Source organism: Acinetobacter sp. UBA1297, assembly GCF_002307755.1.
Classification (GTDB): domain Bacteria; phylum Pseudomonadota; class Gammaproteobacteria; order Pseudomonadales; family Moraxellaceae; genus Acinetobacter; species Acinetobacter radioresistens.
The window spans coordinates 13,861-71,531 of sequence record NZ_DBUF01000013.1 but is presented as its reverse complement, the minus strand read 5'-3'; the positions used below and the strand labels follow the sequence as shown (position 1 = coordinate 71,531).

Annotated in this window: 51 protein-coding genes (1 of these 51 running past the window's edge); 13 read left to right on the top strand and 38 right to left on the bottom strand. The window is 42.2% G+C overall.

Annotated features, from left to right (window positions below):
• A protein-coding gene (locus tag B3R63_RS05795; protein ID WP_286729081.1) for an indolepyruvate ferredoxin oxidoreductase family protein crosses the window boundary here: on the bottom strand, positions 1-3,451 show its 5' portion. The gene continues 29 nt to the left of window position 1, outside the view; only the first 3,451 of its 3,480 coding nucleotides appear in the window; its start codon is at positions 3,449-3,451; its stop codon lies beyond the left edge, outside the window.
• A 201-nt stretch (positions 3,452-3,652) separates the two neighbouring features.
• Between B3R63_RS05795 and B3R63_RS05790 the strand changes: the two genes are divergently transcribed.
• On the top strand, positions 3,653-4,591 hold the full coding sequence (locus B3R63_RS05790; RefSeq protein ID WP_286729080.1) for a LysR family transcriptional regulator: 939 nt from the start codon (positions 3,653-3,655) through the stop codon (positions 4,589-4,591).
• Between the two features lie 387 nt (positions 4,592-4,978).
• Here B3R63_RS05790 and B3R63_RS05785 read toward each other — a convergent pair whose 3' ends face one another.
• The 7 genes from B3R63_RS05785 to B3R63_RS05755 form a co-directional block, all read right to left on the bottom strand.
• Positions 4,979-6,316: an MFS transporter gene (locus B3R63_RS05785; RefSeq protein WP_286729078.1), complete on the bottom strand. Its 1,338-nt coding sequence runs from the start codon at positions 6,314-6,316 to the stop codon at positions 4,979-4,981.
• Positions 6,317-6,435: 119 nt separating this feature from the next.
• Complete coding sequence (locus B3R63_RS05780) at positions 6,436-7,461, bottom strand: enoyl-CoA hydratase/isomerase family protein (protein WP_265769284.1); 1,026 nt, start codon at positions 7,459-7,461, stop codon at positions 6,436-6,438.
• 12 nt (positions 7,462-7,473) lie between these two features.
• Positions 7,474-8,247: an enoyl-CoA hydratase gene (locus B3R63_RS05775; RefSeq protein ID WP_111281233.1), complete on the bottom strand. Its 774-nt coding sequence runs from the start codon at positions 8,245-8,247 to the stop codon at positions 7,474-7,476.
• A gap of 44 nt (positions 8,248-8,291) precedes the next feature.
• Positions 8,292-9,419, bottom strand: coding sequence for an acyl-CoA dehydrogenase family protein (locus B3R63_RS05770; protein ID WP_286729076.1), 1,128 nt, complete (start codon positions 9,417-9,419; stop codon positions 8,292-8,294).
• 50 nt (positions 9,420-9,469) lie between these two features.
• Positions 9,470-11,128 (bottom strand): AMP-binding protein, encoded by a 1,659-nt coding sequence (locus tag B3R63_RS05765; protein WP_286729074.1) that lies wholly within the window; start codon positions 11,126-11,128, stop codon positions 9,470-9,472.
• 77 nt (positions 11,129-11,205) lie between these two features.
• A complete protein-coding gene (mmsB, locus tag B3R63_RS05760; protein WP_075039851.1) occupies positions 11,206-12,096 on the bottom strand; it encodes a 3-hydroxyisobutyrate dehydrogenase in 891 nt (296 codons plus the stop codon).
• 15 nt (positions 12,097-12,111) lie between these two features.
• Positions 12,112-13,629 (bottom strand): CoA-acylating methylmalonate-semialdehyde dehydrogenase, encoded by a 1,518-nt coding sequence (locus tag B3R63_RS05755; RefSeq protein ID WP_005014262.1) that lies wholly within the window; start codon positions 13,627-13,629, stop codon positions 12,112-12,114.
• Positions 13,630-13,793: 164 nt separating this feature from the next.
• Here B3R63_RS05755 and B3R63_RS05750 point away from each other — a divergent pair, with 164 nt between their 5' ends.
• Complete coding sequence (locus tag B3R63_RS05750; protein ID WP_286729070.1) at positions 13,794-14,675, top strand: LysR family transcriptional regulator; 882 nt, start codon at positions 13,794-13,796, stop codon at positions 14,673-14,675.
• A 21-nt stretch (positions 14,676-14,696) separates the two neighbouring features.
• On the opposite strand, the gene B3R63_RS05745 is transcribed toward B3R63_RS05750, so the two are convergent.
• From B3R63_RS05745 to paaA, 9 genes are all read right to left on the bottom strand, one after another.
• Positions 14,697-15,311, bottom strand: coding sequence for a gamma carbonic anhydrase family protein (locus tag B3R63_RS05745; RefSeq protein ID WP_286729068.1), 615 nt, complete (start codon positions 15,309-15,311; stop codon positions 14,697-14,699).
• A gap of 36 nt (positions 15,312-15,347) precedes the next feature.
• A complete protein-coding gene (paaX, locus tag B3R63_RS05740) occupies positions 15,348-16,286 on the bottom strand; it encodes a phenylacetic acid degradation operon negative regulatory protein PaaX (RefSeq protein ID WP_286729181.1) in 939 nt (312 codons plus the stop codon).
• Between the two features lie 61 nt (positions 16,287-16,347).
• A complete protein-coding gene (gene paaK, locus B3R63_RS05735; RefSeq protein WP_005014254.1) occupies positions 16,348-17,640 on the bottom strand; it encodes a phenylacetate--CoA ligase PaaK in 1,293 nt (430 codons plus the stop codon).
• 98 nt (positions 17,641-17,738) lie between these two features.
• On the bottom strand, positions 17,739-18,530 hold the full coding sequence (gene paaG, locus B3R63_RS05730) for a 2-(1,2-epoxy-1,2-dihydrophenyl)acetyl-CoA isomerase PaaG (RefSeq protein ID WP_286729066.1): 792 nt from the start codon (positions 18,528-18,530) through the stop codon (positions 17,739-17,741).
• Positions 18,531-18,575: 45 nt separating this feature from the next.
• Positions 18,576-19,631 carry a 1,2-phenylacetyl-CoA epoxidase subunit PaaE gene (gene paaE / locus B3R63_RS05725; RefSeq protein ID WP_248130721.1) on the bottom strand — a complete coding sequence of 352 codons (1,056 nt, stop codon included), beginning with the start codon at positions 19,629-19,631 and terminating at the stop codon, positions 18,576-18,578.
• Positions 19,632-19,666: 35 nt separating this feature from the next.
• Positions 19,667-20,167 carry a 1,2-phenylacetyl-CoA epoxidase subunit PaaD gene (gene paaD, locus B3R63_RS05720; protein WP_005025924.1) on the bottom strand — a complete coding sequence of 167 codons (501 nt, stop codon included), beginning with the start codon at positions 20,165-20,167 and terminating at the stop codon, positions 19,667-19,669.
• Between the two features lie 24 nt (positions 20,168-20,191).
• Positions 20,192-20,947, bottom strand: a complete 756-nt coding sequence (gene paaC / locus B3R63_RS05715) for a 1,2-phenylacetyl-CoA epoxidase subunit PaaC (RefSeq protein WP_005407311.1) — start codon at positions 20,945-20,947, stop codon at positions 20,192-20,194.
• A gap of 12 nt (positions 20,948-20,959) precedes the next feature.
• Entirely contained in the window at positions 20,960-21,250 is a 291-nt protein-coding gene (gene paaB, locus B3R63_RS05710; protein ID WP_005014243.1) for a 1,2-phenylacetyl-CoA epoxidase subunit PaaB, read from the bottom strand.
• 42 nt (positions 21,251-21,292) lie between these two features.
• Positions 21,293-22,237 carry a 1,2-phenylacetyl-CoA epoxidase subunit PaaA gene (gene paaA / locus B3R63_RS05705; RefSeq protein ID WP_005407295.1) on the bottom strand — a complete coding sequence of 315 codons (945 nt, stop codon included), beginning with the start codon at positions 22,235-22,237 and terminating at the stop codon, positions 21,293-21,295.
• A 261-nt stretch (positions 22,238-22,498) separates the two neighbouring features.
• Between paaA and paaZ the strand changes: the two genes are divergently transcribed.
• The gene (gene paaZ, locus B3R63_RS05700; protein ID WP_286729060.1) at positions 22,499-24,613 is read left to right on the top strand and encodes a phenylacetic acid degradation bifunctional protein PaaZ; all 2,115 of its coding nucleotides are present in this window, start codon (positions 22,499-22,501) and stop codon (positions 24,611-24,613) included.
• Positions 24,614-24,836: 223 nt separating this feature from the next.
• Positions 24,837-25,697, top strand: coding sequence for an MBL fold metallo-hydrolase (locus B3R63_RS05695; RefSeq protein ID WP_286729058.1), 861 nt, complete (start codon positions 24,837-24,839; stop codon positions 25,695-25,697).
• 51 nt (positions 25,698-25,748) lie between these two features.
• Here the strand turns inward: B3R63_RS05695 and B3R63_RS05690 are convergent, their stop codons facing one another.
• The 13 genes from B3R63_RS05690 to B3R63_RS05630 form a co-directional block, all read right to left on the bottom strand.
• Positions 25,749-26,405, bottom strand: a complete 657-nt coding sequence (locus B3R63_RS05690) for an ATP-binding cassette domain-containing protein (protein ID WP_286729056.1) — start codon at positions 26,403-26,405, stop codon at positions 25,749-25,751.
• 1 nt (position 26,406) lies between these two features.
• Entirely contained in the window at positions 26,407-27,090 is a 684-nt protein-coding gene (gene modB / locus B3R63_RS05685; RefSeq protein WP_286729054.1) for a molybdate ABC transporter permease subunit, read from the bottom strand.
• Positions 27,091-27,098: 8 nt separating this feature from the next.
• The gene (gene modA, locus B3R63_RS05680; RefSeq protein WP_286729052.1) at positions 27,099-27,860 is read right to left on the bottom strand and encodes a molybdate ABC transporter substrate-binding protein; all 762 of its coding nucleotides are present in this window, start codon (positions 27,858-27,860) and stop codon (positions 27,099-27,101) included.
• A 14-nt stretch (positions 27,861-27,874) separates the two neighbouring features.
• Positions 27,875-29,116 carry a molybdopterin molybdotransferase MoeA gene (locus B3R63_RS05675; RefSeq protein WP_248134657.1) on the bottom strand — a complete coding sequence of 414 codons (1,242 nt, stop codon included), beginning with the start codon at positions 29,114-29,116 and terminating at the stop codon, positions 27,875-27,877.
• Positions 29,113-30,036, bottom strand: a complete 924-nt coding sequence (gene moaCB, locus B3R63_RS05670; protein ID WP_286729050.1) for a bifunctional molybdenum cofactor biosynthesis protein MoaC/MoaB — start codon at positions 30,034-30,036, stop codon at positions 29,113-29,115. Before moaCB ends, B3R63_RS05675 begins: the two co-directional genes overlap by 4 nt.
• Before the next feature lie 54 nt (positions 30,037-30,090).
• Positions 30,091-30,639, bottom strand: coding sequence for a molybdenum cofactor biosynthesis protein MoaE (locus B3R63_RS05665; protein WP_286729048.1), 549 nt, complete (start codon positions 30,637-30,639; stop codon positions 30,091-30,093).
• 1 nt (position 30,640) lies between these two features.
• Entirely contained in the window at positions 30,641-30,892 is a 252-nt protein-coding gene (locus B3R63_RS05660) for a MoaD/ThiS family protein (RefSeq protein WP_005407347.1), read from the bottom strand.
• Position 30,893: 1 nt separating this feature from the next.
• Positions 30,894-31,946, bottom strand: a complete 1,053-nt coding sequence (moaA, locus tag B3R63_RS05655) for a GTP 3',8-cyclase MoaA (protein WP_286729045.1) — start codon at positions 31,944-31,946, stop codon at positions 30,894-30,896.
• Between the two features lie 133 nt (positions 31,947-32,079).
• Entirely contained in the window at positions 32,080-32,718 is a 639-nt protein-coding gene (gene mobA / locus B3R63_RS05650; protein ID WP_286729043.1) for a molybdenum cofactor guanylyltransferase, read from the bottom strand.
• Positions 32,715-35,495, bottom strand: coding sequence for a nitrate reductase (locus B3R63_RS05645; protein ID WP_286729041.1), 2,781 nt, complete (start codon positions 35,493-35,495; stop codon positions 32,715-32,717). The genes mobA and B3R63_RS05645 overlap by 4 nt, the downstream gene beginning before the upstream one ends.
• Positions 35,496-35,777: 282 nt before the next feature.
• Entirely contained in the window at positions 35,778-37,388 is a 1,611-nt protein-coding gene (nirD, locus tag B3R63_RS05640) for a nitrite reductase small subunit NirD (RefSeq protein ID WP_286729039.1), read from the bottom strand.
• 24 nt (positions 37,389-37,412) lie between these two features.
• Complete coding sequence (gene nirB, locus B3R63_RS05635) at positions 37,413-39,959, bottom strand: nitrite reductase large subunit NirB (protein WP_286729037.1); 2,547 nt, start codon at positions 39,957-39,959, stop codon at positions 37,413-37,415.
• Between the two features lie 31 nt (positions 39,960-39,990).
• Positions 39,991-41,331, bottom strand: coding sequence for an MFS transporter (locus B3R63_RS05630; protein WP_005407370.1), 1,341 nt, complete (start codon positions 41,329-41,331; stop codon positions 39,991-39,993).
• A gap of 415 nt (positions 41,332-41,746) precedes the next feature.
• Here B3R63_RS05630 and B3R63_RS05625 point away from each other — a divergent pair, with 415 nt between their 5' ends.
• Both B3R63_RS05625 and B3R63_RS05620 read left to right on the top strand, forming a co-directional pair.
• Entirely contained in the window at positions 41,747-42,334 is a 588-nt protein-coding gene (locus tag B3R63_RS05625; protein ID WP_005025959.1) for an ANTAR domain-containing response regulator, read from the top strand.
• A 3-nt stretch (positions 42,335-42,337) separates the two neighbouring features.
• Positions 42,338-43,333, top strand: coding sequence for an ABC transporter substrate-binding protein (locus tag B3R63_RS05620; RefSeq protein ID WP_286729035.1), 996 nt, complete (start codon positions 42,338-42,340; stop codon positions 43,331-43,333).
• Positions 43,334-43,455: 122 nt separating this feature from the next.
• Here the strand turns inward: B3R63_RS05620 and B3R63_RS05615 are convergent, their stop codons facing one another.
• On the bottom strand, positions 43,456-43,905 hold the full coding sequence (locus tag B3R63_RS05615) for a hypothetical protein (RefSeq protein WP_005404068.1): 450 nt from the start codon (positions 43,903-43,905) through the stop codon (positions 43,456-43,458).
• Positions 43,906-44,269: 364 nt separating this feature from the next.
• Here B3R63_RS05615 and B3R63_RS05610 point away from each other — a divergent pair, with 364 nt between their 5' ends.
• The gene (locus B3R63_RS05610; protein ID WP_101161322.1) at positions 44,270-45,514 is read left to right on the top strand and encodes a carbohydrate porin; all 1,245 of its coding nucleotides are present in this window, start codon (positions 44,270-44,272) and stop codon (positions 45,512-45,514) included.
• 102 nt (positions 45,515-45,616) lie between these two features.
• A complete protein-coding gene (locus B3R63_RS05605; protein ID WP_286729031.1) occupies positions 45,617-48,010 on the top strand; it encodes a glucose/quinate/shikimate family membrane-bound PQQ-dependent dehydrogenase in 2,394 nt (797 codons plus the stop codon).
• A gap of 206 nt (positions 48,011-48,216) precedes the next feature.
• On the opposite strand, the gene B3R63_RS05600 is transcribed toward B3R63_RS05605, so the two are convergent.
• Positions 48,217-48,339 carry a hypothetical protein gene (locus tag B3R63_RS05600; protein WP_005404932.1) on the bottom strand — a complete coding sequence of 41 codons (123 nt, stop codon included), beginning with the start codon at positions 48,337-48,339 and terminating at the stop codon, positions 48,217-48,219.
• Positions 48,340-48,629: 290 nt separating this feature from the next.
• Between B3R63_RS05600 and xseA the strand changes: the two genes are divergently transcribed.
• The 5 genes from xseA to B3R63_RS05575 all read left to right on the top strand — a co-directional run bounded on the left by xseA (position 48,630) and on the right by B3R63_RS05575 (position 52,134).
• Positions 48,630-49,898, top strand: coding sequence for an exodeoxyribonuclease VII large subunit (gene xseA, locus B3R63_RS05595; RefSeq protein WP_286729029.1), 1,269 nt, complete (start codon positions 48,630-48,632; stop codon positions 49,896-49,898).
• Positions 49,888-50,082, top strand: coding sequence for an exodeoxyribonuclease VII small subunit (xseB, locus tag B3R63_RS05590; RefSeq protein ID WP_286729027.1), 195 nt, complete (start codon positions 49,888-49,890; stop codon positions 50,080-50,082). Before xseA ends, xseB begins: the two co-directional genes overlap by 11 nt.
• Positions 50,083-50,227: 145 nt before the next feature.
• Positions 50,228-50,566: a hypothetical protein gene (locus B3R63_RS05585; RefSeq protein ID WP_286729025.1), complete on the top strand. Its 339-nt coding sequence runs from the start codon at positions 50,228-50,230 to the stop codon at positions 50,564-50,566.
• 310 nt (positions 50,567-50,876) lie between these two features.
• The gene (locus B3R63_RS05580; RefSeq protein ID WP_286729024.1) at positions 50,877-51,527 is read left to right on the top strand and encodes an SOS response-associated peptidase; all 651 of its coding nucleotides are present in this window, start codon (positions 50,877-50,879) and stop codon (positions 51,525-51,527) included.
• 172 nt (positions 51,528-51,699) lie between these two features.
• Positions 51,700-52,134 carry a PaaI family thioesterase gene (locus B3R63_RS05575; RefSeq protein WP_286729022.1) on the top strand — a complete coding sequence of 145 codons (435 nt, stop codon included), beginning with the start codon at positions 51,700-51,702 and terminating at the stop codon, positions 52,132-52,134.
• A 114-nt stretch (positions 52,135-52,248) separates the two neighbouring features.
• Here B3R63_RS05575 and B3R63_RS05570 read toward each other — a convergent pair whose 3' ends face one another.
• From B3R63_RS05570 to B3R63_RS05545, 6 genes are all read right to left on the bottom strand, one after another.
• Positions 52,249-53,451: an MFS transporter gene (locus B3R63_RS05570; RefSeq protein ID WP_286729021.1), complete on the bottom strand. Its 1,203-nt coding sequence runs from the start codon at positions 53,449-53,451 to the stop codon at positions 52,249-52,251.
• Between the two features lie 24 nt (positions 53,452-53,475).
• Positions 53,476-54,741 (bottom strand): DcaP family trimeric outer membrane transporter, encoded by a 1,266-nt coding sequence (locus tag B3R63_RS05565; RefSeq protein ID WP_286729019.1) that lies wholly within the window; start codon positions 54,739-54,741, stop codon positions 53,476-53,478.
• A 41-nt stretch (positions 54,742-54,782) separates the two neighbouring features.
• Positions 54,783-55,433 carry a 3-oxoacid CoA-transferase subunit B gene (locus tag B3R63_RS05560; protein WP_005407282.1) on the bottom strand — a complete coding sequence of 217 codons (651 nt, stop codon included), beginning with the start codon at positions 55,431-55,433 and terminating at the stop codon, positions 54,783-54,785.
• Positions 55,430-56,104 (bottom strand): 3-oxoacid CoA-transferase subunit A, encoded by a 675-nt coding sequence (locus tag B3R63_RS05555; RefSeq protein ID WP_101161302.1) that lies wholly within the window; start codon positions 56,102-56,104, stop codon positions 55,430-55,432. Before B3R63_RS05555 ends, B3R63_RS05560 begins: the two co-directional genes overlap by 4 nt.
• Positions 56,105-56,153: 49 nt before the next feature.
• Positions 56,154-57,425, bottom strand: coding sequence for an MFS transporter (locus B3R63_RS05550; protein WP_017401237.1), 1,272 nt, complete (start codon positions 57,423-57,425; stop codon positions 56,154-56,156).
• Between the two features lie 60 nt (positions 57,426-57,485).
• Positions 57,486-57,671, bottom strand: a 186-nt coding sequence (locus B3R63_RS05545; protein ID WP_286729015.1) for an acyl-CoA dehydrogenase family protein, incomplete at its 5' end; no start/stop codon positions are given.

Below are 57,671 nucleotides of genomic sequence, written 5' to 3'. Positions count from 1 at the left end.
AAAGCTCATCCCAACGTTGTATTGCTGTTTCCATTGCTTGCATTTTGACAGGGCCAAAACCCCGTACATCTGCAGGTAAATTAGCGATTTGCTGAGCAACAGATAAATCATAATTTTCAGGTGCAGAAGTAATGGATTTCACAAATGTGATGTAACGATCACGCCAAGCCTGTTCTTTTTGTCGTTCTTGCTGTAACGCAAAGGGATCAAGGAACGTTTCCCGAAGCCACTGCAGTCGTCCAAGAATCATCATTGGAATGCGCATCCAATATCCGAAAGCACGTTTGCGTATAGTACCATGAGCCCCCAAAGCTGGAGGTGCTAAATGATAAGTTAAACGTAGACCTTGACCAAACTGCGCTTCAATAGACTGTTTAAAACTTTTTCCTGTGAGTAAGCGCGCAACTTCGTATTCATCTTTATATGCCATGACTCTATATAGCTGAGTCGCTATTGTTTCAGCCAGGTCTTCTGGTAAGACTTTGGCAGCCTGTTCCACAAGTGCTCGATACTGGGCTGCATAATCCTGATTCCAGTACTCGACAAGGCGAGAAGAGCGGTCTTCAACTAATTCGGCCAATGTAGCTGGTTTATTCGTTACTTTTATTGTTGCAATAATGCGTTTTGCTAAGTCAGGGTCACTCATTAGATGACAACCGATGCGGAAAGCTTCAAGATTTTTTTCAGCTGCAGTGGCATTAAGATGGATGGCCTTTTCAATACTTTCACGATTTAACGGGATCTGACCTGATTGCCAGGCCATTCCAAGTAGTATCTGATTTGCAAAGATTGCATCACCCAGCACTAGTGTGGCAATACGTGTTACGGGCAAAGATAAGAGTTTTCCTTGTGTAGTGCGATTACGCAGCCGATTAATCAAGTCAGTAATGGGAGCATACCAGTCACGAGACTCAAGGAAATCAGACGTAGGGGAACCATCTTCATTGACTATTACCATAGCCTCGGCCTTTAAGCGAGAAAGTGCTGCATTGCTACCTGCGACAATAGGATCTGCACCGATTAAAAGATCACATTGACCAGCAGGGATCTTGGTAGCAGAGATTTGATCATCTTCTGTAGCGAGCTGTACGTAAGAATAAACCGTACCACCTTTCTGAGCCAGTCCAGCCATATCCATAATACGTGCAGCTTTACCCTCCAAATGAGCAGCCATTCCAAGTAAAGCGCCTGCTGTAACCACACCTGTACCACCAACACCACCGACCATGATACGTACTGGTTGTTGATCGAGTTCAGGAAGAATTGGCTTTTCGGGCCAGCCAGCTTCTATACCTTTGAATATTTCCGGGCGTTTCATATCGCGAGTATGGACTGTCACAAAACTTGGACAGAAACCTTCTACACAGGAGAAGTCTTTATTACAGCTACTCTGATTGATTTGTCGTTTCGTTCCTAACGCTGTTTCAACGGGTTCAACAGATAAGCAGTTAGATTTTCTGGAACAGTCACCACAGCCTTCGCAAATATCAGTGTTGATAAAGACTCGCTCTGCAATATCCGGATAAGCGTTGCGTTTACGGCGGCGGCGTTTTTCACTGGCACAAGTTTGAACATAAATTAGCGCCGTAACGCCTGAAATTTCACGTAATTTGCGTTGAACATCATCCAACTCATTTCTGTGGTAAATTTCTACGTGAGGCGCAATACCTTCTTCTGTATGAATCAGCTCAGGTTCATCTGTAACAATCACTTGTTTTTTGATTCCCTCAGCATCAAGTTGTCGTGTTAACTGCGCCACGCTAAGATGACCATCGACATGCTGCCCGCCAGTCATTGCTACTGCATCGTTATAGAGAATCTTGTAGGTAATATTGAGTTTTGCAGCAATTGCTTGACGTATTGCAAGATAACCTGAATGGAAATAAGTTCCATCTCCCAGATTAGCAAAAATATGCTTTTCGTTGGTGAAATGAGAGGCACCAGCCCAACTCACACCTTCACCACCCATCTGCGAGAAGGTCTCTGTACCACGATCCAGTGAAACAGCAATAAAATGACAACCAATTCCCCCTAATGCACGGCTACCTTCTGGTAATGCAGTTGATGAATTATGAGGGCAGCCACTACAGAAGAAAGGTTTGCGTTCTGCAATATCAAGAACACGGCGTGATTCCTGTTCTGCTTTTTTTAACAGCTCAACTCTGTTTTGGATTTGTATTTTTAAGCTTTCTGGAATCTCCAGTTTCAAGAATCGAGCTGCCAGCATTTTAGCAATAGGTTCAGGCTGAAATTCATAATGACCAATCAAAGGCGCTTCATCAATAGATGTACTCCATTCACCCTTTCCATCACAGGCTTTACCGATGACACGAGGGCGTTTGGCATCTGAAAGTGCATATAGCTCGTCTTTAATTTGTGCTTCCAGAATAGGGCGTTTTTCTTCTACAACGATAAGTTCCTCTAAACCTTCGGCAAATTCACGAAGACCTTGGGGCTCCAGGGGCCAAATCAGCGCAACTTGGTATACTCTCAGTCCGAGCTGTTGGGCTGTCTGACCTTCAATTCCTAGAATACGTAACGCTTCAATTGTATCTAAATAACCTTTACCACTTGCTACAATACCAATACGTGCATCAGGACAATGCCATGTCACCTGATTCAGTTCATTTTCACGCGCATAAGCCAACACAGCGGGTAAGCGATATTTATAAAGACGTTCTTCTTGCTGAATGCCGTGATCTGGCCAACGAATATTTACGCCATCTTCAGGCATTTGAACATTTTTGGGTAATACAGGAATGACCCGATCTAAATTAACATGAACAGAAGCAGAGGTTTCGACGATTTCACTGACTAATTTCATCGAAGTCCATACACCTGCAAAGCGTGACATTGCTACCGCATGAGCACCTAAATCAAGAATATGTTGTATTGAAGTAGGATAAAAAATTGGAATGCCACAACCAATCATGACATGTTCTGACTGGTGTGGAATACTAGAAGATTTACAAGAGTGATCATCTCCAAAGAAGGCAACCACGCCGCCTTGCTCTGATGTTCCTGCAAGATTGGCATGACGGAGTACATCTCCAGAACGATCTACCCCAGGGCCTTTGCCATACCACCAGGCGGTTACCCCGTCATATTTACCTTGACCTGCGAGATTGGCTTGTTGCGTACCCCAAATTGCAGTAGCAGCTAGATCTTCATTTACACCAGGCTGAAAAACAACATGATGGTCTTTAAGTATATTTTCAGCCTGCCAGAGAAAATTGTCATAATTCCCTAAAGGGGAACCACGATAACCAGATATAAAACCAGCAGTATGATAACCGTTTAAAGTATCCCGCCGTGTTTGCGCGAGTGGTAAACGCACCAATGCCTGAATACCTGTCATGTAAGCAGTACCGTTATCACTTAGATATTTGTCTTCAAGTGATACGTCCTTAGTTAAAATCTTATTTGGAGTAAATTTTGTAGATATATTCATTTTATGTCTCCTTAGAATCTTGTAGTTCAAGCTACTTTATGTTCAACATCCGGTTGAATATTTGGAGTAAATGACATACTTAAAAAAGGATTGATCAGTTCAATTAAAACAATGGAACTGATTAATGTATGTACATTAATGTCATTGTGGTTGATCCATACTGGTGCAACAATGCGTAATTAAGAAAAAGATATTTACGTTATGCGCAAAAATCTTGATGGTGGATTGCTACATGCAATGCATGCTTTTCTAAAAGTCATTGATAGTGGGAGTTTTACGGCTGCTGCAGAGCAGATGGAGCTTACAACAGCGCAAGTGTCCCGACTTATTAGCGAGTTAGAAGGGCGTTTAGGCACAAAATTACTACAGAGATCTACGAGGCAACACGCATTAACCGATATTGGTGCAAGTTATGCAGAACAGTGCCGGCAAGTACTTGCGATGGTAGAAGAAGCTGAAACTCAGGCAATGGGAATGGCAACCGAACCGCAGGGGAGGTTACGTGTTTTGAGCATGGGAAGCTTCGGACATCATTATGTATCACCAGTAATGGCGGAGTTCTGTCAAAACCATCCAAAGCTTACGGTTGAGTACCGTACTTCACAGAATGTGCCAGACCTGTTAGGTAAAGGAATTGATGTAAGTTTATATCTTACGGAATCATTGACTGACTCAAGATTTGTTGCTCGTCAAATTGGGACAATATTTTCATTACTTTGTGCATCACCAGCCTATTTAAAAAAATACGGTGAACCAGAATCATTAGATGACCTGCAAAAGCATGCCTGCTTAAGATTGGTGAACCCATCTATTACACCGCAATGGCATCTCATCAGTAAAAATAGTTGTTCGTACCAAGTCGATATTACAGGACCATTAATTGCAGACACGCCAGAATTATTACTAGATATGGTACAGCAAGACATGGGTATTGCTTTGCTTCCAACTTTTACTGTTATCGAAGCTGTACGTACTGGACGATTATGTCGCGTTTTAGCAGACTGGAGATCACCTAATATTGGTGTTTATACCTTATTACCATCACGTCATTTTATTGATGCTAAAACAAGAGCATGGTTAAGGTGGGTCGATCAGCATATTTCGCCTAAGATTCAGAATGATACAGAATATTTTTTATAACTCTGATTCACTGACAAAATTATTAAGATATAAAATCAGAAGGGGTCTGTGATAAACAATCTATAAAACAGTCAGCTATCTTTATAAATGTACGAAATACTATGGACCATGCTATAACATCTGCGAAATTTCGTATTAGGTAATTATGCATTAGGATACTTATCAATGTGAATTAGATGCAGGTATTCACGTTGCTGAGCTGTGGCAACAAACAGTATTGTGCAGGCCACAGTCTCAGATATTCTATTTAACATAATATACATTATGCGAAATGCTGTGGTAAATTTAAATCCTATAAAAATACCGCCATACACTTTGTATAGCGGTATTTAAAAGTCCAGCTTCAGTAAAACTCGTTAAAAGCTTTTAGAAAGCTCTATAAAATTTTTATAAAGTTTTAATTTCTTTCTGTGTAAATGTTTCTGTAGGCTTGAGCTTCTGGTCAGGCTTTAAGAATGAAGAAGCAATAATTGCTAATATAGCAAAACTTATAATATATATAATAATTAAGTGCGGACTTCCTTCACCAATACTCAATAGCTTTGTAGCAATCAACGGCGCCAAACCGCCACCTAACACACCTGCAAATTGTACCGAAATCGAAATACCGCTATAGCGAATTTCAGCAGGAAATTGGCGAGCAAATAATTGTGACTGCGGTGCATACATAATTGGAAAAATTACACCAATTGCCAATACAATTGCTGTCCATACTAAAACAGGATCTTTTGTATTTAACATCGCAAAGAATGGATAGCTATATAGTGCAAGCATACAAAGACCAAATCTGAACATATTACGCTGGCCGACTTTATCGGATAAATATCCGCATAATGGCGTCATTACCATAATGATAGCAGCGCCACAAATTGTTGCAAATAGAATATCTTGTCTAGGAATATTTAACTGCGTGGTGGTATAGGCTAAAGCAAAGGTGGAAGCCAAGTAGAACCAGGCATTTTCAGCAGCGCGTGATAGAATAATTGTAATTAACTGTTTTGGATGATTTTTAAACACCTGTAATGCAGGAACTTTAACTTCTTTCGCTTTTTCTTTAATTTTTTCAAAGTCTGGCGACTCAGGCACTTTCACCCGGATATACCAACCTACCGCCAGCAGCACTATACTGGCTAAAAATGGTAAGCGCCAGCCCCAGCTAAACAATGCTTCCTCGGGTAGTAACGACACTAGACCCAAAGCCACCGAAGCCAGCATTAAACCGCCTCCAGTACTGGCCTGTGGTAAACTTCCCCAAAAACCCTTTCCACCTTCTGGAGCATGTTCAACAGCCATGAGAACTGCCCCGCCCCATTCGCCGCCCATCGCCATACCCTGAATAAATCTTAAAATAATCAGACAAACCGTAGCCCAGTAACCAATCGACTCAAATGTAGGTAACAGTCCGATCATGACTGTCGGGATACCCATTAACATTAAAGTCACTAATAACATGGATTTTCGGCCTACCCTGTCACCAAAATGGCCAAATACAATACCGCCTAATGGTCGACCAATAAATCCAACAGCGTAGGTTGCAAAAGCTGCGAGTACACCGGTGAGCGGATCAAGGTTTGGAAAAAATAATTTATTAAAAATGAGTGCAGCAGCAGCACCATAAATAAAAAAGTCATACCATTCAATAGTCGTCCCTACCATACTTGAGATACCTGCCAGGCGGTGAGAAGACTTTTTAGAATGCGAACCGTTTCCATGTATTGTTTGCATTGTCATATTCCTTTTTAGATTTTCTTGTTTTGAGTTTTTATACGTATAATCAGCCCTGACCATAAGTATTTTCAGTTTCTCTCTAGTCTCCTTGAATGTATAACTTCTATATGAATGACTCAGCCGAGTCGCTCTAGAATTTGTTCAAGCTCTGGATTGCCTTTTTTCCATTGCGGCTGTTTGTCTTTATCAACAATAAGTGCACGGACACCTTCAATGAAGTCACCATGTTCAAACCAGATATCCTGTAAATCACGCTCAATCTGCATGCACTGTTGTAATGACAAACTTCGTCCTAAGTGCTGAAGTCTCAGGCTGGTCTGTTTCGCAATCAGAGAACGCTGCTGCAAGGTAATCAGTATTTTATTTGTCCATGCCTTGTACTGCTCATCTTGTTCATTTTCGAGACTCTGTTCGATATCCTGCAAATTTTTAAAACCGAAATGTTTTCGAATATTTTCAGACCGTGAACTTAGATCACTCTCAGCAGGACGGGTAATATACTTTCCAATCATCTGTTGTATTTTTTCTTTATTTAAACTGGATGAATGAGCCAGCTCATTCTGTAAAGCCTGAAGTTTTTCTCCAGGCACATGGTAGTCAATCAGATCAAGATAAAGTGCATCACTACTGCTGATTTGCTCGCCGGTAATCGCCATATAGACGCCGATATCATCAAGACGAGATAGAAAGTGTGTTGCTGCAACATCAGGGAAAAAGCCGATTGCTGTTTCCGGCATGGCAAAACGTGACTTTTCACTACTCACAATAATATGACAGGCCTGTGCCAGACCGAAACCTCCACCCAGCACATAGCCATCTAGTATGACTATAACCGGTTTCTGATAATCACGAATCCTGTTAAGCATGTCGTATTCAGCACTAAAATATGCTTTATGTGCTTCAGTTTGGTTTTTATAACTATCATACAGATAACGAATATCGCCACCTGCACAAAAAGCTTTTGGACTGTTTGATTTAATCAATATAGCCTGAATGGAATGATCCTGTTGCCATGTCTCAAATTGCATATGAATCTGATGAATCATCTCAATTGAAAGTGCATTAAGATTTGCGACACGGTTTAGACTAATTATTCCCAGAACGCCCTGCTGTTCGATGATTAAATGCTTTTCCATATCCATCTCATCATTCTCCTATTGATTTTTAAAATGAGCCTGGCGCTTTTCAATAAATGCCTGCATACCCTCTTTCTGATCTAGCGTTGCAAATACAGAATGAAAAGCACGGCGTTCAAAGCGTAAACCTTCAGCCAGATTTACTTCAAAGGCACGATTAATCGACTCTTTAATCATCATGCTTGCAGTTAAAGATTTGGATGCAATTTTTTCAGCTGCCTGCATGGTCTGTTCTAGCAGTTGCTCTTTACTGAAAATGCGGGCAACCAGACCGCACTGCTCTGCTTCAACAGCCTCCATCTGGCGTGCGGTCAGGCACATTTCCATTGCTTTGGCTTTACCTACTGCAAGTGTCAGGCGTTGTGTGCCCCCTATACCCGGTATCACACCTAAAGTTAATTCTGGCAAGCCAAACTTGGCATTATCTGCACAGTAAATAAAATCGCACATTAATGCTAATTCACAGCCGCCCCCTAACGCATAACCGCTTACTGCTGCAATTAAAGGTTTACGGCGCTGTGCAATTCGGTCGGCAAGGTTAAAAAAATCATCAAGATAAATTCCGGGAAAGGTAAGCTCAGCCATTTCCTTGATATCTGCGCCCGCAGCAAAAGCTTTTTCTGAACCTGCCAAAACCATGCAGCCAATTTCTTGATCTTTTTCCAGATCATCAAGTGCTAGATTTATTTCACCGATCAACTCGGAATTTAATGCATTCAAGGCCTTAGGCCGGTTCAAGGTAATGAGGCCTACCCCGTTACGTTTTTCTAGTAAGATTGTTTCAAACTGCATACTTCATCCTTATATTTTTATAATCCTTCAAAACTGTTAGAACCTTATAGGCTACGCGCAATCACCAGACGCTGAATATCGCTTGTACCTTCATAGATCTGACAAATACGAGCATCACGATAAATCCGCTCAATAGGAAAGTCTTTTAAATAGCCATAGCCGCCAAAAATTTGTAAAGCTGACGAACATACCCGCTCTGCCATTTCCGAAGAAAATAATTTCGCCATAGACGCTTCATTCAGACAGGGTTTACCTGCTTCTTTAAGACGGGCTGCATGATGAACCAGTTGACGGGCTGCTTCAATTTCTGTCGCCATACTGGCTAAACGAAATGCAATAGCCTGATGTTCAAAAATAGGCTGGCCAAAGGTAATGCGTTCTTTAGCATACCGGGTCGCTTCTTCAAGTGCAGCACGTGCCAGTCCAACAGCTTGCGCGGCAATTCCAATACGGCCCCCTTCCAGATTGGAAAGTGCAATTTTCAGCCCTTCACCTTGTTGTCCCAACATTAAAGTATTAGGTACACGTACATCAGTTAAGGCAATCTGGCAGGTATCTGAAGCATGTAAGCCAAGCTTTTCCTCGGTACGAACGACTTCATAGCCTTGTGTTTCACGAGGCACAATAAATGCACTGATTCCTTTTTTACCTGCTTCCGGATCAGTTATGGCAAACACAATAATAACTCCTGCATTATTTCCAGAAGTAATGAACTGCTTGGCACCATTAATAATCCAGTCATCTCCATTTTTTACCGCACGGGTTTTGATAGCAGCTGCATCTGAACCGGTATGAGGTTCAGTCAGTGCAAATGCGCCAATCATCTCGCCTTGAGCCAATGGCATCAGATATTTCTGTTTTTGCTCGGCTGTGCCAAATTTAGCTATAGGTACACAACCAACAGAATTATGGACACTCATAATGGTCGAGGTCGCACCATCTGCAGCCGCAATTTCTTCAAGGGCCAACACATAGGCCAGATTCCCGGTGTCTGAACCACCCCACTGCTCTGGAATAAGCATACCCATAAGACCCAGCTTGCCCATTTGCAATAAGACTTCTTTAGGAAAAATACTATGTTTATCCCACTCGGCTGCTTTGGGCTTGATTTGTTCCTGCGCAAAACTTCTTGCCATATCCTGAATTAATAACTGTTCTTCCGTAAATTGCATCTCATGATCCTTGAGTAAGTTATCCTCTTTATGAATGAGGTATTGCCTCATCAGACAGCCTTGCTGTTTGCCTGCTGTTTTGCGATTTCCTGATTACGTAGTAAAAAGCGCTGTATCTTTCCGCTTGGCGTTTTAGGGAGTTCGGTCACGAATTCAACCTGTCTTGGGTAAGCATGGGCGGATAGACGTTTTTTTACAAATTGTCCAAGCTGCTCTGACAGCTCATCTGAGGGAGCTCTGCCTTCTGCCAGAACGACAAAAGCTTTTACAATTTCAGTGCGCTCCGGGTCAGGTACTCCAACCACAGCTGCTTCAATTACGGCATCATGCTCGAGAAGTGCACTTTCTACATCGAAAGGTCCAATACGGTAACCCGAAGTTGTAATGACATCATCACTTCTGCCTACAAAACTCATACTGCCATTTTCATGGAGTTCGGCAGTGTCACCTGTAAGGTAATAATGCTTTACGAAAGGAGATTTACGGCTCTCTTTATAACCGCCAAACCACATCATGGGAGACTGATTAATGTCTACTGCCAAAATACCTGGAGTACCTGCAGGAAGTTCATTTCCCTGCTCATCTACGACAGCAATACGGTAACCCGGGCTTGCGAAGCCGGCTGTACCTGCACGGATCTCATGATTTAGTCCATGGTGGTTACATACCACCATACCTACCTCGGTCTGGCCATAATGGTCAAAAATTGGTGCATCCAGAACCTGTCTGAACCAGCGAAATACTTCTGGATTTAAGGGTTCACCTGCACTGCTAACCACACGGAACTTTCCTTTAAGCTGGCCCATCTGTGCAGGGTCAGCAGCCATCATCATACGGTAAGCGGTAGGTGCGCCTGCCAAATTGGTAATTTGATAATCATTTACAATCTGGCATAAGCTTTCGATACTAAAGCCCCCTTCATAAAACAAGGTAGCATGACCTAAAAGTAATGGTCCGGTTATGCCATAATACAAACCATACGCCCAGCCCGGATCGGCAATATTCCAGAAGGCATCTTCAGCTTTCAGTCCAATAGCATCCTTCATATAGTTGCCAAAAGCGATTAAGGCTTTCAATGGTACTTCCAGCGGTTTTGCAGGACCAGTTGTGCCGGAAGTAAACATGAGCAAGAACGGGTCCTGAACGGTTTGCATAACCATTTCACATTGGTCAGATTGCGCATTAACCATATTCCAGAAGTTTAGATCACCCTGTGGTACCTTGCCCTCCCGGTCTGCCACGGTCACAATTTTCGGACACTGTTCGACTTCTTCGAGCTTACTGCGGTTGCCAATATCGGTAATGACCAGTTTGCTTTTTGCCAGCTGTAAGCGATGTTCTATAGCTTTAGGTCCAAAAGCCGTAAACAGGGGCTGATATACTGCGCCAATACGCCAAGCGCCTAAAATGGTTACCAGTAATTCAGGCGTTCGGGGTAATAAACCGGATACCCGGTCACCGGGCTTTACCCCTTGAGATTTTAAAAAATTAGCAAACTGACTTGACCATTGCTTTAACTGGCCAAACGTATACTGTTCCTTTTTCCCATCCTTGCCCTGCCAGTACAACGCAATCTGGTCGCTATCTACATCGGCATGGCGATCACAACATTCATGGCATGCATTAAGTTGTTCTGGTGACCCTGCTAACAGGTTTCTTACCGCCGTATTTAAATCAAATCCTTTTACTGCATCCTGATAATCCAACATGATTGTTACCTCAATCTGGTTTTATTGTTATTCATGACACGGGTGTTTTGATTCTCTGCCATCCACTGGCTAAATGATTATGCTTGTTTTGGAAGATACTGCTGAATAATGCTTGAAAAATCGAGGTTGGCATTACCCTGCATGCATAGCTGTTGATAAAGCTGCTGTACCAGTCCACCCAATACTACGGGCTGTTTGACCTGTGCCGCTGCTTCAACCGCCAGACCAAGATCTTTCAGCATTAATTGTGTGGCAAAACCATCCTTATAGCCTTTAGAAGCTGGCGCATTTTCACAGATATCTGGCCAAGGGTTGCAGACCTCAGAGCTCCAGCAGCGGCCACTTGAGCTGTTAATAACACCAGCAAGTGCCTGCGGATCAATCCCTAGCTTGACTCCAAGTGCCATACCTTCAGCGACGGCGGCCATAGATATGCCTAAAATCAGGTTATTACAGATTTTAGCAATTTGTCCTGCACCTACATCACCACAGTGCACCATGTTTTTGCCCATCGGACTTAACACCGTTTTAACCCGTATAAAAGTAGCCTCATCTGTGCCGACCATAAAGGTCAATGTTCCTGCCTGTGCACCTATGGTTCCACCAGAAACTGGTGCATCACAGATAGTAATCTCTCTTTCTGCTGCACTTGCTGCAATATCTTTAATAGTTTGTGGGTCAATGGTGCTACTGTCGATACATAAACTACCCGCCTTAAGTACTGCCAAGACACCATTTTCCCCCAGATATACATCCTTTACATGCTTTGCCGCAGGTAACATGGTAATAACGACATCTGCCGTTCGCGCCGCTGCCTGAGGGCTGTCACAAGCAATCCCTCCAGCCTCTGTAAAGTGGGTAACTGCAGTTTCACTTAAATCAAAACCGTAGACATTTAAACCTGCTTTGAGGAGATTCTGGGCCATTTTCCCGCCCATATTTCCCAGACCAATAAAAGCAATATTCATCCTTGAACTCCTGAATTAGCGTAAGCTGATGGTTGTGTTTACTTCGCCTGCTTCCTGCGTATCTTCAAACCAGCGGCTGGTAATGGTCTTGGTCTGTGTATAGAACTGGACAGCCTGTTTCCCATAAGGCCCGAGATCTCCAAGTTTTGAGCCACGTGAGCCTGTAAAACTGAAGAACGGTACTGGTACTGGAATCGGAATATTGATACCAACCTGGCCAATATCAATCATGTTCTGGAAAGTACGTGCTGTTGCACCACTTTGGGTAAACAAACCAACGCCATTACCAAATGGATTGGCATTGATCAGTTCGATTGCTTCTTCAAGAGTATCCACACAGATAATCGAAAGCACAGGCCCAAAGATTTCTTCTTTATAAATACGCATGTCTGTGCTGACATGGTTGAAAATCGTAGCGCCAACAAAGTTGCCATTTTCGTAGCCTTTAACCTCAACATCACGGCCATCTAGTAAAAGTTCCGCGCCCTCTTCTACACCGCTATTAATGAGCTCTACCACTCGAGCTTTTGCACGTTTTGAAATCACTGGTCCAATATCTGTATTTGGCTCATGACCGGCATTTACACTCAGCATTTTGGCTTTTTCTACCAGATCATGAATCCAGTTCTTACTTTCACCTACCATAACAGCTACAGACAGTGCCATACAACGTTGCCCGGCAGCTCCAAATGCGGCGCCGACTAAAGCATTAAGAGTTTGCTCTTTATTGGCATCGGGCATGACAGCCACATGATTTTTCGCACCCATCATCGACTGAACACGCTTGCCATGCTGACCTGCAAGGTTATAGACATGAGTTCCAACAGCGGTTGACCCTACAAAAGAAACTGCCTTGATATATTGATGTGTACACAAACGGTCGACTACGTCTTTGCCACCATGCACAACATTTAATACGCCTGCCGGAATACCGGCCTGAACTGCAAGTTCAACCAGCATCATGGTAGATAACGGGTCCTGCTCAGATGGCTTGAGAACAAATGTATTACCACATACAATCGCCATCGGGAACATCCAGAGGGGAATCATGGCTGGAAAGTTAAAAGGTGTAATACCGGCACAGACTCCTAACGGTTGTTGTAAGGTATAAGTATCTACCCCGCGTGCTACCCCTTCGGCATATTCCCCCATTTGTAATGTGCCAATTGAACAGGCATGTTCGACTACTTCCAGACCACGCTGAATATCGCCCTCAGCATCTGCCAGGGTTTTACCCTGCTCAGTAGTCAGCACATGGGCAATCTCTTTCATGTTGTCACGGATTAAATCTTGCAGCTTGAGCATAATACGCATACGTGCCTGGATCGGGGTTAAACGCCAGCTTTTAAAAGCGTCTTGTGCAGCATTAATTGCAGCTTCTACTTCATCTGGCGTCGCCATCGGCACACGACCCACAACTTCTTGTGTGGCCGGATTAATAATATCCTGCCATTCTGAAGTAGTGGATTCTACAAACTGCCCATTAATTAATAATTTGGCTGTTGTGGTCTGAATATTTGTCATTGTGTTCATAGCCTCTCCATGGGCGATATTCTTGTTGTGCTGTAATCAGAAAATATCCTAAAGCCGTATTTTCATCTTTTCGGTTTCACTTGAGACTAACAAAGAAGGTTTTGACTACCAATACAAATTCGCGCACGATTACTGTGCAAATTTGCACAAGGGATAAAATAAAAATGAAAGTGGATTGGGATCATCTACAGTTTTTTCTGGTATTGGCACGAGCCAAAACCCTGACCAATACAGCACGTATTATTGGAGTAGAACATAGTACGGTATCTAGACGGATTCAGGCACTGGAGCTGGCATTAGGAACGCCGTTATTTAAACGGGAAGCCACGGGTTATCAATTGACCCTTGAAGGGCTGGCTCTGGTTCCACGAGTAGAACAGATGGAACAGGCATTTTTGCAGATAGAAAAGCCTCATCAGCCTTTACAAGGTCGTGTGCGAATTGGCACACCAGAAGGCTTTGGTACTGCATTTTTAGCAAAATTATTGGCAGAATTATCCAAACAGTATCCTCTGCTTACTATTGATTTAATCCCTGTACCTAAAATGATCAAGCTTTCTCACCGCGAAGCCGATATTGTCATTTCGATTGACCGTCCAAAATCCGGGCCTTATATCATTACCCGTCTTAGTGATTACTGTTTAAAAATATATGGCAGCAAAGATTATCTGGCGGCCAGTTCACCTATCCATCAGCTTGAAGATTTAAAACAGCATCGTTTTGTGAACTATATCGATGACCTGATATATAGTCCTGAACTGTACTGTCTGGAACGTTTGCCCCTACAACTGAGTGCCAGCTTCAGGAGTAGCAGTATTTTAGCTCAGCAAATCGCTGTTAGTGCCGGAGCAGGTCTGGCAATTTTGCCCAAATTCTTGGCAGATGAACAACCAGAACTTGAACAAGTACTGCACAAAGAAGTCCGTTTTATTCATACTTTCTGGATGCTGACACTGGTAGATTTACAGCATGAGCCACGCATCAAGCTGGTATGGGATTTTTTAAGAACACAGGCTGACAAATACCAGCATCTACTTATGGATTAAACTTTTTAACTAAAATATTGACTAAATCTGAGCTTTATCCAGTGCGGCTTTAATGACATGCTCTGACTCAAAGTCATGATAGGTCTTGCGTTCAGAATATTCATGAGCCAGAGGTTGTACTTCTTTTAAAGTAAGCCGGCTACGCTCAGCCAAACGTATATACTCTTCAGTTCCTTTTCGCTTCCATTCAATTTCTTGGGCTTCTAATACTCTAATAACCTTAGCCGGGCTACCCAAAGCCAGCACATTTTCAGGAATGACTGCTTTTGCCTTGACCGTGCTATTGGCACCAATAATAGTATTTTCACCAATTTCTGCGTCATCCAGTATGACGCTATTCATACCTACCAGAACATTTTTACAAATTTTACAGCCATGTAAAATGGCGCCATGACCGATATGTCCATACTCTTCAATTAAAGTGATACTGGCCGGGAAGCCATGCACAGTACATGAGTCCTGAATATTCGCATTTTTCCGAACATGTATACGGCCAAAATCTGCCCGCAGACTGACAAATGGACCAATATATACTCCCTCTTCAATGATAACATCACCAATCAATACGGCTGTTGGGTGAATATAGGCTCCGGGGCTTACTACCGGAATAACTCCATCAATCTCATAACATGGCATTTTTACTTCCTTTTAATTTATTCTATTTACCTAAAGCTATATGGTAACTTCCTGTTTTAAACCGCCAAAACGTTTGTAAAACTGTGGATGTGCTGGTGGCATAGAGCCTTCTGCAGTTCTGGCCAGCTCCAGAAAAAAATCTTCTGCCGGATGAAAAACCATTTGATATACATTACTGCTAAGATTGCGGGCAGTTAGTGAAAGCCAGTTAGAAGGCAGTAATTCAAAAGGCAGATTTGGATCTTTAAGTAAAATACGGCGGTACTGATGAATCAGTAAAATACGGATCTGGAAGGCTTGTATTGGGTCCAGGTCATCTATACTTTCAATCAGATTCAGGACTTCTCTAAAATCACCAATAAACTTTTCATAACGCTGATGTAATTCCTGCACCGGCCAGTTAGTCTCGACCATACGTTTTACAGTTGGATAAGACTCTTGCCAGAGTTCCAGAGCCTCCGCCTTGAAAAGAACCACCTGATCACTCATTTTCACGTTAAGTAGCAGACTTTGCAGTTTAAGATGATCACAACCCGGATATGCCATAACATTGGTCGCAATATTGGCGAAACCGAGCCATTCCAGTTCTTTTTTTAAAATAATCTTGTTTTCAAGCTCAACTGAACTGAGTAGCACCAGATCCCATTTCTGGTCCCATTCTTTATGGCTCAGATTATAAATTTTCTGGTCAGCATTCACAAAGCGCTGGCGACTGCTTTCTGTAACGCGATAATAACTGGTTCTGCCTATTTTTTCAGAAATCAGCCAGCCGTTTTGTGCCAGCCGGAAAACGGCTGTACGTACCGAACGTTCATTGAATCCGAATACATCCATCAGCTGAATCAGGCTAGCGAGACTGATGATTCCACCACGATGGAAAATACAGTCACCAAATACAGTCATAATGAGCGAAGTGCCGCTCAAAGGCTCATTACTGATAAAATCATCGATGACTTGTTTGAGTTTTGGGTTCATCACGTTTAAATTCACCTTTGAAACGAAGTGATTTATCACAGGATAAACCACCTAGACCGATTTATGCCGATTGCCGTATGTCAAACACCCGTTGAGCCTTACCTTCTGAACGCGGGAGGGTGCCTTCAGTCACTATCTCTACACTCACCGTAATACCCACCATAATTTTAATCTGACTGATAAGCTGCTGGGATAGTTGATGTGCCATCATATCATTAATTTCTTTACGCATTTCTGCACGTATGTGCAGGCTGTCTAAATGTCCATGTTTACAGATATGAATCTGGTAATTGGGAATGAGCTGCGGGATATGCAGAATCTGCTCTTCAATCTGTGATGGAAAAACATTGACTCCTCGGATAATCATCATATCATCGCTACGTCCGACAATTTTGTCCATACGGCGCATTGGTCGTACAGTTCCGGGTAATAGACGCGTCAAATCCCGGGTACGGTAACGGATAACCGGCATACCTTCTTTGGTAATTGTGGTAAATACCAGTTCTCCCAGCTCACCATCTGGCAATACCTCACCAGTTTCAGGGTCAATAATTTCCGGATAAAAATGGTCTTCCCAAATAGTAGGGCCATCTTTACTTTCTAGACACTCCATTGCTACGCCGGGACCCATAACTTCAGAAAGTCCATAGATATCTAGAGCATCAATATTCAGACGCTCTTCAATTTCACGGCGCATCTCATTAGTCCACGGCTCTGCACCAAAAATTCCAGTTTTAATTGAGGTATTTTTTGCGGTATTAAATTTCTTTTCCAGACATTCGATAATATTAAGGCAATAAGACGGCGTAACCATTAATGCAGTTGGTTTAAAGTCATGAATCAGTTGTGCCTGACGCTCTGTCTGTCCGCCCGACATGGGGATAACGGTTGCCCCCAGACGTTCTACTCCATAGTGTGCACCCAGACCTCCTGTAAATAGCCCATAACCATACGAGACCTGAATAATATCCTGATTACTTAAGCCAGCAGCTCTTAGCGAGCGGGCAACCAGATCAGCCCAGGTATGAATATCATTTTGCGTATAACCTACTACCGTTGGCTGTCCGGTTGTACCTGAGGATGCATGTACCCTTACAATTTTTTCCTGAGGCACGGCAAACATGCCGAACGGATAATGATCACGCAGATCCTGTTTTGTGGTAAAAGGAAATTTTGCCAGATCTTCCAGATGTTGAAAGTCCTCGGGATGCACGCCTGCATCATCAAACTTTTTCCGGTAAACCGGACTATTTTGATAGGCATGCACCAAAGTTTTCTTTATACGTTCCAGTTGTACCTTGCGCAGCTCATCTGTTGAAACCGTTTCAATATATTCCATCGTATTGTTATTCATATTCTATACTCCATGTACAGTCATCCTGCCTGTATGATTCTGAAAAGACGATGCTCTTTTCATCCATATTCTTTAAGAATTGTGTAGCCCTGCCTGTTCTAGCGGCCTTTGTATTCAGGTGTACGCTTTTGCATAAAAGCCTGTACACCTTCACGGTAATCCTCTGAACGGCCTGCCAGACGCTGTAAGTCACGTTCAAGAAGTAACTGCTCATCCAGAGTATTATGCGCAGCAGCATGGATTGCTTTTTTAATTAATCCCAATCCATAAGTTGGTTGCTTGGCCAGATGTTCAGCCATTTTCTCAGCTTCAACCTGTAACTGCTCATCTTCAACTACCCGCCAGATCATACCGAGCTGTAATGCCTGCTCAGCCGGGATCTTATCTCCCAGTAATGCCAGTCCCATGGCTTGTGCCCGACCAACCAGCCGCGGCAAGAACCAGGAGCCTCCAGAGTCTGGAACCAGCCCCAAACGGCAGAAAACCTGGATAAATGAGGCTGACTTCGCTGCCAGAACCAGATCACAAGCCAATGCAATATTGGCCCCTGCTCCAGCCGCAACACCATTAACCGCACAAATAACCGGTTTTGGCATCTCGGTAATCAGTTTAATGAGCGGGTTATAGTATTTTTCAATTGAAAGGCCCAGGTCTGGTACTGCTGAATCAGGATCGACTACCCGGTCATTCAGGTCCTGCCCGGCACAAAAACCTCGACCTTGTGCTGAAATAACTACAGCACGAATATCGGGCTGCACAGCCCATTTGTTGAGGACCTGAGCAACTTCCTTATGCATAACTTCATTAAAACTGTTGAGCTGCTCTGGACGATTAAACTTTAAATAGCCCACAGTATTTTTTTCTTCAACAAGAATTGTCTGGTAGTCCATTCAGTATTTCCCTTTGAACCTGATTTTTATTTTAAAATAGATTAATTATTCATCGAAACTTAAGCGTACATTGGCTGTTACCGGTCGTGCCTGACAGCTCAGGACATAACCTTGAGCGATTTCATCCTCTTCCAGACTATAATTAACAGCCATATCAACCTTACCTTCTATTATCTTGCACTTACAGGTGGCACAGACTCCGCCCTTGCAAGCATAGGGTAAATCGGCTCCGGCGCGTAGTGCAGCATCCAGAATACTGTCATCCTGTCTGGAAACCTCTACCACCAGCTCACGTCCATCCAGAATAATCTGAACTTTCTCTTCATTACGACCTTCAATTTCTCTCGTAGTTACTTTTGTGGTGCCGGTATTAAAACGCTCGGTATGAATTTTACTGTGCTCAATACCGAACTGCGGTAATGTCTGCTCGACGGCATCCATCATGGCCTGCGGTCCACAGGCAAAACAGTGGTCAATGTCCTGATTAATCAAACCGGCACTATAAAGCTGTTGCAGTTTTTCAGTATCGATATGACCATTAAGCAGCTGGCTGTCGTTCATTTCCCGTGAAAAGATATTGATAAGCTGAAAGCGTTCTTTAAAGCGATCTTTTAAGTCCATAATCTGTTCTGAAAACATGGTTTGTTTCCATGAACGGTTACCATAAATTAAAGTAAAATTTGCATTTTTCTGCTGGTACAAGACTGATTTAACAATAGAAAGAATAGGTGTAATACCGCTACCTGCTGCGAATGCCAGATAATTTTTTCCGCCAGTTTTTGCAGCCTTCTGAAAAAAAACACCTTGGGGTGGCATGACCTCCAGCACATCACCAGCTTTTAAGCGGTTATTGGCCCAGTTTGAAAATTGTCCCCGTTCAATCTTTTTGATTGCGATACTCATGTCTTCTTGAGTATCGCTACAGATTGAATAGCAGCGACGGATTTCACCAGTTTCACTCATATGCCGGATAGTCAGATGCTGGCCTGGCTGATATTGAAATTGCTGTTGCTGTTCAGGTGAAATTTCAAAAGCAATACAGATCGCCTGTTCAGTTTGCGGGCTGACTGATTTAATTTTTAGCGGAATAAATTGGTTCATATAAAAATCCTTCTTTATTTTGACCATTCGGTTATTTAAATACATTTAAAATAGTCAAAAGGTTCCAGGCATTGCTGGCATCGGTACAGTGCTTTACATGCAGTAGAACTGAATTCACTTAACAGTTTAGTATGCTGGCTATGACAGCGTGGGCACTCAATTCCATCGGACAGAGCAACATGGGTACCACAGCTATGTGCTTCACCCTGTGGCGGAGCAATACCATATTGCTGTAATTTCTGTTTACCGCTTTCACTCATCCAATCAGTAGTCCAGACTTCGGACAGATCCACTACTACCTGTACCGGAACCAAACCCTGAACAGTAAATGCTTGGGTAATTTCTGCCTTAAGCAGATCTGTAGCCGGACAGCCGCTATAGGTTGGAGTTAAACGAACGATAATTTGATCTTCTTCATTTAGTTCCACTCCACGGATCATACCTAGGTCAACGACTGAAAGAACCGGAATTTCAGGATCAGCCACCTGTTTCAGAGTTTCCCAGCATTCATCCAGACAGTGTTTGATTAGCTCCATACCCGTTACTCCCATGTTCCCTGCTTACCAGTTCATATTTGGATATGAACGCTGCAAATACTGCATTTCAGCCAGTACATAACCCAGATGTTCAGTATGTAGACCCTGTCTGCCACCACTACGGTAAGCACCGGTTTCCGGAAGAGTCAGCTTAAAACGTTCAATTTCAGCAGTCGTCTGTTCAAGCCATTCAGCTTTTAATGGTTCAAGGTCCATGAGAACCTGTTGTTCAACCAGTATCTGTTCATCAGCATTTAAAACAAATAGTTCATCGCTAAAGCGCCATAGCTGATTTAATCCTGTCTGGGTTTTTTCATGTGCCTCATCTGTTCCCAGACTCAAGCGTTCCATCCAGGCAGTAGAAAACCGCAGGTGATACTTCACTTCTTTTAATGATTTTGCTGCGAAAGCTGCCAGCTCAGCTTGAGAACTTTTCGCTAGAGCCGTAAAAAGGAGTACATGATAATGATCCATCAGCCACTGGCGGACAATCGTCTGGGCAAAATCACCATTTGGCTGTTCACACAGCAGCAGGTTACGGTATTCACGTTCAGTACGAAAATAAGCCAGTTTGTCTTCATCACGGCCTAGCCCTTCGAGTTCACCAGCCAGACTTAAGGCAGTCCGTGCCTGGCCCAACAGGTCCAGGCCAATATTGGCTAGGGCAATATCAATTTCCAGTTCAGGTGCATGACCACACCATTCAGAGAGCCGGTGCGATAAAATCAGCTGGCTATCGCCAATATGTAAAAGAAACTGTGCTAAAAGTGGATGATTCATACAATACCTTCCTTACATATGCTCGATGCCATCTGGTATATGGTAAAAAGTTGGATGGCGGTACACCTTGTCCAGAGAGGGATCGAAAAATTCCGGTTTCTCATCTGGCTGCGAAGAAGTAATCAGTTCTGACTTCACCACCCAAATGCTGATACCTTCATTACGGCGGGTATAAACATCACGGGCATTTTGCAAGGCAATTTCAGCATCAGGTGCACGCAGGCTACCTACATGGCGGTGGCTTAAACCCTGCTTGCTTCGTATGAAGACTTCATATAATGACCAGTTATTTTTATGTTCCATGTCGTTTTGTTCCTGTTTTTATTGAATAGCTAAAACCAGATTTCAGGCAACCTTTTTAGATTGTTGCTGTGCCTGCTGTTTTTGGGCATATACAGCAGCAGATTCACGGACCCATTTTCCGCCTTCCCATGCTTTACGGCGGGCATCAATGCGTTCCTGGTTACATGGGCCTTTCCCGGCAATCACAGCAAAAAATTCATCCCAGTTAATCTCGCCAAATTCGTAGTGGCCAGTTTCTTCATTAAAATGCAGTTTCTCATCAGGTACAGTCAGGCCAAGTTGTAGTACTTGCGGTACAGTGTTATCGACAAATTTCTGGCGCAGCTCGTCGTTACTGAAGCGTTTAATTTTCCAGGCCATACTCTGTGCACTGTTAGGGGAATTATCATCATTTGGGCCAAACATCATCAGTGCTGGCCACCAGTAACGGTTGACCGCATCCTGTGCCATCTGTTTCTGTTCAGGTGTACCATTTGCAAGCTGCATCATGGCTTCAAACCCCTGCCGCTGATGGAAACTTTCTTCCTTGCAAATTCGTACCATTGCCCGTGCATATGGCCCGTAAGATGTACGGCACAAGGCTACCTGATTAACGATCGCGGCGCCGTCGACCAGCCAGCCAATTGCGGCGACATCTGCCCAGCTTAAAGTTGGATAGTTGAAGATAGATGAATACTTCATGCGTCCCGCAATAAGCTTGTCCATCATATCGTCCCGGTCAGCACCGAGTGTTTCGGCTGCGCTATATAAATACAACCCATGACCTGCTTCGTCCTGAACTTTTGCCAGTAGTACTGCTTTACGTTTCAGGGTAGGTGCTCGGGTAATCCAGTTTCCTTCCGGTAGCATACCTATAATTTCTGAATGGCCATGCTGTCCAATCTGGCGAATGAGCGTTTTTCGGTACGCTTCTGGCATCCAGTCCTTTGGCTCAATGGTAATATCTTGTTGTATGGCTTGTTCAAAATCTTCAGCATGATTTTTCATTATTTCCTCACTTGTCCCAAGTGGCTATAATTTAAAATTAAAGCGATACTAAATTTAAATCAATATAAATTTTTAGGTATCATTTAAAATAATTTATTTATAACTTTTAATAAATTGATTTTTATATAATTTTTAATTTAACTGGTTTTTTTTATTTATCTTTTGATTCAATTTTAATTGACAATTTCATTTTTAGAAATCAAATTATATAACAGGATAATTAAAATTTATTTAAATAAGTATCATAAAAGGGAGTTTGTAATGCTTGAACTGGAAACAGGTACACCTTATACGGAAAGTGATCATACCCAAGCAGGCAATCCAAGAAGTCCTGTAAAAACCTTAAGCTCGCTTGTCTGTGGACAGGAATATATTGCCCAGCAGGATTTACGTACTGTCTATCACGCCATTACTGGTAAAGCTGTTTATCAGGTCAGCAGTTATGGTATTGATATGCAAGCAGTGGTTAACTATGCCAAAACTCAAGGTTCACTTATTGCGACATGGAGTTTTCATCAGCGCGCACATGCGCTCAAGCAGGTAGCACAATATTTGCTGGAACGTAAGGAGGCCTATTATGAACTGGCGAAAGCAACCGGCTGTACCCGTAAGGATGCTTGGGTCGATATTGAAGGTGGTATAGGTACACTGTTTGCCTACTCCAGTCTGGTACGCCGTGAACTCAGTGATGAAACAGTATTGATTGAAGATAACTGGATTCCACTTTCCAAACAGGGCACCTTCGGGGCAAAGCATCTACTTACCCCTAAGACTGGTGTTGCCGTACATATTAATGCCTTTAATTTTCCGGTTTGGGGGATGCTAGAGAAAATTGCGCCAGCGCTGCTTGCCGGTGTCCCTTGTATTGTTAAACCTGCGACAGAAGGCGCAGAACTTACACATGCTGTGGTTCAGGCTATTTATGCCAGCGGTTTTCTGCCTGAAGGCACTTTACAGTTAATATGCGGTCAAACTTATGACCTGCTAGAACAGTTAGGTCCACAAGATATCGTAACCTTCACTGGCTCTGCAACAACCGGACAGAAATTACGCGCCCACCCTCATCTTAACCGCTACTCGATTCCGTTCAGCATGGAAGCAGACTCAGTAAACAGTGCTATTTTAACCGAAGGAGCCAGCGAAGAAACTATTGAACTATTTGTCCGTGAGGTTTATCGGGAGATAACGTCAAAAACCGGGCAGAAATGTACTGCCATTCGTCGGGCTTTCGTGCCGGCTTTCCTGCTGGATACAGTGCAACAAAAACTGCTGGCCCGACTGGAAAAAGTTGTAGTCGGTGATCCAGAACATGAAAATGTGACGATGGGTGCGCTTGCCAGTCTCAAACAAAAATATGATGTCACTGAAAAAGTCGAACTGCTGAGCCAGGAAGCAAAGATTGTCTTTGGTGGACATAATGATCAAAATTTTCAGTTTCACTCAGACTCTCCTGAAAAGGGTGCATTTTATCCGCCTACCTTACTGTGCTGTTCAAATCCGGTCACTGCAAGATATGTGCACGAGATTGAGGCTTTTGGTCCAGTTGTAACTTTGATGCCTTATCAAAACCAAACTGAGCTGACTGAGCTGGTTGCCCGTGGTGAAGGTAGTCTCGTTGCTTCAATTGTTCGCAATACAGAGCAAAATATTGAAAGTCTGATTGCAAAAATTGCACCGTGGCATGGTCGTATTCATATTCTGGATACAGAAAATGCAAAAGAGAGTACCGGACACGGCTCACCCTTACCGCATCTAGTTCATGGTGGGCCAGGCCGTGCAGGTGGTGGAGAAGAGCTCGGAGGCCTGCGAGCAGTCAAACATTATATGCAGCGTACAGCCATTCAGGGCTCACCTGACGTCATGACACAGATTGGACATAGCTGGACAGCAGGTTCAAGAATTTTTGAAGATCGCGTACATCCATTTAAGAAAAGCTTTGACGTGCTTCAAATTGGTGAACGCCTCCTTACGGCACGTCGGACAGTTACCGAAGCCGATATCGTAAATTTTGCCTGCTTAAGTGGTGACCACTTCTATGCCCATATGGACAAGATTGCCGCGGCAGATTCATTGTTTGGTGAACGCGTGGCTCATGGGTATTTTGTTGTATCTGCCGCAGCGGGCCTGTTTGTAGAAGCAGCACCAGGACCGGTTATTGCCAATTATGGTATGGATAACCTGCGCTTTGTTGAGCCGGTAAAAATAGGTGATACTATTCAGGTTGAATTAACCTGTAAGCAAAAAACGCCGAAACCTCAACGTGAGCCAGAGCAGAAACCATATGGTGTGGTTGTCTGGGATATCAAGGTTAAAAACCAGCATAATCAACTGGTAGCAACCTATGATATTCTGACGCTGGTCGAATGCGCTGCATAAACGCTGGTAAAGTTCAGGATAAAAGTCTGCTGAAGGGCTTTTATCCTGAAATGTAGTTATTTATAGAACAAGACTAAAAAAACTAACTATTTGATATAATAAGTAAAAATAATCATAGTTTACCTAAATCATTTACTTATAACAAAACATAAAATTAGGATACTGTACTTCACTCTATACCATGTTAGAAGTGAAACATATAAGCTGATAAAGAGATGATCTGATGCGTGTCCATTTCCTGAACAGTATTTCAACCTGTCCTTTAGGTGGTGCCTTGATGGATGGCTTTTCTTATGCCAAGTTGCGGGGGCGTTTAACCTGTACCTGTGTGCTGATTGAAACAGCTGATAGTCTGGTACTGGTTGATACTGGTTTTGGATTACGTGACATTGCTTCTCCACGTACCCGCCTCGGCTGGTTTTTCCGTTTTCTGGTCAGGCCAGAGTGGCGTGAAGAAATGACAGCAATCCGGCAGATTGAACGTTTAGGCTATGACCCGCGTGATGTAAGACATATCATTTTATCGCATCTGGATTTTGACCACGCTGGCGGACTGGATGATTTTCCCCATGCTACTGTTCATATGATGCAAACAGAACGGGATTATGCCCTTTCGCAAAAGACCTGGCTGGACCGGCAGCGTTTTCGTCCACAGCAGTGGTCTTATCGCGAGAAATGGAAAGTATATAACCCTGATGCAGGAGAAGGCTGGTATGGTTTTAATTCAGTAAGAGATCTGGATGGGTTACCACCTGAGATTTTATTTGTTCCTCTTTCAGGTCATACACATGGTCATGCCGGCATTGCCATTCAGGCTGGAGATAAATGGCTGCTTAATGCTGCTGATGCCTATTTTTATCATAAGGAAATAGATCCCGTCAGTCCATGCTGTACCCCTGGCCTGCGTTTTTACCAGACCATGCTGGAAAAAGACCGTAAAGCGCGTCTCTCTAATCAGGCCCGTTTACGCCAGCTTCATAAGCACCATGCACATGAAATTGACATATTTTGCTCGCATGATAGTCATGATTTTGAACGCCTGAGTGGCCGTTCAGCAGAGTTACCTGCGTCCTTCTTCAAATAGCTCGCTTCCGGTAAATTTTATAATAATTTTAAATACCTGAAAAATATCTACTTATGGGCCGGTTAATATGGAACAGTTCGGTTTGTACTGCTGTAGCATTATAGTATCTGCCTCTAAAAAATCCAGTTCTGCCGGATGATGAGTAACATAGATCATTGGGAGTTCAATATGGCTTTGCAATTGTTTAAGAAAGGGTAAAACCTGCTGTTTTAGCTGCTGATCTAAGCCGCTTAGTGGTTCATCAAGAAGCAGCAAGTCTGGAGATGAAAGCAGAGCCCGACCTATTGATACCCGCTGTGCTTCACCGCCCGAAAGTTGGTGAGATTTACGCTGGAGTAATTTTTTTAATTCAAGTAAGTCAACTATATGTTCAAGGCTAATTTTTTGATGGACTGTTTTTGAGAATTTTTTCGCGTAATGCAGATTTTGTAATACATTCATATGAGGAAATAATAGGGCATGTTGAAATATCAGGGCAATATGTCTCTGATGAGTAGGAAGATTCACATTCTCTACCGTATCGAGCAAAGTAGTTTCTTTAAAGACAATCTGGCCTTCTACCGGAGATAATAAACCTATAATGTTTTTTAAGAATGTTGTTTTCCCGCTTCCTGATGCTCCCACAATCCCCAATACCTGCTGTTGCATGGTCAGGTTTACATCTAATCTGAACCCTGGCTGTTGATAGTGAAATTTGCATTTGAGCATATCACCCCTCCAGTTTTTTCTGGTATTTTTGTAAAATGAAGTAATTGGCGATGAGGGCTGAAAAAGCCAGTACCAGAGATAACATCACCAGCCGTAGAGCTATTTCTTCACCATTGGGCTGCTGTAAAAAAGAATATATAGCAATAGGCACAGTACGGGTCTCACCAGGAATATTGCCTACAAAAGTAATGGTCGCGCCAAACTCTCCGAGACTCCGGCTAAAACATAAAATACTGCCAATGATCATGCCGGGTAAGGCCAAAGGTAGACTAATACTGTAAAAGACCTGAACAGGTGTAGCGCCAAGTGTACCTGCTACATGTTCTAACTGCCGGTTCATTGACTGAAAAGACAGGCGGATTGGCTGTACCATTAATGGAAATGCGATTACCATTGAAGCCAGCACGGCACCTTTCCAGTTAAAGGCCAGTTCCAGTCCAAGAATATGCAAGTACTGACCGATTAGCCCTTGCTGACCAAATAGTATAAGTAACAGATAACCTAATACGACAGGCGGCAAGACCATCGGGAGCTGTAATAAGGCCTCAACCATAAATTTTAGACGAAATTCATAACGAGCCAAGTACCAGGCTAATACAATAGCAAACGGTAAACAGACCAGCGTTGCAAACAGGCCAACTTTGGCTGATAAATAAAGTGCACTCAGCTCTTCTGGTCCGAACATGATTATCCTTAAGGTTTAAGCGAAAAGCCGTAGTGATGAAATATAGTTTTTGACTGTATTGACTCTACAATAAACTTTTGGAATCGTACCGCTTCAGGGCTGTTACTTCCTGCCTTGGTCAAGGCAAGCGGATAGATAACAGGATTATGCAAATGCTCAGGAAAGACTCCCAGAATTTTTACCTTTTGACTGATCAAAGCATCTGTCTTGTACACGATTCCCAGTTTACATTCTCCCCGTTCTACAAAGGTCAGCGTAGAACGTACATCATCTGTACCTACAATGCGCCCTTTCAAATCATTCAGCCAGCGTAATCTAATCAAGGCCTGTTTAGCGTATTTGCCTGCGGGAACAGTCTCCATCTGTGCTGTACACAAATATCCATTAAAAACTTTAGCTATTTTAAAGTCCGGCTGCGGCTTGAATGTAATATGTAGGTATTTGGGGCTAATCATAACTAGCTGATTACCCAATAAAGGCCTCACTTGATCCGCATGAATTTTATTTTTTCTGACCAGATAAGCCATCCACTCCTGATCTGCTGAAAAAAATAGATCACTACTGGCTCCGGCTTCAATCTGTTTAGCCAGAGTTGAAGAGCCACCAAATACTGTGACAATTTTAGTTTGTGGATATTGAGCCTGATAAATTTTAGCGATTTCAGTCATGGCATTGTTCAGGCTGGCCGCTGCATAGATCTTAACCGTACCGGCCTGTGTAGAGGAAAATGTCAGTGTCAGGCACATATAAGAAAACAGGATTTTTTTCATGTGCATTTTCCTTATTACTGAATAAATAAGCCTTGAACCATATCGCCTTGACTCAGGTTTCGTTCTGCCGGAACCCGTACCAGACAATTAGCCTGCATTAAATTACTCAACATATGTGATTGCTGCCTGGACAGACTCTTAACTGTTAAAACCGAATCATCAAAGCTTGCGTACATTCTTAAAAAACGTTCTCTGGCATCCATTTTCAGATCATGGCTCAGTACCGCATTAAACCAGCTCGGCTGATTTTTTTGACCTTGTAAAACGTTTAATAAGGTGGAAGTATAGACTTGCATACCTACATAAACCGCTGCAGGATTGCCCGGCAGGCCTAGCAGATAACAAGGTGATTTGTCATTACGCTGTAAGTACGCAAAGAATATGGGTTTACCCGGCTTCTGTTTTACTTTCCAGAAAATCTGTTCAAAACCTGACTCTAAAGCAACGGGACGAATAAAATCATAATCTCCCACCGATACACCGCCAGTGGTTAAAATCAGGTCATAACTTGACGATAATTTCTGGATGAGTGCCTGTACAGCCTCTTTGGTATCAGCAATATGAAAGATTTCTACTTGCTGCCCTGCCTGCTGAAACCATGCCTTAATCAAGGGTCCATTGGCATCAAAAATTTTTCCTGCTGCAAAGTCCTCTACACTTTCAGCAACTTCATCTCCTGAAATAACTATGGCAACTTTAGGATATTGAAAGACTTCAACGGTATTGATCCCTGCCATGCTTAAGGAAGCAATTACTCCGACAGACAATTGCTGACCTTCATTTGCCAATAATTGCCCTGCTACAATTTCCTCGCCTACATCCCGGATATCAATATTAGCTTTTAAGTTTTCGATGATTTTAATTCTGGATGAATTGATTAGCTCAACTATTTCCTGACGCGCCACTGTAGTAGTTCCAGATGGAATTTTGGCCCCAGTAAAAATTCGGACTGCCTGCTCTGCCTGGAGTTGTACTTCGACCTGCTGACCGGCCCGAATTTCACCGATGAGCTGGAATTCACTTTCCGGTTCAATCGCTTTTTTGGCACAGATGGCATATCCATCGACTGCACTTTGTGAAAATAAGGGTAAATTGATTGAAGAATAGATATTTTCAGCCAGATAGCGATTTAAGGCGTTCTGTAATTCAAGTTTCTCAGTATCTAAGGGCTGCACATGTTGCAAAATGCGATCCAATGCCTGATCTACACTGATCAGGCCATGTTCAGCACCACACCTTGAGCTGATAGTATTCATTGATACCCTCCCTGATGTGGAATATTTTTTTGCACATCAAACAGATGGATCAAAGCGGGTAAAACTGCAATCAAAGATTCTTTGGCACCTTGACGGCTGCCTGGTAAAGTCATGATCAGACTGTTCTCGATATAACCAGCGACACCACGACTTAAAGCAGCATAGGGCGAACGTTTCTGACCAAAATTGCGTGAAGCTTCCATCAAGCCGGGTATTTCCCGCTTTAATAAAGGCTGTAAGGTTTCAACAGTTAAATCTTTAGGGCCGAGTCCTGTTCCGCCTACCGTTAAAATGAGTGGATAATCATTTTTCTGTTGTTCAACCAGTGCTAGTAACTGTTCAGGATTGTCCGGAATGATCTGATAGGCAATATTTACGAAATTAGCTTCTTGTAATATTTCCAGGACATTTTGCCCTGCTGTATCCGGCTTTTTACCGGCAGCAACCGTGTCTGACAATACAATGATGGAAGCAGGCAAGCTGTTTTTTAAAACGCGGGTAAAATGTGATTTCCCCCCTTTTTTCTTTTGTAACTTGCATTGATCCAGTGATAAATCTTCTGGTTCACAATGAGGCTTTAACATATCATACAGTGTTAAACCGGCCAGACTGACTGCCGTTAAAGCTTCCATTTCCACACCCGTTGGGCCTATGGTTTCAACTATCGCAATAATTTCAACATGCGTATCAAACAGTTCATATTCCACGTCAGCCCGGTAAATGGGTAATGGATGACATAGTGGAATGAGCTCATCGGTACGTTTAGCTGCCAGAATTCCTGCAATGCGAGCCGTCTTGAGAGCATCACCTTTTTCAGTATTACCATGGCGTAATAATTCAATGCAATGTGGCGGAGCACGCAGAATTCCTGTGGCCACTGCAGTACGGTAACTTTCTGCTTTCATCCCGACATTTTTCATTGCCTATTCCTGTGGTTCATTCTTTCTTTAAACAAGCATATTTTCAGTTCTAGCTTATAGCGGCCATTGATAAATCAATGAAGTGTTCTCTTTGGTGTGACGGCAATGCTGATGCTTTTCGGCTGAATGTTCTGGATGATGTGCATGGCTAAGGTCTATTTCATCTTTACGGATACAGCAACCCTCAACATATTGACTACTGCCATCTATATAGAACTCTTCTTTCCAGACCGGTACCTCATGTTTGACCCGTTCTACTGCTTCTTCACAGGCTGCGAAGGCTTCCCGGCGATGTGCTGCATAAGCAATGGCAATAATGGCTTTTTCACCAATCTCCAGTGCCCCAATCCGGTGTATTACACGTACATAAGATACGCCGTATTTAAGCTGAATTTCCTGTTCAATCTGACGAATCATTTTTTCTGCAACGGGTGCATAGGCAGTATATTTTAGTGCTTTTACTGCTTTGCCTTCATGGTGATTCCGAACCGTACCGATAAATACTCCAATCCCACCACATTCAGGAAAAGACTGAATCAGATCAAAAAATTCCAGCTTTAAAGCAGCCTCCTGAATCCGGGGAAACTGTTTGCATTCGCCCATTTCAACCTCCTGCTACAGGTGAAAGTAGTACCAGCGTGCTGTCAGTAATGAGTGAAGTCTGACGTGAAATAATATCTTCACCAATTGCACAGGCACAGCGTTCCATTATGGCAAGGGCTTCAGGATAGTTAAGTCCCACCTGATCCAAGACCTGAGAAACTGTACTTTGAGATTTGCAGATAATTTCGAAATTTTGCGGTAACTGCCGTTCTACCGCACCGAAGGCTTCAATTCTGATTTTGATCTGTGACATCTTAGCCTCCTATCATATGCATGCTAATCTTGCGGCTGTTTTGGTTCATATTCTGACTTTTTAAACGCTGTGCTATAGCGTAAAAGCCTTGTTCTTTGTTCCAGATGTATGGAGATAAAATGCTGTATAAATTCACTTCACCCAAAGGTAAAGAAGAGCCCAGAGAGCGGATTTCATTTTTAATATTTAAACCTTGTGGTGCAAACAGGCAGTTATAAAATTCACCTTGTGCTGTCAACCGTAACCGGTCACAGCTGCCACAAAATGAATTGGTAATGGTCGAGATAATTCCGATCGGATGGCCATCAATCAAATACTGTCTTGCAGGTTCCGAACCTGACTGTGCAGAGTCATTGTTTTTCTCAGTGAGAGTAAATTCAGTCGCCAAGGTTTCTAAAATGTATTTTTCACTGACCACATATTCCGTAGACCATTTTCTATCCCCATCCAGGGGCATAAATTCAATAAAACGCAGCATATTTTTTTGCTGAACCGACCAGCGTGCCAAAGGCAGAATTTGATGGTTATTGATTCCGTTCATCAATACACAATTGATCTTGATCGGTAAGCCAGCAGCTTTGACTGCCTGAATTCCTTCCAAAACGGGTGTTAAATCTTTTTGGGTCAGCTGCTTGAACTGCTTGTTATTCAAGCTATCCAGACTGATATTCAAATCATCCAGTCCGGCCTGTTTTAAGCTATCTGCATATTGCTTGAGGTAGTGTCCATTAGTGGTCATCGAAATACGCTTTAGGCCCAGCTTTCTTAGAGCTTGAAGCTGTTCAACGAAATGCACTACTCCCTGCCGCATTAAGGGTTCACCACCAGTAATGCGGATAGCTTCTATACCATGACGAACCATAAAATCACAGAATTGATATAACTCTTCAAAACTGAGCAGGTCTTGTTTTTTCAGCCATTCAGGATGTTCTGGCATACAGTAGACACACTTAAAATTGCAGCGATCAGTCACTGAAATACGTAGCTTGCGCTTGCTGCGGCCAAACTGGTCGACAAATAATGCAACGTTTTCAAGCTGTGTCATCGTCTTCATGTTGAATATCCATCTTCAGACTGCGGGCTGGTTATGCGCATCTGCAATGCTTGATACCTGCATTGCTCAATCTTGTAATAATCAGGTTTGCAATAAGTGTTCCAACTTTGCGCTAAAAGAAAAATATTCAGTTTTAGTGCAGAAATTTGAGCTGCTGATACTGTTGCAGCTCATCCAGCGAATTAATACTGTGAAAAAATAGGGCATGATTTTTAAAACATGCGACTTGAGCGTGCAAATCACTAAAACAGTGTTTAAGACTGCGCTGTTCTTGTTCAATATGTAAATTCAGGGTTACCAAGCTGCTGCGCTTGACCAGACAAAATGGATAAAGTGGCTTACCATTGATTTCGACATAAGCGACTTCTGCCAGATTATTTTTAGCTAGAGCCACATGTAGCTTGAGCAGTACTTTGGATGGGATATAGGTTACATCGCAGGGTACAAATAGCACATAGTCTGATTGCACATGCGTCCAAGCACTTTTCATGCCCATTAATGGCCCCTGAAAACCGGTCTCATCATCCTGATAATAATAAATATTTGGAATAATTTTTTGATAGATGGAATAGTCACGATGACTATTGATCCAGACCTGTGCAATATTTGGTTTCAGTTGTTGATAAATTTTAATCAGCTGAATCTGTTCATCAAATTTCTGCAACAGTTTGTTGATGCCATTCATCCGTCTGGCCTGTCCACCGGCTAGTATCACCAGATCAGTACGCGGATAAACTGTTTTATTATTTTCTCTCTTGCTCCCTTTTTTCATTCTACCGCCTCCATTTGGCATGCTTTAATCAGACCACGGATTTCAGGCAGACATGAACCGCAATTTCCTCCAGCTTTTAAACATGCAGTTATCTGTTTTTCATCCATAATATTTTTAGTTTTAATGGTTTCAATAATGCGGTTTTTACCGACTTTAAAACAGCTACACACCAAGGGACCTTCATTATTCACCATGGACATTGGCTGCCCGGCGAGTAAGGCTTTACGATGCATGGCACTTAAACGTTCACGTTTAAACAGGTTGGCTATCCAGTCCCGGTCTGGTAATAAAGCCTTCGGTGCAATATACAGGCTGGCAATTAAGTGACCTTCTTTCAGTACTACAGTATGGCTGATGTGAGCAGTTTGATCTTCAAGATTTAGCCATTCAAAACTTTCATCCTGAAATGGGAATAATTCTTTTAAATGCTCAGTAGTATGAGCGAATTTTTGACGATCTGCCAGTTCATAACGGAGAGCTTTGGTGGTGGTGATCTTTACCCACCAAACCATATTTTCAATAGACGATTGCACGGTTTTTTCAAAACCCTGACGTACATAAAATACGCCTTGCCACTGAATATGAAAGGGTTGTATGAGCACTGGTGTGTGTTTAAATTCTGGCTCATCGGAAATAGCATCGACTACCGGATTCACGATCTTGCCGATCCTGGCGTCAGAGGCCACCTGGTCATTCCAGTGAATCGGTGCAAAGACCTGTCCACGGCGAATATTGTCACTGACCATTGCACGTAAAACACAATTTCCCCATCTGGATTTAACTTCTACCAGCTCGTCATCTTTAATCCCGTATTTCAAGGCATCATGCGGATGGATTTCACAATACGGTTCAGCACGGTGTGTACTTAAATTGGCAGAGAGTCCGGTACGGCTCATGGTATGCCATTGATCTCGGATCCGGCCAGTATTTAAAATTAAAGGAAATTCACTACAGATTGGATAAAATGGATCTACTGCAGAGACCGCAATAAATTTAGCTTTGCCATCGGCATGGCTAAACTGACCTTGGCTATATAGTCGAGTGACTAAATCATCTGCCTGATCTTTGCTCCACACTGGCCACTGCACTGGTTTTAGCTCATTGTACTCAGCCAAGCTTAAATCGGTTAAACCCTTTAAATTGAAATAACGGAAATATGGTGTTTCAGATCGCTGACTTAAATGAGAATTTTGTTCGGCAGATAATCGGGCATGTTCCAGAAAAATGTCATGGCTATTATTAAAATCAAAACCACTAAATCCCATTTTTTGAGCCACCTGACTGATGGCCCACCAGTCAGCTTTGGCTTGTCCTGGTATATCTAAAAAAGCACGCTGTCTGGAAATACGACGTTCCGAATTAGTCACGGTGCCATCTTTTTCTCCCCAACCAAGTGCAGGTAACAAGACATCGGCATATTGAGTGGTATCTGTATTTTGGCAAATATCCGACACCACCACAAAGTCACATTTTTCCAGAGCTCGTTTGACCTGATCGGCATCCGGCATGCTCACAACTGGATTGGTCGCCATGATCCAGATTGCTTTAATCTTGCCGCTTTCAACTGCCTGAAATAAATCAACGGCTTTTAGCCCTGCCTGCTTGGCAATATAGGGGCTTTGCCAGAAATTTTGCACCAGTTGCTGATGGCTTTCATTTTCCAGCTCCAGATGGGCTGCCAGCATGTTGGCCAGTCCACCCACTTCACGCCCGCCCATCGCATTCGGTTGTCCGGTCATAGAAAATGGTGCGGCACCCAGTTTGCCAATTTTCCCCGTCAATAAATGGCAGTTGCTAATACTATTAGCCTTGTTTACTCCTTGAGAAGACTGATTCACCCCCATCGAAAACAGGGTCATGACTTTGTCGGTCTGGGCAAATTTCTCATAAAAGTTTCGCAGTTTATCAGCAGTAATGTCAGTACGCTGAGCCACTGCTTCAATAGAAGATTCAGTTTCACTCTGTATTAAAGTCTGTTCTAGGCCTTGTGTATATTGAGCAATAAATTTCTGGTCTACGTGACCATTTTTCCAGAGATACTGCAATAAACCATTAAACAGTGCCACATCTTGTCCGGGTAAAATCGGCAAATGCAAGTCCGCAGCTTCACAGGTGCTGGTAAAGCGGGGATCAACTACGACTACAAACAGGTTACGCTGTTCTTTGGCTTTCATAATGCGCTGGTACAGCACCGGATGGCACCATGCGGTATTGGAACCCACTAGTACTACCATATCGGTATGTTCAAAATCCTCATAACTCGCAGGGACAATATCCTCACCAAAGGCGCGCTTGTGCGCGGCAACTGCCGATGACATGCAAAGTCGTGAGTTGGTATCGATATTAGCTGTACCGAGGTAGCCTTTAACAAATTTATTGATGACATAATAGTCTTCAGTTAGTAATTGGCCCGATACATAGAAGGCAATACTGTCGCGTCCATACTGATCGATACATTGCTGAAATTTTTTGGCAATAATAGAAGTCGCAGTATCCCAGCTAGTGATTTCTTGCTGATCTTTACGCCCGATTATCGGTTCTAGGACACGGGTTTCCAGTCCCAAAGTATCTGCCAGATTACTGCCTTTAATGCAGAGCTTGCCATAATTAGCAGGATGATTGACATCGCCTTCTATCGCTACTTTCAGTCCTGATGGTGTTGGCGTCACATGTGCCGTTACTCCACAGCCCACGCCGCAGTATGGACAGGTCGTTTGCGTAGTTATTGTTTTTAAGTCTGTAGAGCTTTCAAGTTCCACAATGGGAATACTGTTCATGGATGCTCCTTAAGTTTTGTAACGGGCTATTTAATTCTTTTAAAAGGGGTTCATTACAACGGTGTCTTTTCAATTCGACTCATTTTTCTGAATGAACATTCGGTTCGACCTACTTTTCTTTCGGGAAAATTAGGCAAAACTATTGTCATCCACAAAACTCGCCTTAATCCATCATTTATCAAAAAGCTTTCAGAAACATTCATTTTCTTATGTTGTCTTGGCTTAAACAGTTGCAGATAACGTTTCTGCGTGTCCTGTTTTTTTCCATGACAAATTGATTTTTTAACCTGCTTTCTTTAATGCAAAATCCCGACCAAAAAGCAGCTTGTTGCGAATATTTGTAATTGGGGTTTGATCTGCAATTAGTTCCGCATACCAGGCGCCGTCTTCAGTGTCGCCAAACAACACTGCACCAATCACTTTATCCTTTTGAATAATAATGCGCTTGTAGATCTGACGTTTTTCATCATTTAATATGATATCTTCAAAATCTTCTTTCGGTTCAAAGTCACCTGCCGAGAACACATCACAACCACTGACTTTGAGCTGAGTTGGAACTGTTGGCGCTTTGAAAATCAGGCTGCCATGCTCGGCCAGATGAGATGCACAAATGAATGCCTGGCCCCATAGTGGTTCAACCAGACCAAAGGTTTGACCACGGTGCTCAATACACTCACCTACCGCGTAAATACTTGGATCAAAAGTTTGCATGGTGTCATTCACCAATACACCGCGGTTGCAACGCAGACTTGCACTTTGTGCCAAGACCATGTTTGGACGAATCCCCACAGCGAATACCACCAGATCAGCATCCAGCACAGTACCATCTTTGAGTTTGACCTGAGTGACATGACCATCAATACCAAGCAGCTCTTCGGTATCGGCTTCAGTCAGAATATGAATACCTTTTTGTTCAATCGTTGTTTTCAGCATTTGGCTGGCTTTGATGTCCAACTGACGGTCCATGATACGGTCCATCAGGTGCAGCACAGTAACATGCATGCCCTGCTGTTTAAGTCCATATGCTGCTTCTAGACCAAGCAAACCACCGCCTATGATCACCGCATTTTTTTTAGTCTTGCAATAGGCCAGCATCTGGTTGACGTCATAAATATCACGGAAACTGAGTACGCCTTTTAAATCACTACCTGGAATTGGTGAAACGAATGGTTTAGAACCGGTGGCAAGAATCAGGCGGTCATAACTGACTACTTCACCTTTTTCGGTATAAACATGCTTACGCGGACGGTCAATGCGGACTGCCGGATCACCGGCAATCAGGCGAATGTCTTTGTCGGCATACCAGGCATGCGGATGCAGCATGATGTCATCAATGGTTTTCTCACCCGAAAGTACAGGTGATAGCATGATACGGTTGTAGTTGCCCCACGGTTCTTCACCAATCGCGGTAATTTCATAACGATCTGGCGCCATATCCAGCAGGTCTTCCAGACAACGCATGCCCGCCAGGCCATTGCCCACCAAAACCAGTTTCATCTTTTCCTGAGAACTGCCGTTATTGGTAATATAGGTTTTTTGTGGCACAGGGCTAATGGATACCTTGCCATTTTCAATTTTGCTTGGGAATACCAGCAGTTTCTGGTCTTTATCTTCCAGACAACGGCCCGTCGCCAGACTGAAATGCTGCTTATAAATGGGTGAAGCGACAACGCGCTCACCTTGTAAATCACCAATGATGCCGCGTGACATCACAAAGGCCTTACTAAATGGGTCTTGGTTACTCAGCGCATATACTCGTTTTTCTGATCCCACACGGAAGATCGCAATTGATTGATCTTCTACTAATGCTGCTACACCAGTACTTGGGGTGATGTCGTCCAGTGCACACACTTCTACCCAATTCAGTTCATTCATGTCTTTAAAAATAGTCATCTTCTTGCTCCTTTATTATTTGAATCAGGCTTCCACTACTGCAATACGGTTTGTATCACGTTCAGCTTTTGTTTTTGGACGAATCTGGCCGCGAACTTCTGTAAACTGGATATGCGGGTCGTTTTGCTGTTCAGCTTTTGCATTAATAAAGGTTTTAAAACGTTTACGAACTTCAGGGTCTTCAATTGCAGTACGCCATTCATCCTGATAAGTGCCAATCACATGCTGCATACGGCTTTCCAGTTCAGTAGCAATACCAAGTGAATCATGCACAATGACATCTTTCAGATAGTCCAGGCCACCTTCCAGATTATCGCGCCACACTGAAGTACGTTGCAGACGATCGGCTGTCTGAATATAAAACATGAAGAAACGGTCGATGTATTTGATTAAAGTGGAAGTATCCAGATCTGAGGCGAGCAGTTCAGCATGGCGCGGTTTCATGCCGCCATTGCCGCATACATATAAGTTCCAGCCTTTTTCCGTGGCAATGACGCCCACATCCTTGCTCTGAGCTTCAGCACATTCACGGGTACAGCCGGATACTGCCATTTTGGTTTTATGCGGAGAACGTAGGCCCTTGTAACGGTTTTCCAGGAAAATGGCCAGGCCGATAGAATCATCTACACCATAACGGCACCAGGTGCTACCGACACAAGATTTCACGGTACGTAAGGATTTACCGTAAGCATGACCCGATTCAAAACCAGCATTGATCAGTTTTTCCCAGATTTCTGGTAATTGATGGACTTGTGCACCAAACATATCGACACGCTGACCACCCGTCAGTTTGGTATACAGACCATATTCTTTGGCAATCTGGCCAATCACGATCAGACCATCGGGCGTAACTTCACCGCCAGCCATACGAGGAACTACTGAGTAAGTACCATCTTTTTGAATATTACCGAGATAGTAGTCATTACTGTCTTGCAGACCAGCATGGCTTGGTTTGAGGACAAAGTCATTCCAGCAAGAAGCCAGAATATTTGCTACTGTTGGCTTACAGATGTCACAGCCCAGACCGTGACCGTGTTGCTGGATCAGATCATCAAAAGTTTTGATTTCATTGACCCGAACCAGGTGATACAGCTCCTGACGTGAATAAGCGAAGTGTTCACACAAATGGTTATTCACGGTTACGCCTTGACGTTGTAACTCAGATTTTAATACTTGCGTTACCAGCGGTGCACAACCACCACATGCCGTTGCCGCTTTGGTGCATTTTTTTAGCGCACCGAGTGAAGTGGAACCATCAGCAATCGCAGAACAGATATCCGCTTTAGACACGTTATTACATGAACAGATGGTTGCGCTGTCTGGGAGTAGATCAACACCGCTACCTCCTGCTTTCGCAGTAGCTTGATCAAAGCCTGGCATGATCAGACTTTCTGGATTTTCCGGTATGTCCAGACCATTCAGCATCATTTGCAGCAGGTCGTTATATTCTTTGGCACAACCGACCAGTACTGCACCGAGCAACTTGGTTTTTTCTGCATTGACCACGATTTTTTTATAAACCATCGCAGCTTCATCAGCATAGAAATAGCTGAGTGCATTTGGAGTCATGGCATGTGCATCACCTACAGATGCGACATCGACACCCATCAGTTTCAGCTTGGTACTCATGTCTGCGCCAGCAAATGCAGCACATTCTTCCTGCAGTACATGTTTAGCAGCAATACGCGCCATATCATAGCCCGGAGCGACCAAACCAAAAATCTTGTTATTCCACAGCGCACATTCACCAATCGCGTAAATATCTGGATTGGAGGTCTGACAATAATCATTAATCATGATCCCGCCGCGCTCACCAATGGCCAGCCCGCTTTGACGTGCCAATTCATCACGTGGACGGATGCCTGCAGAAAACAGGATAATGTCAGTTTCCAGTTCTGCACCATCACCAAACTTCATCACATGCTTGGCATTCACACCCTCTTCAATGGCTGAAGTCGCTTTTTGGGTATGAACTTGAACACCCAGATTTTCGATTTTTGAGCGTAAAACCTTTCCGCCCAGATCATCAATTTGAACTGCCATCAAACGTGGTGCAAATTCTACAACATGTGTTTCCAGATTCAGGTCACGCAGAGCTTTGGCAGCTTCTAGGCCTAAAAGGCCACCACCAATCACCACACCCGTTTTGGCATTCAGGCTAGCTGCACGAATCGCGTCCAAATCTTCAATCGTACGGTAAACAAAACAGTTTTCACGATCATTACCCGGAATCGGTGGAACGAAAGCATAGGAACCGGTGGCTAAAACCAGTTTGTCATACGCAATCACATCGCCATGATTGGTAGTCACTGTTTTACTAATTGTATCAATCGCAGTGGCTTTAGTGCTTAATCGCAGATCAATTCCATAAGCATCGGCGAAGTCTGTACGGCAAAGGGTTAAATCCTTGGCTGATTTACCGCTAAAATATTCAGTTAAATGAACACGGTCATATGCCAGACGCGGCTCTTCTGCCAGAATCGTAATTTCAACCTCGTCATCTATCTGCTCAAGCACAGATTCAATAAATTTATGTCCGACCATACCGTGGCCAATCATTACCAATTTCATATTCTTTCTCCTTTATTCTTTTTTGTATGATTCAAGCTGTTTTGTTGCGCTCAAGAACAGCATCTTCAAACAGCTTCTGCTCTTTGGCCTTATGTTCGACCGAAAAACGAATCATCAGTACAAAGCTTGCGGCAATCACAACCAGTCCGCCCAGCATCATTAAACAGGTTTGTATATCCAGCATACCTTTAAGCAAGAAGCCTGCTGCGACTGCACCAACATTACCCCCTGCTCCGATAATGCCTGCCACGCCTCCTAAAGCATCACGGTCAATAAATGGCACCAGTGCATAAGTCGCACCACAAGCCATATGGGTAAAGAGTGCAAAAATGGTCATAACCAGAATGGCAAGCATGGCGCTATTCATTTGCGAGAATAAAATTAAAAACAGACCTTCCATCAGAATCATGGCGAACAGCACTTTAGTACGTCCATCCAGTCCTTTTTTAATTGCCACCTTATCAGATACAATGCCGCCCAAAGCACGCGCAAATAATGCCAACAAGCCAAATATGCCTGCTGCCATACCGGCTTCTTTAAGGCCGAAGCTGAAGTGTTCGACGTAATACATCGCCACGATGTTATGTATGAAAATTTCAATTCCGAAACAGGCTGCATAGGCCCCAAATAAAATCCAGACCCGATAGTTACGTGCCGCATGCAGCAGAATCGCCATGCCACCTTTTTTCTCGCTTCCGACCTGTACACCTGCTGCCCGCAGTTCCTTGAAATTGCCTTGTGGACAGTCCTGGGTAAATTTCCAGTACAATGCCCCAACAATTAGCATCATCACCCCTGGAACAATTAACGCAATTCTCCAGCCTAAGGTCTGTTCAACTCCAAACATTACCAATGCAGCAAGAAGCAGCGGCATGAGCGCCTGAGTTGCTCCACCACCGGCATTTCCCCAGCCAGCTGTGGCAGCATTGGCGGTACCTACTACATTGGATGCAAACATGATGCTGGTGTGATATTGAGTAATTACAAAGCTGGCACCAATAGCGCCAATCAGTAAACGAAAGAACAGAAAGGATTCATAACTGTTGGCAGAGGCTACTCCAAAGACTGGAAGACTGCCAATAATGAGTAATGCGGTATAAGTTTTGCGCGGGCCGTATTTATCACATAAAGGACCAACGATGAGTCTTACGAGAATGGTGATTGCAACTGCAGCAATATTAATATTGGCTATCTGGTCTTTGGTCAGATGAAACTCTCCTGCAATAACTGGCATTAGCGGTGCACAGGCAAACCAGGCAAAGAAGCAGACAAAAAATGCGAGCCAACTCATATGGAAGGCCCGCATCGCTGCAGTACTAAAGTTAAATAGACTTATTTTTGTTGCTTTTTTAGCATTTAAATTTGAAGACATAAGCCATCTCCTACCTGAACTGAACGCATGGACTGGTCTGTTAGTGTTGCCACCTTACAGATTCGAACAGAGCGGACGTCGTTGGCCGTCTTACAAATTTTGAGAGTCTTCTTTGACCCATTCAGTAATATGCAGTTAATATGCCAATTTTAAAAATTGTTTTATATTCTATTGATTTTATTTAATTTTTATCAATTAACTAATTTTAATAGTTTTAATTTTATATAAGTTTACCGGTTAGAATCTAAGAATTGCATTATTAAGGTGCAGAGGGTTAAAGCAAAGAGCACTTATTCTGCATTTTCTGTATTTCTCCATTGAATTTTAATCATCGTGTCTTAAATTTTTATATCAGATTGGCATTCTAATTGCTTTAGATCTTTAACAATTGTTAGAGACACAACCCGAGTGTTGCATGTCAAAACTTAAAATAGTTTTAATCGATGATGACCTGGAGCGAGCAGAATATATTAGAGTTTCTCTGCTGGAACATCATTTTGATGTGGTGGCCTGTCTTGTTATTGACCACTCTAATATGTCTTATTTGCAGCAGTTGCACGCAGATGTAATTCTGCTTGATATACAAAATCCGCATCGAGATATTATTGAAAACTGTGTCAGCCATTTTGATTTGCCTACTGTTCTTTTCACCAAAAATAGCCACAAGGATACGATTAAAAGTGCTATCGATGCTGGAGTAACCGCCTATATCGTTGATGGGATTGATCCGGCCAAACTTGACAGTATTTTGCAGATCTCGATTGAACAGTTTAAAAAACACCGAAAATTGCTTAATGCCTTAAAAGAAACCGAAGGAAAACTGGCTGACCGTAAGGATATTGAAAAAGCCAAAGTGCTACTCATGCAAATGCATCATCTCAGTGAAGAAGATGCATTTCGCCTGTTAAGAAAAAATGCCATGAGCCATCGTATGACCATGGGTAAAATGGCCAGAAGGCTTCTTGACGCACAGCAATTATTACAGACCAGATTAAAGGATTAGGTTATGAAACAGCTTGAAAAAACAGATATTCAGCTAGGCTATATACCATTACTGGACTGTATTGCTATTTTATGGGCCAAACATCGTGGCTTTTTTACAGAAACTGGTTTAAATGTCCAGCTGGTTAAAGAACCATCATGGGCCAGTCTGCGTGATCGGCTAGCTTTTGGTTTTCTCGATGCTGCACATTGTCTTTCTGCAATGTTACCTGCTGCTGCAATAGGTCTTGATCAGTCAGGGATACCTTTTCAAACACCATTAATACTAAGTACCAATCAGGCTTATATCAGTTTAAGCCAGAAACTGTATTTTGAACTGAATATTAATTCTAGTGATACAGCACAACAATCTGCACAAAAAGTAGTGCAAGCTTACTTACAGGGACGTCCAATTCAATTAGCGCAGGTTTTTAAATACTCGCTTCATCATTATTGTTTAAGAGAATGGCTGGCTCTGGCCGATGAACAAGCCGCCCAGCACTTTGAATTAAAGACTCTGCCACCGCCGTATATGGTTGAGGCTGTTTCTAATCACTTAATTGATGGTTTTTGTGCAGGTGAGCCTTGGAATACCCAAGGAGAATTACAAGGTTATTCAAAAATAATTACTTCAAGCCAAACCATTATTCCTAAAGTCGCCGATAAAGTATTGGCAGTAACGGCCGAATGGGCTAGCCAGCATCCAAATACATTAACCGCTTTAGTCGAGGCTATTCAAAAGGCACAATATGAATTAAAACAAATGCAAGATTATCAGCAAATCTGGCAACTACTTATTCATTACAATATTATCCGGTTTCAATGTTCTGCTGAGATACACGTAGACAAATTTTATTTTATAAAAAATATTATACAGAACTTTATTGGTGAGTCTGCTCAGCCCCAACTAGCCGATTTTATATGGTTAACTGAAAAAATGCTGAAATGGGAACAGCTTGATTCTTATTCTTCGGATTTCCACCAACTTGGTCAAAGTTGTATATACAAACTTCAATGCTGATATTGGCTCCGGGAAGTTATTTGGATTACTATTAAAAATGAGATAAAAAGTTCTTATAGCAAAACTTTTTATCTCATGAAACGTTTTTAAAGATACTAAGATTAATTTTATAATTCAGTAACCTAGCGGTCTATAATATCATTTATATCTTCAATATCCTCATTATTATAGTCCTCTGGTACTACACCCCCATCGTGTTCATTTCCGTCGCCGTAGTCATCTTCATTAACCAGATCATCTTCTTCTGCTGGTGTAATTCGAATCTGGCTGGCGGTTTCAGGTGAAAGGTCGATACCGGCTTCATCATCTTCAGTGAATTCGGTATAGTTGACTCCGTGCTCGGCGTCATCTGGATCAGTCATACTTGGGATAATCCGAATTGCGGCCATTCCCTTTCCTGATACTTCAAATGTAAGAATATAGCCATTAAAACTTTCCGGATCATGGGTTCCATCCAGATAGGAAGCCTCATAGCTGATGTCACCAACTGGGATAACTGTTCCGTCTTCTAATTTTATCTCTTCAGGAAGATTAATTTTCGGCTCATTAATATCTTGCATATTGTTCTTCATATTTTAATCAGTTGTTTTTAAACTTGCATAAATCTGAAAGAAATGTAAAGTAATTTTATACGGGCTTTTTTTTAAATTTATATCGCTTCTGTATAGAATATTAAGCATTATTTACTGTAATTTCGTATTTTAAATTAGAGTTTTTACTTAAAATAAAATGCTTATAGAAAATCGTCTATCTACTTATTTTTTATAAAAAACTTTTTATTATCTCACAACTATAGAATATTTAAGAATTGTTAATATTTATTAACTTAAATATATAAAAAGAATACATAGAAAAATCTTATACCTACATTTTATTTTTTGAAAGTTTCATACTTCTCTTTATTAACAATTACAAATATTGTTCAGGATATTCATAATGCCTACTGAAAGTAAATACTTTGTAAGTCTTTTTGGCTTATTGGGTGGTCTGCTAACTTCAAGCGGTCTCTACGCAGCTGTACCTGCATTTTCTATGCAATCTCCCTGGATGTTGGGCGACTGGAATAGCAACAGAACTCAGCTTGAACAGCAAGGCTATCAATTTAGTTTGGGTTATACAGGTGAAATGGCAAGCCTTATAGATGCAAAGAATAATGATAAACATAAAACTGAATACACCGACCAGTTTGCTCTAGGCGCACATTTTGATCTGGAAAAAATTATAGGTTGGGAAGATACAGAAGCCCAGATTACTGTTACTCACCGGAATGGCCGTTCACTTTCGCAGACACATGAGGCCCTACAAGGACATTTGAGTTCAGTACAGGAAGTCTGGGGACGTGGGCAAACTTGGCGTCTGACTGATTTATGGATAAAAAAACAGTTTTTAGACCAGAAGTTAGATATTAAAGTTGGCCGATTCGGTGAAGGCGAAGATTTTAACAGTTTTGACTGTGATTTCCAGAATCTTACTTTTTGTGGTTCACAGGTAGGTAACTGGGTGGGTGACCAGTGGTATAACTGGCCTGTGAGTCAATGGGCCATGCGAGTTAAATACCAGGTGCAGCCAGAACTTTATGGCCAAGTAGGAGTATATGAATATAACCCTGAAAATTTGAAACGTAGTAAAGGATTTAACTTGAGTACAGATGGTTCCAAAGGTGCAATTATTCCTGTAGAGCTGGTCTGGCAGCCTAGAGCGTTTTTACAACAGTTACCAGGCGAATACCGCCTTGGTTATTACTATAGTACCGCAGATGTAGAAGAAATTGAAAACCCTATAAAAAATAGCCATAAACAGGGAATGTGGGCAGTAATTCAGCAGAAACTTACCCAGCCTGAACCTGATTCGAATCGTGGTCTGAAAGGGTTTATTAATCTTACCCTGCATGATGATGCAACCAATACTATAGATAACATGCAAAATATTGGTCTGGTCTATACCGGTCTTAGCTTACAACGCCCAGATGATCAGCTCGCTATAGCATTTGGCCGGATTTCTGTGAATGACAAGGTCCAAACCGGTCAACATGAAGAATATGATGCCGAGCTTTACTACGGTATTCACGCTACAAACTGGCTTACTCTTCGCCCGAATATTCAGTACATCCGTCATGTCGGTGGTTATAAGAATGGCGAAAATGTCTGGGTCGGTGGTTTAAAACTACAGGCTGCTTTTTAATTATATGTTGATTCTGATTAAAGGGTTTGACAAACCCTGTTCTATCTTGATGAAAATGCTTAACTCACTAAAAAACTTAAAATTAGGAGGAGATCACAGAAAATGAATCGTGCATCTTCAAGGTCAAAAATGAATCTGATTACCGTGTTCATTTTTACAATTATCGGAATCGGATTGCTCATCGGCGGTATATGGCTCGCCGCAATTGGCGGCTCGATATATTATATTATTGCTGCCGTTCTTATGTTACTTACTGCCTTCTTGCTATATAAAGGCAGAATTTCAGCATTACTGGTATATGCCGCTTTAGTGCTTGGAACTGTAATCTGGGCCATCTGGGAGGTTGGAACCGACTTTTGGGCCCTTGCACCGCGTCTGGATATTCTAGGCTTGCTTGGTCTCTGGTTGTTAATTCCAGCGGTTACCTACAACTTTATAAATCGCAAGCCGGCAATCATGGCTTTGGGTGCAGTACTGGCCTTGACGATTTTAGTCATGATTTACTCAATATTTAATGACCCGCAAGAGATTCATGGTGAGTTAAAAGCACAGCAACCAGCTCAAGGGCAAGCTCTTCCTGGTATACCCCCTGAAGACTGGCCGGCATATGGTCGTACCCAGTCAGGTTTGCGCTATTCTCCCCTAGCTCAGATCAATGCTGACAATGTTAAAGATCTTAAAGTCGCATGGACCTATCGGACCCGTGACTTTAAAACTGACAAGGACTCTGGAGAAACTACAAATCAGGTGACGCCAATTAAAGTTGGCAATAACATGTATATTTGTACTACCCACCAGTTTCTGGTGGCTCTTGATCCCGCTACAGGTAAGGAAAAATGGCGTTTTGATCCAAAACTCAAAACAGATCCAAGTTTTCAGCATTTAACCTGTCGGGGTGTTTCTTACTATGATCAGAATAATACTGCCGAGTTTGCTACAAGCCTGCAGGGCCGTACGTCTACCTCTGCGATATGTCCACGTAAGGTGATCTTGCCTGTTAATGATGGGCGCCTTGTTGCTATTAATGCAGATAATGGTCAGCGCTGTACAGATTTTGGTGAAAATGGTGAAGTTAACCTTCAGCTCTATATGCCAAATGCTTATCCGGGCGGCTATAACCCAACCTCGCCTCCTATTGTAACTGGCAGTACGATCATTATTGCAGGTTCTGTAACCGACAACCTGTCAATTAAAGAGCCTTCAGGAGTTATTCGCGGCTATGACGTAAATACAGGTAAACTGCTCTGGGTATTTGATACAGGCGCAGCCGATCCAAATGCCATGCCGACGACTGGTGGTACATATGTACATAACTCGCCAAATGCCTGGGCACCGCTTGCATATGACTCTCAACTGGATATCGTTTATATTCCAACTGGTGTTTCTACCCCAGATATTTGGGGTGGTCACCGCACACCACAAATGGAACGCTATGCAAATGCCGTAGTAGCTCTCAATGCAAGCACAGGTAAACTGGTCTGGTCATTCCAGACTACACATCATGACCTGTGGGATATGGATGTGCCTTCACAGCCTACTCTTGTTGATGTAAAGGTTAAAAATGGTCAAATAGTGCCTGCAATTTATGCACCGACAAAAACCGGTCATATCTTTGTACTGGATCGCCGTACTGGCCAGCCGGTAGTTCCTGTTCATGAAGAACCGGTTCCACAAGGTGCAGCTAAAGGTGATTGGGTATCTAAGACTCAACCGATTTCCGAGTTTACCTTCCGCCCTAAAAATCATCTGACAGATAAAGATATGTGGGGCGCGACTATGTTTGACCAGCTAATGTGTCGTGTAATGTTCCATAGCCTGGACTATAAGGGCCCTTATACACCTCCTTCTGAAAATGGAACCATCGTATTCCCAGGTAATCTTGGTATGTTTGAATGGGGTGGTATCTCTGTGAATCCGGACCGTCAGGTGGCCGTAATGAATCCAATGGCATTACCATTCGTATCTAAACTCATTCCACGTGGTCCGGGTAATCCGATCTGGCCTGAAGGTGGAGTAAAAGGTACAGGCACAGAGTCAGGCATTCAACCACAATACGGTGTTCCGTATGGCGTAGAAATTAATGCATTCCTCTCTCCTTTAGGTTTACCTTGCAAGCAACCAGCATGGGGTTATATCGCCGGTGTAGATCTGGATAACCATCAGATAGCATGGAAGAAACGTGTAGGTACAATCCGTGACAGTCTGCCAGGTATTCCATTACCGCCATTTAAGTTAGGTGTACCAATGCTAGGTGGGCCAATTTCAACTGCTGGTAATGTGATGTTCCTTGCAGGTACTCAGGATAACTATATCCGTGCCTTTAATGTTTCCAATGGTGATGAGCTATGGAAAGCCCGTTTACCGGCAGGTGGTCAGGCTACACCTATGACCTACTCAATAAATGGCAAACAGTATGTAGTTATTATGGCAGGTGGGCATGGTTCCTTTGGAACCAAAATGGGTGATTATTTAATCGCTTATGCCTTGCCAGACTGATATTAACACTAGAGTATAATGAGTTAATAGGCCTCCCTGGAGGTCTATTAATTTTTNNTTAATAGAAAAGATTTTTGCAATTAGAAATTGCATTTTAGGTATTAAATACCTAAATAAAAATCTTTCTCTAAATAGATATGAAAAATAAAAGCTGAAGTAATCCTTATCAGTTACTTCAGCTTTTATTTTTAAAAGACAGCATTAAGTTAGAATTCGAACTGGTCTTTAATGGTTCCGCATTTATGACATTGCTTGAGCTTATGTCCATCTTGTTTAGTAAATGACCAGACATGAAAGCATAACCAGCATTTCAATACTTGTTTAAGCATGTCCTTAACTCCTAAACAGTAATGATGAAATTCAATATACTCTTTTCAAAGAGCGTTATAAGCTTTCTTAAAGAAACAGAATTTTTGTCCTATAAAAAGTAACAAAATATTTGTGCAGAGATAACATAACCTTTTGATTGTTACATCTGAGAAGCTTTACTAGCGTGATGTTCATATAAGTCCCTTTTATAGTTAAGCTTAAATTTTTTAGCCATTCTCACGACTATTCAACAGATGATTTATAATATTCCTGATATTTTTTAATTACGTTTTACTCTAACCAGAGACCTATGGCTGATCCACAACTTTCTTTAAGTGAATATTTATCTGGCGTACAGGAAATTATTCAGCTGACTTTTGACGAGTCCGTTTGGGTCAGGGCAGAAATACGTAATTTAAATATTAAAGGTGGCCACTATTATCTGGAACTTGCTGAAAAAGAACAGCAGAGCGATAAGGTCATTGCTAGTTGCCGGGCAACCATCTGGAAATTTAGTGCGGCAAACATTGTGCTTAAATTCGAGCGTGAAAGTGGAATAGAACTGTCTAAAGACTTAAATGTGCTTATTAAGGTCAAGGCTCGTTTTGATCCGCAATATGGGTTTTCAGTCAATATTGAAGATATAGATTCCAGCTTTACCCTAGGTGATATCGCCAGACAATATCAACAACTGGTTGAACGGTTAACTCAGGAAGGACTGATCGAACGAAACCGTCAGCTTGTTACGCCGTTTGATATCCAGCATGTACTGGTTATTGCCCCACAACAGGCTGCCGGTTTAGGTGACTTTAAAAAAGATGCTGATGTACTACAAAAATATGGTGTCTGCAATTTCATCTATCAAACAGCTACATTTCAGGGCCAAACAGCTCCAAAAAGTATTATAGAGGCTCTACGTAGTGCTCTGAAACACTGGGCTAATGATTTTAACTACCCTCCTGACCTGATTGTAATTATTCGCGGTGGCGGTGCTGTAAATGATTTGGCCTATTTAAATGATTATGAACTGGCTGCCCTTTTATGCAAACGTTCGGTTCCCGTATGGGTAGGTATCGGCCATGAAAAAGACCGGACTATTCTGGATGAAATTGCCCATCGCTCTTTTGATACCCCAAGTAAGGTTATTGCAGGAATTCGAAATACTATCAGTGAAAACGTACAGCAGGTTCAAAATACCTTTCAGCGTATTAAGACTTTATCTCAATATCAGCTTATGGTTTATCAGAGTCAAAATGATCAATATATGCGTTTAATCAGAACTTTATCTCATAGCCAGCTTTCTGAGTCAGCCAAAACCCTAGACGTTTTAAAGGATGTGGTCCATTGCTGTGCCCAGCAGCAAGTTCGTCAGACTAAACAACATATTGACAGCCTATTAAAAGAGATCTTACTGCAAAATCCAAGACATATTTTGAATAAGGGCTATGCAATTGTCCGGTATAATGGTAGGGCCATTCGTTCTGTGCAGCAATTAAATGTTATACAAAATATACAGCTCGAGCTGCAGGATGGTAAGATTCAGGCAGAAATTGTAAAAGGAAGTCAAAATGAAGAATGAAGAACTCAGCTTTAAACAGGGTTATGAGATCTTGAAAAAGAATGCCGAGTTTCTGGAAACTCAGGAAGAACCAGACATTGATAATCTGATGGAGATTGTAGAAGAATCTATGCGAGCCTATAAGGCTTGTAAAAGTCGTGTAGAAGCAGTTCAGCAAGCATTAACAGAAACTTTCAAAGAGTGAAGATGGTTTAGCGGGATGAAAAGTATAATATGCTTAGTTTGGATATGTTAACGACCTGTTAAAACTTAACAACTTATAATTGAAATAGTCTAAAGCTGTCTTCATAGTCACTAATAAGAATAGAGTAATGACAGGAAATAAAATTATGAGCATAACTAAAAATCAACTACATGACCGCATTAAAGATTTACAGGTTCGTGCCTATAATATTTCGGAAAAATTGAATAATGCAGGGAATAAAGAATATCAGAGCAACCTGTTTATTCATTCCACAGGCAATGATGAAAGGATGGACTATGGGGTCGATTCAGCATGGTATGCCAAACTTTCTAATAAAAATGAATCTGTGAGAGATAATCTGGAAGTAATTTATCGCACTCTTATTGATAATGACTACAGTGATAACGAATTAAAAATTTTATCGGACAAATTGGAACATTATGCGCAAGAACTTACAGCCATTGAGCAGGAATATCATCGCTAACTTTTGGAATTAATTTATTCTATTGTAGAATACCAGACAGTTGCTGACATCTGGTATTCTTTAAAAATAATTATCAGGTAAAAGTATCTATGCAATTTTTTGATTCTACTACAGCTATCATGCTAATAGTTACTATCATCCTTCTTCTGCTGGTTCGCTATTATTTTAAAAAATAATTTTCTCTCAACCTGTCTTGGTTAGCAAAAATTTTATTTTATATATCTATACTGCAACTTTTTATATAGCTAGCTGTTCTTCTATTTCGAGTAATTTTAAAGTAGATAAGAAATTATAAATATAGTAGAGCATTATGTGTGCTAATTATTTACCTATCCGACCTGAACATGCACATTTACTAGATTTACCGCAAATGACATTTGACTATCAGGCTGAAGTCTACCCTAGTGATCGGAGTCCGATCATTATTGCTCCAGAACAACAGCCTGAATGGCGCCGTGCCATATTTGGTCTGGTTCCGGTTTGGGCAGAGGATTTAAAAATAGTACAAAAAACTTTTAATGCCCGGAGTGAAAGTGCAAGTGAGAAACCAAGTTTCAGACATGCGTGGAAATCAGACCAGTTTGCACTCATTCCAGTTGAAGTATTTTTTGAGTCTCGCTATATCGAGGGAAAAGCACAACGCTGGGGAATTTATCGTAAAGATGGGCAACCTTTTACAATAGCAGCAATTTATGAGCGCACAAAACTTGAAAAAGAGTTTATACATTCTATGTCTATGCTCACTATAAATGCTGAGAAGCATCCATTAATGTCACAGTTTCATAAGCCAGGAAAAGAAAAACGTTCTGTTGTAGTGATTTCACCCGAGCTACGTCTAGCTTGGTTACAAGCTACCCATCAAGAAGCTCAAAATTTTTTAACCAGCTTTCCTGCTGAAGACTTTATAGCTGAACATATGCCCTATTCAGCACAGCACGATTTTAATATCAATTCATTCTAAACGCAGTATAACTCTATCTTAGATCATAAAAATATTCTTGATCAGCTGGTTTAAGCTTTAACAGTTAGCTTTCTCAACTATTGTTAATAAAATATGAAAATTTCTTATTGCGAAATTAATTTCTATTTAGCAAAATATAATAAAGACTTAAATAAACTATTTTGGAGAATATATGGAATTTAAAAATGGATTTGAATTTCTGATGGCCATAAAGAATGGGAAAATCAAGAGTCCTGCTGCTATGGCTCAAACGATTCCTATGCGTATTATTGATGTGCAGCCTGGTCATATTAAATATGCAGTTACACCAGATGAACGTCATCTTAATTTACAGGGTTTAATTCATGGTGGCTTCTGTGCCACAGTACTAGATACAGCAACTGGAGGTGCAGTTCATACAACTGTTGAGAATGGAGTAAGTTTTGCGACACTGGATTTGAATGTCAAAATGATTCGGCCTTTACAGAAATATAAAACATATATTGCCATTGGGGATGTAATTAATACGGGACGTAATATTTTAACGTCTGAAGCTCGTATAGTTGATGAGGGTGATAAAGTTTATGCTTTTGGTTCAGCTACTCTTATGATTACCAATCGTTCTTGAATTTTTTTATGAGCTTTATGTTGAGAGGTTTGCTTTAAAAATTTAAAACTATACTTAGGCTATTTAATTGAGAATTAATTTACTTAGGCTATTACTTTAGTAGAGCAATAAATCTTACTGAGGGATCGTAGATTGCTTCACTGCTCGGTAATCATAGCGATCAAATAAAAAAATGAGTAATGCGATGCAGACTCCTAATATTACACATACTTGCCAGCCTCCATGTTTCCAGAAAAAGACCGCCAAAAATGAACCTATGGCTGCGCCACCAAAGTACATCGTCATATAAATTGAATTAATCCTTGAACGTGCTGTAGCTGAAATCCGGTAAACCAGATTCTGATTTAATACATGCAAGGCAGAAAGCCCAAAATAGGCTAAAATCACCCCTACTCCATAAATCCATAATGATTGCTGAGCAAAATAGAGTGGTAACCAAGATATGATTAATAAACAGATGCATATGCGTGCTACATGGTCATCTTGACCACGGCTGATGAGTTTACCTGCCCAAGGTGTAGCAAAAACCCCTGCTAAACCTACAATTCCAAAAAGGCCAATCTGAAAATCGTTAAAATGGTAAGGAGCATTTGCTAAAAGAAAGGTCATCGTTGTAAAGATAAGAGTAAGCATCCCAAAGCCGAGTCCTCCTACAATACCCCTACGGATCAGATGGGGTTCATGAACAGCAAAGCTGAATAAAGACTGGTAAATTTTCCATATTGTTAAGCCAGATACTTTATTGGATTGAGGCAAACGTTTCCACATCACCAGTGCAAATAAAAGTATGGTTATACCACTACCCAGATAAATATAGTGCCAAGACCACATGGTAGAGACTAACCCGGCTATTGTTCGGGCGGAAAGTATTCCCATCAGTAAACCACTCATCAGTATACCGACAAGTTCAGCACTTTTACGCGGACATACCAGATTGGAAATAAAGGGAATAAGTACCTGAGCTGCTATAGAAAAGAATGTGGCTAAAAATGTAAAACCATAAAGTACAGAAACTGAATGGCTCATGGAAAGTCCAATCTGGGCAATTCCGGTTAAACACATGAGCAGGCAGATAAAACCCCGTTTCTCAAAAAGGTCTCCTAAGGGAACCAATACAAATAAACCGGCAGCATATGAAAGCTGACTGATCACAATTGTAAAGGCTGCCTGTTCTGCACTCACTGAAAGGCTTTCTGAAATTGAATATATCAATGGCTGATTAAAATAATTCGAGCCTGCGCATAAACCGCAGGTAATTGCCAGCATCAGAATCAGACCTCGTGACAGGTCATAATGTTCTGGCTGGCTATTTTGCATAAATGACATCCTTGTCTGGTTAAACTAAAACTTATAACGTGCTGACATATTAATACGTGAAATATCTGCCTCTTTTCCTGCAAAGTTTTCACGTTTACCATGATGATATTCTACGCCCAGATCTACGTGCTCCACTGGGGTATAAAATGCATTAACTACATGGTCAGTTAGGTGTTTATTACTTTCTGGATTGGCTTTGGCATATGCACTATTATCATCATATTGCAGTAATGAAGTTGCAATATTTGCTCGCCACTGGTCATTAAATTTATGAGAGTAACCAATACTCAGGCTATCAAATTCATTTAACAGTATCTCATTATTATCTGTATTTACAGAGAAGTCGCCGCCCCAGTTTGCGTTATCCGAGGTTGAACCCTGATTGGTATAAAATACAAACTTCTGGTCACCTTTTACATGGTAATAGTTCGCCTGAACTGATTGCTGAGCATTAAATTTATATTTGGCACCCGCTCCTACACCCCAACTGACTTTTTCAATATCACCAGTGGTAGCTTGTGCCTGCTTCTCGTTGATGAAGCCCTGCCCCATCAAATGCAACGGTCCATTCTTGTAAGTGTATTTACTGGTCAGGCTTGGAAATTCTGAAGTTCTTTCACCTGAATACTCAAGAGCCATCTGCAATGTATGTGCGGGGCTAAACTGCCACTGATAGCGGACTTGCGGATCACGCAGGATTGAAGCACCAAGTAACTGGGTAAAATCAACTGACTCAGTAATTGTTTCCATATTCGACATAAGCGACCATGTCTGGCCAAATAACCAGTCATCAAAACTGACATAAGCATGACGTATTCTGAGTTTACCGTCACCTTTACCACTGTCCACCCAAAAGTCAGCTTCCAGCTTGGCTTTAACATCTTTACGTCCCCCCAGATGATTAATGTCTACTCCAAAGCGGCTGGCGGCTACGGTAAAGTCTGAACGGTTTCCCTCAACTCCATCAAAAGGGACACTATTAATCTTATTACTGGTACGGCCACCGCTTGAACGGCCTGTTGTACTTTTAAAGTCTACAGCACCATCCATACGCAAGATGCCATAAAAGTCGACATTGTCTTTCCATGAGGAAGTATTAATTTTCTGTGTTAAAGCCCGATCTTCCTGCTGTTGTGCTTGCAGAACGTTTTGTTGCTGCTTTTGCTCTTTAAGCTCGGTCTTTAAGCGCTGTAATTCATTTTCCAACAGTAAAATACGCTGCTCGGTAGAATCGGCGAAAATACTCCCTGAGGCCGCAGCACAGGCTGCAGCTAAAATCATTTTTTTCATTCTTTAATCCTTAAAGATATTAAATCCGTATAAAAAGCTTTTTAAGTTCTGGCGTCGGCAAGTGCACATCCAGTCATAGACTGCAATTCTTCAAAACTTAAGCCTTCAACTATTTCCTTAACTAATGCTTTGCCATTGCTGAGTTCAATAATGCAGAGATCAGTATAAATCCGGTTCACACATTGTTCCCCTGTTACCGGGTAAGTCAGCGTATTAACCACTTTAGGCTCACCATGCTTAGTCACATGTTCCATACATACGAAAATAGTTTTTGCGCCGACTGCAAGATCCATTGCACCACCTACAGCTGGTACTGCATCTGCTTCACCAGTATGCCAGTTGGCCAAGTCACCATTCACTGCAACCTGAAAAGCCCCAAGCACACAAATATCCAGATGCCCACCGCGCATGATGTCAAATGAGTCACCATGATGCATAAAACAGCCACCATCCAGTAAGGTGACAAATTCTTTTCCTGCATTAATGAGATCAGGGTCTTCTTGTCCTGGCTCTGGTGGTGCACCAAAAGCCAATATACCGTTTTCTGAATGCAGAATAATTTCCCGGTCTGTTGGCAGGTATTTAGAAACTTTTGTTGGCAGACCTATGCCTAGATTCACATAAGAACCATCGGGGATATCTTGTGCAATTAACTGTACAATTTGCTCACGTGTACGCTTCTGGATACTCATGCGCCTCCTCCTGGTAACTGAAATACATGCTGAACGAAAATTCCTGGTGTGACGACACACTCAGGATCTAATGTACCCAGCTCAACAATTTCATGAACCTGAGCAATTGTGATCTCTGCAGCTTTAGCCATAAGGGGTCCAAAGTTTCGCGCAGCTTTTCGATAAGTTAGATTACCCCAACGGTCTGCTTTGTCTGCATAGATCAGTGCATAGTCAGCTTCAATCGGATATTCAAGTACATAAGCTTTGCCTTTGATAATACGGGTTTCCTTACCTTCAGCAATCTTGGTCCCATAACCGGTCGGAGTAAATACTGCTCCCAGCCCTGCACCAGCTGCCTGAATCCGACAGGCCAGATTGCCCTGTGGTACTAGCTCCAGCTCTATTTTTCCTGCTTTATAAAGTTCATCAAATACTTTGGTATTATTAGCTTTTGGGAAAGAACAGATCATTTTTTTGACCAGTCCAGCCATTAATAGCTTGGTCAGACCACGGTCACCTGAGGCTGCATTATTATTGATAATGGTCAGGTCGCGTGGCCCAAAGTCAATCAGGGCCTCAATGAGTTCAACTGGTTGTCCAGCTAGTCCAAAGCCGCTGGTCATGATACTGGCCCCGTCTGGAATACCCTTTAAAATCGTTTCAATATCCGGAGTGATTTTATTGATCATCTGAACTTTTACCTTCTCAAATATAAAAAAAGAGCAATGGTAAATACCATTACTCTGCCTTTTGAGGATTATATAAACGGTCTTTAATAAACAAGGCTGGAATTAAACCGCAAAGAAAATAGGCTACACCCATAATCAACAGACCTGTACCGATGGAACCGCCTTGTGCAAAGTAGCCAATAGTAACCGGCGCAAGTACTGCACCCAGACGGCCAATATTGTATGCACCGCCTACAGCTGTACCTCGAACCTTGGTTGGAAAGCTCTCTGTCATATAAGTTGCATTGATTCCATATGGAATACCGTACAGAAAACCGAATAACAGCATTAGCCATAAAATATTGTCAGGTGTATTACCAAATACAATGATGGGAATAAAGATTGCTGTGCCCATTGTACCGAAGGCAAATACAGCACGGCGTCCAATCCGGTCTGCAATATAGCCTGCAATAATTTTGGTACAGATCATGATAAAGAATGTACCGATCATATACATCGTCATTTCTTTAAACTTGATACCAAGATCGGATTCTAAATAGGCTGGCAACCAGTTACTTACCCCATAATAGCCGAACTGTAGAAAAGCAGTACTGAATGACCATAGGATGAACATGCGGCGGTTCATGACATCTGCAAAAATTGTCTTGAAAGCACCTTTAGGTTTAGGTTGGCTCTGATCTACTGAAGTGATAGTGGTGAGGCGCTGGGCACGTGCATCTTTCCATGACTGTGGTTCAGGCACCAGAAAGTGCATGGCTACTGCCAGAACAATAGGAATAATTGAAATATAAAACAGCATGCGCCAGCCAAATTCAGGAATAAGCCAGCCTGCAAGTACCGTAGCTACAATTGAACCCAAGGTCCAGCCAGTCATAAGGGCAGCTAATACAGTCGAGCGATATTTTGTGGGCACATATTCAGCCATTAAGGTGTTACAGGCGATGTAAAGTGCCCCTAAACCAATCGCTGAAATAAAACGTAGTGTCACAAATTGCTGGTAACTTTGTGCAAAGCCCAGCCAGCAGGTCAGCAACGAGAATAAGGTAATTGCAATAACAATAACCCGCACCCGTCCAAAACGGTCACAGGCCCAGCCACCAAAGAAGCCACCAATTGCCATGCCTGCCAGTGTCCAGCTTCCGAGTGCGCCTGCCTGTATACTGCTTAAACCAAATTCAGCTTTCAGACTGGTTAGACTATAAGATAAAAAAGCAATATCAGCGCCATCAACCAATAAAGCCAGGAAGGAAAAAATAAAAGCAAATTTCCAGACTTTTGCATTTGTTGTGTTATCTGTTTTTTGAACAGCCTGATCCATCATTCCATTTCCTTGTAATAAAAGGCATCTTAGCTTTGATGCCTTATCCCTATCATGTCCTCATTACGAAGACACTTCTTTAATCATGTTGCGTGCAATAATAATTTGCTGAATCTGAGTGGTTCCTTCATAAAGACGGAACAGGCGTACATCCCGATAGAAACGTTCAATACTGTATTCACTGATATAGCCAGCTCCTCCATGAATCTGTACACAGCGGTCTGCAACACGGCCACACATTTCCGTTGC

Coding starts and splice junctions, on each gene's coding strand:
- B3R63_RS05790 (WP_286729080.1), top strand. CDS start 3,653: ATGCGCAAAAATCTTGATGGTGGATTGCTACATGCAATGCATGCTTTT.
- B3R63_RS05785 (WP_286729078.1), bottom strand. CDS start 6,316: ATGCAAACAATACATGGAAACGGTTCGCATTCTAAAAAGTCTTCTCAC.
- B3R63_RS05780 (WP_265769284.1), bottom strand. CDS start 7,461: ATGGATATGGAAAAGCATTTAATCATCGAACAGCAGGGCGTTCTGGGA.
- B3R63_RS05775 (WP_111281233.1), bottom strand. CDS start 8,247: ATGCAGTTTGAAACAATCTTACTAGAAAAACGTAACGGGGTAGGCCTC.
- B3R63_RS05770 (WP_286729076.1), bottom strand. CDS start 9,419: ATGCAATTTACGGAAGAACAGTTATTAATTCAGGATATGGCAAGAAGT.
- B3R63_RS05765 (WP_286729074.1), bottom strand. CDS start 11,128: ATGTTGGATTATCAGGATGCAGTAAAAGGATTTGATTTAAATACGGCG.
- mmsB (WP_075039851.1), bottom strand. CDS start 12,096: ATGAATATTGCTTTTATTGGTCTGGGAAATATGGGCGGGAAAATGGCC.
- B3R63_RS05755 (WP_005014262.1), bottom strand. CDS start 13,629: ATGAACACAATGACAAATATTCAGACCACAACAGCCAAATTATTAATT.
- B3R63_RS05750 (WP_286729070.1), top strand. CDS start 13,794: ATGAAAGTGGATTGGGATCATCTACAGTTTTTTCTGGTATTGGCACGA.
- B3R63_RS05745 (WP_286729068.1), bottom strand. CDS start 15,311: ATGCCATGTTATGAGATTGATGGAGTTATTCCGGTAGTAAGCCCCGGA.
- paaX (WP_286729181.1), bottom strand. CDS start 16,286: ATGAACCCAAAACTCAAACAAGTCATCGATGATTTTATCAGTAATGAG.
- paaK (WP_005014254.1), bottom strand. CDS start 17,640: ATGAATAACAATACGATGGAATATATTGAAACGGTTTCAACAGATGAG.
- paaG (WP_286729066.1), bottom strand. CDS start 18,530: ATGGACTACCAGACAATTCTTGTTGAAGAAAAAAATACTGTGGGCTAT.
- paaE (WP_248130721.1), bottom strand. CDS start 19,631: ATGAACCAATTTATTCCGCTAAAAATTAAATCAGTCAGCCCGCAAACT.
- paaD (WP_005025924.1), bottom strand. CDS start 20,167: ATGGAGCTAATCAAACACTGTCTGGATGAATGCTGGGAAACTCTGAAA.
- paaC (WP_005407311.1), bottom strand. CDS start 20,947: ATGAATCATCCACTTTTAGCACAGTTTCTTTTACATATTGGCGATAGC.
- paaB (WP_005014243.1), bottom strand. CDS start 21,250: ATGGAACATAAAAATAACTGGTCATTATATGAAGTCTTCATACGAAGC.
- paaA (WP_005407295.1), bottom strand. CDS start 22,237: ATGAAAAATCATGCTGAAGATTTTGAACAAGCCATACAACAAGATATT.
- paaZ (WP_286729060.1), top strand. CDS start 22,499: ATGCTTGAACTGGAAACAGGTACACCTTATACGGAAAGTGATCATACC.
- B3R63_RS05695 (WP_286729058.1), top strand. CDS start 24,837: ATGCGTGTCCATTTCCTGAACAGTATTTCAACCTGTCCTTTAGGTGGT.
- B3R63_RS05690 (WP_286729056.1), bottom strand. CDS start 26,405: ATGCTCAAATGCAAATTTCACTATCAACAGCCAGGGTTCAGATTAGAT.
- modB (WP_286729054.1), bottom strand. CDS start 27,090: ATGTTCGGACCAGAAGAGCTGAGTGCACTTTATTTATCAGCCAAAGTT.
- modA (WP_286729052.1), bottom strand. CDS start 27,860: ATGAAAAAAATCCTGTTTTCTTATATGTGCCTGACACTGACATTTTCC.
- B3R63_RS05675 (WP_248134657.1), bottom strand. CDS start 29,116: ATGAATACTATCAGCTCAAGGTGTGGTGCTGAACATGGCCTGATCAGT.
- moaCB (WP_286729050.1), bottom strand. CDS start 30,036: ATGAAAAATGTCGGGATGAAAGCAGAAAGTTACCGTACTGCAGTGGCC.
- B3R63_RS05665 (WP_286729048.1), bottom strand. CDS start 30,639: ATGGGCGAATGCAAACAGTTTCCCCGGATTCAGGAGGCTGCTTTAAAG.
- B3R63_RS05660 (WP_005407347.1), bottom strand. CDS start 30,892: ATGTCACAGATCAAAATCAGAATTGAAGCCTTCGGTGCGGTAGAACGG.
- moaA (WP_286729045.1), bottom strand. CDS start 31,946: ATGAAGACGATGACACAGCTTGAAAACGTTGCATTATTTGTCGACCAG.
- mobA (WP_286729043.1), bottom strand. CDS start 32,718: ATGAAAAAAGGGAGCAAGAGAGAAAATAATAAAACAGTTTATCCGCGT.
- B3R63_RS05645 (WP_286729041.1), bottom strand. CDS start 35,495: ATGAACAGTATTCCCATTGTGGAACTTGAAAGCTCTACAGACTTAAAA.
- nirD (WP_286729039.1), bottom strand. CDS start 37,388: ATGACTATTTTTAAAGACATGAATGAACTGAATTGGGTAGAAGTGTGT.
- nirB (WP_286729037.1), bottom strand. CDS start 39,959: ATGAAATTGGTAATGATTGGCCACGGTATGGTCGGACATAAATTTATT.
- B3R63_RS05630 (WP_005407370.1), bottom strand. CDS start 41,331: ATGTCTTCAAATTTAAATGCTAAAAAAGCAACAAAAATAAGTCTATTT.
- B3R63_RS05625 (WP_005025959.1), top strand. CDS start 41,747: ATGTCAAAACTTAAAATAGTTTTAATCGATGATGACCTGGAGCGAGCA.
- B3R63_RS05620 (WP_286729035.1), top strand. CDS start 42,338: ATGAAACAGCTTGAAAAAACAGATATTCAGCTAGGCTATATACCATTA.
- B3R63_RS05615 (WP_005404068.1), bottom strand. CDS start 43,905: ATGAAGAACAATATGCAAGATATTAATGAGCCGAAAATTAATCTTCCT.
- B3R63_RS05610 (WP_101161322.1), top strand. CDS start 44,270: ATGCCTACTGAAAGTAAATACTTTGTAAGTCTTTTTGGCTTATTGGGT.
- B3R63_RS05605 (WP_286729031.1), top strand. CDS start 45,617: ATGAATCGTGCATCTTCAAGGTCAAAAATGAATCTGATTACCGTGTTC.
- B3R63_RS05600 (WP_005404932.1), bottom strand. CDS start 48,339: ATGCTTAAACAAGTATTGAAATGCTGGTTATGCTTTCATGTCTGGTCA.
- xseA (WP_286729029.1), top strand. CDS start 48,630: ATGGCTGATCCACAACTTTCTTTAAGTGAATATTTATCTGGCGTACAG.
- xseB (WP_286729027.1), top strand. CDS start 49,888: ATGAAGAATGAAGAACTCAGCTTTAAACAGGGTTATGAGATCTTGAAA.
- B3R63_RS05585 (WP_286729025.1), top strand. CDS start 50,228: ATGAGCATAACTAAAAATCAACTACATGACCGCATTAAAGATTTACAG.
- B3R63_RS05580 (WP_286729024.1), top strand. CDS start 50,877: ATGTGTGCTAATTATTTACCTATCCGACCTGAACATGCACATTTACTA.
- B3R63_RS05575 (WP_286729022.1), top strand. CDS start 51,700: ATGGAATTTAAAAATGGATTTGAATTTCTGATGGCCATAAAGAATGGG.
- B3R63_RS05570 (WP_286729021.1), bottom strand. CDS start 53,451: ATGCAAAATAGCCAGCCAGAACATTATGACCTGTCACGAGGTCTGATT.
- B3R63_RS05565 (WP_286729019.1), bottom strand. CDS start 54,741: ATGAAAAAAATGATTTTAGCTGCAGCCTGTGCTGCGGCCTCAGGGAGT.
- B3R63_RS05560 (WP_005407282.1), bottom strand. CDS start 55,433: ATGAGTATCCAGAAGCGTACACGTGAGCAAATTGTACAGTTAATTGCA.
- B3R63_RS05555 (WP_101161302.1), bottom strand. CDS start 56,104: ATGATCAATAAAATCACTCCGGATATTGAAACGATTTTAAAGGGTATT.
- B3R63_RS05550 (WP_017401237.1), bottom strand. CDS start 57,425: ATGATGGATCAGGCTGTTCAAAAAACAGATAACACAACAAATGCAAAA.